This is a genomic window from Mariniradius saccharolyticus AK6, from assembly GCF_000330725.2.
GTDB classification, from domain to species: Bacteria; Bacteroidota; Bacteroidia; order Cytophagales; family Cyclobacteriaceae; genus Mariniradius; species Mariniradius saccharolyticus.
This window is the reverse complement of record NZ_AMZY02000026.1, coordinates 1-52,718: the sequence shown is the minus strand read 5'-3', so window position 1 is coordinate 52,718 and position 52,718 is coordinate 1. Positions and strand designations below refer to the sequence as shown.

Here is a 52,718-nt window from a genome sequence, read left to right as displayed (position 1 = left end):
CGTTCCATCCTCATCGTTTCAATGAACTTTTGCAAAAATCCGCGACTTGTGCGCGACATTGCAATGACAATCTTTCGACTGTGAATAATACCTATTGTATTATTTATTATTCATTCTTTAGATCTGAAATTAAGTTTCAAATCGTTTCAAATATTCAGAATTTTATTCTGGTTGCTGACTTATTTACTTGGAAATCCAAAATAAACTTGGGTGATTTTGATCAGCTTCTCCCCGTTTGGGAATGCAAAGGTGCGATTCTTTTTTTCAATTGCAAAACCATTTCAGAAAAAAGTTGGATGATTCCCAAAAAGCACTGATTTACAGACAAAAAAAAATCAATACCTGAATGTCGGCAATCGTCTTTGAACCTGTCGTTTCCATAATTGCTCCACAAAGGAGTACCTGAAAGATATTTCATGCGCACCACCCGTATTTCTCCAAGCCAAATTTGAAATCGTAAAATCATAGCTGTAGCCCACATCCAATCCATTGGAAAGTGAAAAACCCACCAAGCCAATCAGAGCTTCGTTGTTAGGCAGTCCCTTCCAAGATGGAAGTCCGCGGTACCAAAACCCCAAAATCAATGGCTCAAAAAACAGTTCTATCCCAATATCCAATTGATCAAATTGCCCTTGGTTTTTGTAGTTGAAGGCGACCGACAAAGTACGCTGCTGCTCTGTGTTATTGAAATAGTCATTAATGGCTCCTGACTTTAGATCAAACTTAAATCCGCCGTGTAGAGAATAACGGATCGGAAGATTGTCCCTATCGAACTCGAGGTAGGAAATGTTTGGTTGTGTCAAGTGATGGGTAGAAAGCCCAAGCCACGCTCTTTTGTTATAATAAATCAAGCCTGCAGACAGATCAGCAAAGCTTTTTTGTCTATCATCGGGAATGCCCGGACCCAAGCCCGGATTAACAACTCCCCGGTCAATGTCCAATTGGGTGCTCAAAATCACTTCATCAAAACTGGCGGACCTAGTCGCATAACTTCCCTGAATACCCATATGAAGAAATGACGCGTCGCCCAACCGAAGACGGTAGGAATATAACAAGCCAAGTTCAGTGTTTTGCAGATTTGCAAGACTTTCCCTGCTACCGTTGATGATTATTCCTATACCGCTGTTTTTCTCAGGGAAAAAATGGTCTGCGTAGACCGAATAGGAAACGAACGTCTGATCCAAGCCCGGCCATTGATTGCGAAAGTTGAGACCAACCCTCGTCATCTCGGCGCTTCCGGCAAATGCAGGATTCAGAAAAAGTGGAGCGGCATAGAACTGGGAAAACTGAACGTCCTGCGCCAACAATCGCCCGGAAACCATAAAGAGGAGAAAAAGCCAGATTTTCTTCTCCATATTACCTGATCAAAATAAAATTACCAGCTTCCTCAATTACATCCCCATCTATAGATTCCATTCTGGTACGGTATACATAGGTGCCCCTTGGCAGTAATTCGCCGTTGAGTCGCCCGTCCCAGCCTTGGGTTTGAAGGTCATTGGTCTCGAAGATCAGATTCCCCCACAGGTTGAAGACCTGCATCTGCATTTTAACAATCCCCTTCGTTTTGGGTCTAAAGTATCGATTTTCCTCCAAAGTCGGCGTAAAGCCCGTCGGGTACATGATTCGAAACGATTGGGTAAGCGGAACGACTTTTGCAATGGTGGCCGTACATCCCCATTCATTGGTCACGGTCAACTTGACTTCAAACAGTCCCTTTTTCCCAAAAACATGAACGGGCGATTCCTCGGTGCTAGTATTTCCATCTCCAAAATCCCAGGCCCAAGTTACAGCACCACCGGAAGAAAGGTCGTTGAAGCGTATCGGATCATCAATAAAGATACCACCATCTTCATCACCCTTGACGCCTGTACCGTCTACCTCATAGTCAAAGTCTGCAACCAATTCCTGAGAAACGATGACGACCTGAAGTGGGACCGGTTCCGACCAGCAGCTTAGATCTTTGTGCTTCACAAACAACTTGAAATCTCCTGAAATCGAAATGACCCCTATATCTTCATCGGGTAAAAGATCCCCGTTTGGCGTTTCCAATTGGTAGTCATAATTCTCGGGATCGTAGTTCAAGATGAAGTCTTTGATATCTATACCAACGTTTGGCTCGCAGCCAACCGCGGGATTTATAAGCATCAAATCTGGAAAAGGCGGATTGATCAATGTAAAAATGGAAGATGCTGTCGGGCAGCTCTTCGAATTGTACGCGATGACTTTGTACTCACCGGGCTGCGTCGCAAGCAACTCTTGATTGTCAGAATTTCCGATCAAGGCATTATTCAAATACCATTCGAAGCGAAAATATTCCTCTTCACCTACCGCCCTCAATGTAATGCCTTCGCCAACACAGGTCCTTACCTCGGAGATGTCCATGTCTAATCCATCAGCCTGTATTGCGACAGGTTCCGGAGATTCCTTGATCAAGAGTTTGATGTAATTGCCTGCGGAAGTCTTCCCATAGTTATCCGTGACTGTGTAATATACTGTTACCGTGTCATCAACGAATCCTGGATTGGGGAAAAAGGTGAATTCACCACCTGAATCCGCTGCCCTAAATGTGCCCTGTGGCAATTCCAACACGCGATTTTCCGGCCTGCACCTTGCTTGCGAACAAATATCCCCCTCTTCGGCAAGGATATCATCCATTGACCCGTAGAATTGAAGGCAACGGATTTGGGAGTTAAGGTTAGGTAGAGAGACTTCCTGCTCGGTAATTTCATAGGTGTTTTCCTGACCTGCACAAGAAGCCTTGTCATCAATGTCTGATGCAACAGGGTCTAACAAATCATCTTCATTGAAGACCTCCACAGTGATATTGGCGATTTCGTGGATATTATGCAGGCCCCCTGTGGATGCGGCAAAACCGATCTTGAGATTTTCCGGCGCTGGAAAAAAATAAGGCCTGTCGAAGATCGTCAGCATCATTGGCTGATTTGGAATTGTCGTCACTTCCATCCGCACTGTCAAAAAATATCCACCCCCATCATCGTTTGGTTCAAGTTCCAAGAATACCTTCCTGTATCCGGGTTGATTGCGGTCAGTTACTCTAAATGTACCCGGGCCGCCGGAACTGATCGGAAACTGATTGTCGGGCCGCATACCATCATTTCCGGTCTCCATGGTACGTCTTCCCACGACAAATGGATATCCGACAAATCCGTCCCCAGGACCACGTACAACGATCGAATTGGGAACCAGATTCGTCCCGATTCCGAAAAAGCCCCCATTCCTCCCCTCTGCGATGTTGCCAAAATTCCCATATTCGTCAAAGCCAATTCCGAGATATGCTCTCGACAATCCCCTTTCATTGTTTCTTGGTGCATAGCCGAGTGAACCGCCAAATCCACCCGGATTGAATACAGGCGTGTTTGCATCAAAAAGAAAGGCTGTGACCCCATCGGCTCCGTTTCCACCATAACTAAAATATTCAAACGTGGCTTTAATCCCATAAGTGGATGGAAACGGAATGTCGACGTACATAAAACCATTCTGGTCCACGACAGCATCAGTCAGCCTGAGGACTCCATCAACTAACCGGGCATTGCCTCCAAAAACAGTCGCCCCCTGGGTTTGATTATTGGAAAATTTCTCGCAGAAAGGAAACCCGAGCTGTGCCTGCGCCAGGTTTGGGACGAGCACTGAAATGGTAAAAAAGAGGAAAACCAAAATGGGGGATACGCAAATAATTGGATTGGCTTTCACTTGGGCAGATCTTAAACGAAAAACAAGAATCGGATTGAAAAATACTTATTTCACCTAAAAATAAAAAGGGCTTCTTTGTGGCAGCCCTTATAATTCATTTACCTAAGTATCGTTTGTTTTCGATCAGGACCGACCGAGACAAGCTTGATCGGAACATTCAATTCTCCCTCGATGTAGGTCACGTAATCTTTGAGTTCCTTCGGAAACTGTTCAAAGCTCGTCACCGATGCCAAAGATGTATGCCAGCCAGGCAGGGTTTTGTAGATCGGCTTGACATCGCCGTCATTCTGCTCATAGGCCAATCTATCCACCCGGCTTCCGTCGGGAAGTTCATAATGGGTACAGACATTGATTTGGTCAAAGATATTTAACACATCCGCCTTCATCATAAACAGCTGCGTCACGCCATTGATCATGATGGAATATTTCAACGAAGGTAAGTCCAACCATCCACACCTTCTTGGACGTCCCGTTGTAGACCCAAATTCATTACCCTCCTTGCGCATGGCCTCTCCGGTCGCATCAAACAGCTCGGTTGGAAAAGGTCCACTTCCGACCCTGGTGCAATACGCCTTGAAAATCCCAAACACTTCTCCAATCTTGGAGGGCGAAACGCCAAGACCGGTACAAGCACCGGCGGCCATTGTATTGCTGGAGGTCACAAAAGGATAGCTTCCAAAATCAATATCCAACAAAGAACCCTGAGCGCCCTCCGCCAATACTTTTTTGCCATTTTGGAGGAGGTCGTTCATCTCGTACTCACTATCGACCAAGTTCAGTGTTTTGCAAAACTCCACCGCTTCAAAAAAGGCCTTCTCCAATTCGGGCAGATTGGATGCATCATAATCGTAAAAGGAAAGAATTTCCATGTGCTTCGATACCAGTGCAGTATATTTTTCCCTGAAATCATCCGCCAAAATATCCCCGATCCTGAGTGCAACCCTACCAATTTTGTCTTGGTAAGTCGGCCCGATCCCCTTCAGCGTCGATCCGATCTTTTTGTCGCCCTTGGATTTTTCGTAGGCAGCATCCAACAGCTTATGGGTAGGGATAATGATTGTCGCCTTTTTGGAGACAAAAAGGTTTTTCTTGAATGAGATGTTGAAGCGTTGCAGTCCCTCGATCTCCTTGCGGAGGATCACGGGATCGAGCACAACGCCATTGCCGACGATATTTCGGATATTTTCCCGGAAAATCCCAGATGGGATTTGGTGGAGCACATGTTTGATGCCGTCAAATTCCAAAGTATGGCCAGCATTGGGTCCTCCTTGAAACCTCGCAACGACATCGTACCGCGGTGCGAGCACGTCGACGATTTTACCTTTTCCCTCGTCTCCCCATTGCAGTCCTAAAAGAACATCCATTTTCATACTTGTATTCTAAAGTTGGATTGAATCAAAATTCCTCGTGAAGTTTGTCATATCAACAAAGAATAACAAACAACCCTTTTGTTTTTGTGAGTGATTATTTTTGAACGGCGGCCTTCGCTTCTTCGATAGATGAAAAAACGGTAAAAATGTTGTTGAGCTTTGTGATGATCAACAGCTTTTTGACATGCTCCGAAGGTGCGGACAGATAAACCTCCCCGCCGGAATTCCGCATTTTGGTAAGCATCGTAATCAGGAGACCTATACCGGATGAGGAGATATACCGCACTTCCGAGAGGTCGATCACAAAATCCGTGACCTTTTCATTGACGGCATCAGAGACCAATTCGACCAATTTCGGTCCCAACTCGTCGCCTATCAAATCTCCGATAATAAAAAGATACTGGGCACTACCGGACTTCTCGGTCCTATATTTCAATTTCATAGCTTCAGTTTGTTTTCGCAGTTTTCGTTTTTGCAGGTTCCGTAAAGAATCAGGGAATGATGCAGGATTTTGAAGTTCAAGATTTCACTTACGGTATTTTGGATATTTTGGATACGCGGATCACAAAATTCCAGCACTTTGTTGCATTCAATGCAAATCAAATGGTCGTGTTGCTTGTATCCGTATGATTTCTCAAACTGGGCAATGTTTTTTCCAAACTGATGCTTGGTGACCAAGTCACATTCTTCCAACAAATCCAAAGTGTTATAAACAGTCGCCCGGCTGACGCGGTAGTTTTTGTTTTTCATGCTGATGTAGAGCGACTCCACGTCAAAGTGCCCCGTGCGATCATATATCTCTTCCAAAATGGCATAACGCTCGGGCGTTTTTCTCAATTTCTTGTTTTCCAGATATGCCGTAAAGATTTTTTTGACCTCGTCGAATTGGGCGGGATTTAATGCCATGAATCTTCAGTTTTGTGCAAATATAACGTTAAGCCGCAGAAAAAATTCAATTAAGTGAAAGCCGGCAACGACCGCGCCGTGTTATTCAATGCGCGGGAAAACCGACAACGCTCCCACTCATCAATCAAATCTCGCGACTTTGATGATCCCTTCTACTTTGGATAGATTGCTCATCAACTTTTCCAAATGCTGGGTACTGTGGACATACAGCTTGATCGTCCCTTCAAAAATACCACTGTCCGAATCTACTGTGATGGATCGCATGTTGACCTTCAATTCGTTGGAAATTACTTTGGTAACATCGTTGATCAAGCCTACCCTGTCGGTCCCGACTATGCGCAACCCCGCGAGGAAAGCTATCTGCTGCTGGGAAGTCCAGCGTGCTTTGATCACCCGGTTGCCGTGGTTTGATAGCAATTCCAAGGCATTTGGACATGAGGTTCGGTGGATTTTGATCCCTTCATTGACGGTGACAAAGCCAAAAACGTCGTCGCCTGGGATTGGATTGCAGCATTTGGCCAAAATGTAATCGACCACATCCATATCCTCGCCAATGAGTAGCTGGTCATGTTCGGGGCCTTTCAGGTTTTTGATCTCTTTTGTAAAACTGGATTCATCCTTCACTTTATCAAGTGAAGGCTTACTTTTTTGGCGTTTTTGTTCCTTAAAATCCTTGAAACTCTTGATCGAGGTAGGATCGATTATTCCTTTCCCGATTTTATAATAAAATTCATTAGGAGTCTTTGTCTCAAAATAAGCCCTCAGCTGCTCCACGATTTCAGAATTGAAGTCCATCTTCATCTGCTTGAGCTTGCGTTGGACGATTTCCTTCCCATCCAAGATGGTAGATCGCTTTTCCTCTTTCAGCGCGTCCTTGATTTTTGCTTTGGCCCGGGAGGTGACGACACTGTTGAGCCAATCTTCCGTTGGTCTTTGCTTCGCCGAAGTCAAGATCTCGACTTGGTCTCCGTTTTTCAGCTTGTGGTTAATTGGGACGAGGCGTGTATTGACTTTTGCCCCGATGCATTTCGCTCCGACCTCTGTATGTATCTCAAAAGCAAAGTCAAGTGCCGTCGCGCCATGTGGCAATACTTTCAACTCCCCTTTTGGCGTGAAGACGAATACTTCGTCATGGAACAAATTGCCACGGAAATCATCCATAAATTCGATGGCATTGCCGTCATTTGATTCCAGCAGGGATCGTACTTGGGTGATCCACTCGTCCAGGCCAGATGGCCCTTTCCCCCCCTGTGCTGCATCTTTTTCCTTGTATTTCCAATGGGCCGCATATCCGCGTTCAGCGATATCATCCATACGGACGGTCCGAATTTGCACTTCTACCCATTGGCCGGTATTGCTCATTACGGTGGTATGAAGCGACTCATACCCATTGGCCCTTGGCGTGCTGATCCAATCGCGCAGGCGGTCAGGATTTGGACGATAAAAGTCCGTCACGATACTGTACACCTGCCAACAATCCGCCTTTTCATTATCGATCTCCGAATCAATGATGATTCGAATGGCAAACAGATCATACACCTCTTCAAAGGGGATATTCTGTTTCTTCATCTTGTTGTAGATCGAGAAAACAGATTTTGGTCGGCCCTTGATTGTGAATCTAAAACCTTGGCTTTCCAACTCCTCTTCAATAGGCGCAATAAAAGTCTTGATGAACCGATTCCTCGAAATCCTCGTCTCGTTGATCTTATTGGCGATGAATCGATACGTCTCCGAATCCGTGAACTTGAGGTAAAGGTCCTCCAATTCTGACTTGATCGCATACAATCCAAGGCGGTGCGCCAACGGCGCATATAGATACATGGTCTCCGAAGCGATTTTCAATTGCTTGTGCCTTGGCATGCTGTCCAGCGTCCGCATATTGTTCAAGCGATCCGCCAGTTTGATCAAAATGACCCGCACGTCATCGGAGAGCGTAAGCAGCATTTTCCGGAAATTTTCCGCCTGCTGTGATGATCCGTATTCGAACACGCCGGAAATTTTGGTAAGCCCGTCGATGATCGTCGCGACTTTGTGTCCAAATTCCCGCTCGATGTCTTCCAATTCCCAATCAGTATCCTCCACTACGTCGTGAAGTAATGCTGCAACGATACTCGTCGTCCCCAAACCTATTTCCTCCACACAAATCATGGCGACTTCCAAGGGGTGATAGATGTAGGGTTCGCCGGATTTTCGACGCATTTCCTTGTGCGCATCATTGGATATGGAAAAAGCCTTTTTGATGATCCGGGCGTCGCCTTCCTTCAAGAGTGGCTTTGCCATCTTGAGAAGCTTTCGGTAACGCTTTAAAATCTCTTTCCGCTCTTCTTCCAAATCAATCTGTATCATAGTGTCGAAGCTAAATCAAATCCCATTTTAAGTCAAACAAAAAAACAGTGGCTACAATTATTCAGCGAGGAAAATAAATTTCACCTTTTGCAAGTTAGATAATACTTATTACCTTTGCGGCCACATGAAGCGGATGTGGCGAAATTGGTAGACGCACTAGACTTAGGATCTAGCGCCGCAAGGCATGGGGGTTCGAGTCCCTCTATCCGCACCAAGCTCAACCCTCAATCACATTTCGGAACTCGACCCTGCAAAGGTCCTCGACCAAGAATTGGGATTGGGGGTTTTTTAAATTCCATTCACACCAAAATTTAGCAAATTGGAAATTACACTAGACAAGCACGCGGCAAATCAGGCTTCTGTTAAAATTAGACTAAACGAAGCAGATTACCAACCAAAGGTTGAAGCCAAACTGAAAGACTATGCAAAAAAAGCAACGATCAGGGGTTTCAGACCTGGTAAGGCTCCTTTGCAAATAGTGAAAAAAATGTACGGTACAGCCGTGTTGGTCGAGGAAATCAACAGTATCCTCTCATCCTCGCTAAATGACTACCTCAAAGCCCAAACCTTCAAAATCCTGGGAGATCCACTCCCGGAAGTCGAAGATGCGGATAAGATCGATTGGGATACCCAAAAGGAATTTGAGTTTAAATACAAGATTGGGTTTGTCGAAGATATCACCGTGGATGTGGGTGGAAGCATTGACGCCAAATCCTATACCATCGACATGGACCAGCAACAGGTGGAGGATGCGATCCAAAATCTCCGCAGCCAGTATGGAAAAATGACCAATCCAGAAGTCAGCCAAGACAACGACTTCCTTTATGGAGACCTGAAAGCAGCTGACGGCAGCTTCGAGAAATCATTCTCGTTGCCCATTTCCAAAATCGAAGAAAAAGCAAAAAACCAATTCATCGGGCTGAAAAAAGGAGACGTCGTTGAATTTGATCCTTCCAAAACCATCAAGGAAGACTTGGCCGAGACCGTGGGCGTCAGTGAAGAAGAGGCAGCCAACCTCTCAGGAAAATTCACCTTCACTGTCCAAAACATAAACAGGACGGAATTGGCGGACCTTGACCAGGAGTTTTTCGATAAGCTGTTCGGTATTGGCCAAGTAGATTCAGAGGAAGCCTTGAGGGGAAAAGTGAAATCCATCCTTTCTGAAAACTACAACAAAGATCTTAAGGTATACACCGAAGAGAAAATCAAGGAAGCTTTGGTGGCAAAAGCAAGCATTGACCTGCCGGAGTCTTTCCTCAAAGAATGGCTTTTCAAAGCCAACGAAGGCAAAGTAACCGAGCAACAGGTCGAGGAAGAATATCCAATCTACGCCAAGCAGTTGGTTTGGACGCTGATTTCCAACAAGATTGCAAAAGACAACGGCATTCAAGCTGAGCATGCAGACGTGATCGAAAAGACCAAAGAGATGCTTCGCGAGCAATTTGCGTCCTACGGAATGATCGGACAATTGGAAGACAGTATGGACCGATTTGTGGACAATTACCTAAAAGGCAACGAGGGCAACAATTATATGCAAATGCTGACCTCAGTCCAAAACGAGAAGGTTTTGGCCTTTGTGAAGGAAAAAGCCAACGTGAAAAGCGAGGTGGTCAACGTGGACCAATTCAAGAAATTGATGGAAAACTAATTTCGGGATAAAAGCGTTATGAAAAAGTCCTTGATTAAGGGCTTTTTTTATTTTTGTACCAAACCATATCTCAGATTATGTTCAACAAAGACGAATTCAGGAAATACGCCGTCCACGGAAGAGGCATCAGCGGCAATGCATTTGACCAATACAGCACTTTCGTGGAAAACATGACCCGTTCCGTAATCGAAGAAAGACCGACCAACTTCCGTGAGATCGACGTTTTCTCCCGATTGATCATGGACAGGATCATTTTCTTGGGTACCCAAGTGGATGATTTTATCGCCAACATCATTACCGCCCAACTTCTCTTCCTGGAGTCCACAGATCCAAAAAAGGACGTTTTGCTTTACATCAATAGCCCCGGAGGCTCAGTTACCGCAGGATTGGGCATCTATGATACGATGCAGTATATCCAGCCTGATGTAGCTACGATCTGTACCGGAATCGCTGCCTCCATGGGCGCAGTCTTATTGGCTGGCGGAGCAAAAGACAAAAGGTCCGCACTGCAACACTCCAGGGTAATGATCCACCAGCCTTCGGGAGGCATGCAGGGTCAGTCCAAAGACATGGAAATATCCCTCAAATTGATCCTTTCGATGAAGCAGGAACTCTACCAAATCCTCGCCGACCACTCAGGCAAAACCTACGACGAAATCGAACGCGACTCGGATAGGGATTACTGGATGAGGGCCCCTGAAGCTAAAGAATATGGCCTCATCGACGAAGTATTGATCAGAAAAACCAAATAATGGCACAAGTCACCTGTTCCTTTTGCGGCAGAAACAAGAAAGACGTGGACCTCATGGTCTCAGGGATTTCGGCGCATATCTGCAACTTTTGTATCGAACAAGCCCATCAGATCTTGGGTGAGGAGGACAAAAACCGCAAGCCGACAAAGCAGCCCAAGTTCAAGCTGAAAAAGCCAAAAGAACTGACCGATTACCTGAACCAGTACGTCATTGGACAGTATGAGGCCAAGAAAGTGCTGACAGTGGCGGTTTACAACCACTTTAAGCGCCTGCTTCAAAAGCACGAAGACGAGGATATCCGGATCGAAAAATCCAATATCATCATGGTGGGGGATACCGGAACCGGAAAAACCTACCTGGCAAAGACTCTTGCCAAAGTCCTAGAAGTGCCTTTTTGCATCGCTGATGCTACGGTACTTACGGAAGCGGGATATGTAGGTGAAGACGTGGAAAGCATCCTGACTAGGCTGCTTCAGGCGGCTGATTACAATGTCGAAGCTGCTGAAAGAGGCATAGTCTATATCGACGAGATCGATAAGATCGCCCGAAAATCAGACAACCCCTCCATTACACGCGATGTAAGCGGAGAAGGTGTACAGCAGGCTTTGCTGAAACTTCTGGAAGGAACGGTCGTGAACGTACCGCCTCAAGGGGGCCGGAAGCACCCCGATCAGAAGATGATCCAGGTCAACACCGAAAATATCCTCTTCATCTGCGGTGGCGCATTTGACGGAATCGGACGCCATATTGCCAAAAGACTCAATACTCAGCCACTCGGTTTCAACAAGGTATACGAAGGCAGACAGGTGGATCGTACCAACATGCTCCAATATGTGACTGCACAAGATCTGAAATCCTTTGGCTTGATCCCCGAGCTGATCGGACGATTGCCTGTAGTGACGCATTTGGATCCATTGGACAAGGACGCGCTCAAGAGTATCCTGACCGAACCCAAAAACGCCCTTACCAAGCAGTACAAGAAGCTGATGGACATGGAAGGCGTGAAATTGGTATTTGAGGAAAGCGGAATAGACTATATCGTGGAAAAAGCCATGGAATACAACCTTGGTGCCCGCGGACTGCGGTCAATTTGCGAAGCGATCATTACCGACGCGATGTATGAATTGCCATCGGATGAATCGGTAAAAGAACTCGTCATCGATGCCAAATACGCCCAAGAGCAATTTGACAAATCGAAATTCAAAAAACTTCAAGTCGCTTAATCAAAAGCCTTCGGAAAAATCCGAAGGCTTTTTTATTTATTTCCCAACGCCTCGAAGATCATTCCCGCAGCTGTATCTGACGCAGATTGGTCCCCGATTTTTCCCCGAATTAGGTCATATCCTTGGAGGATATGCGCCTTGTGCTGAATACTGGCCAAAATCAGGTTGAGTTCCTGACTGAGTTGCTTTAGGTTATAATCTGACTGAATCAGTTCAGTCACCACTTTTTGTTCGGCTATCAGGTTGACAAGTGAAATGAACGGCACCCTGATCAAGCGTTTTGCTATGGCGTAACTAATCGTGCTGGTGCGGTAGACGACCACCTGCGGCACCCGGAAAAGTGCCGTTTCTAAAGTCGCCGTTCCCGAAGTCACCACCGCAGCGGTGGAGTGGTGCAGCAAGTCGTATGTCTGATCAAAGACAACTTTGATGCCCGCGTTCCTCGCTGGTTGATACAGATCTTTCGGCAGATTGGAAACCCCAGCTACGACAAATTGGGCATTGGGAAAATTTTTCACCAAATGCACCATTACATCCATCATATGCTGCAGCTCCTGCTTTCGGCTGCCAGGCAATAGGGCAATAATCGGGCTGTAGCTCAGCTCGTTTTTTTGGTGAAAAAATGGATGCGGGCTGAATTGGGAAATCTCGTCCAGCAGCGGATTCCCAACATAATGTGCCCTGACACCAAATTTCGCAAAAAATGCCGGCTCAAAAGGAAGAATGCAATACACCTGGTCCGTCAGAGCCTTGATTTTCAGTGCACGCTTTTGGTTCCACGCCCATACTTTTGGCGGGATGTAATAATGCACGGGAATCCCATTTTTTTTGGCAAACGCTGCCATCTTCATATTGAATCCCCCATAATCCACCAAAATCAACACATCGGGCCGATAGGCCAAAAGATCTTTCTGTACAATCGACAGGTATTTCAGCACCTTTCGAAATCCCAACAACACCTCTACAAAACCCATCACGGCCACATCTTGGTAGTGTACCGAAAGCTCCAGACCGGCTTCTTTGGAAAAGTCTCCACCCATGCCCCTGAACGCTGCACGGTTGTCGCGTTTTCCGAGGGCTTTAATCAAATTGGAGGCGTGTAAGTCGCCAGACCTTTCTCCCGAAATCAAGTAGTAGCGCATCGATGGGAATTATTTAAGACGAAAATCAGGCCAATTGTGAGCCCGAGGGAAGCTCATTTCTATATACGACTTCACCTGCGGTCCAAAAATAGAAATTATCCCCGACTCATCGCCGAAAGCCTGGCCAAAGAGCGAAAGAAGCGTAAAATACGAATAGACCACATACCTGCATTGGCAACCGTCGCGTTTCATTTTTTGAAAATTCTGAGCATTTTTGAGGCCAATCTGAACCATCACAACAAATGGCTGTTTACAGTTTATCAAGCCGAAGCAGTTCAGATTAAAGCCAATTACCATGTCAAACAGCAAAATCAAAGAGTTCTTCAAAGTCGGTGAAGTTGGACACTATTTCATACGGGTGTTCCAGAAACCCGATCCAAACCGCCCCACCAACTTCAACCTACGCATGATGCACGGCATCAATAAGATTTCCATCTTGATGTTTTTGGCAGCAATCATCATCTGGACAGTAAAACGTTGCGCCTAATCCGCTAATTTGCCTGAATTGAAGAATGGCTTCCCTTTCTCCATTTACCAATAACTTTATAACCATTAACTTCCCAGGCCATGACCATTACTTTTTTTAGGGAATACTGCCTTGCAAAAACAGGCACCTCAGAGGATACTCCCTTTGATGAAAACACCCTCTGCCTGCGGGTTGGGGGAAAAATCTTCGCGATCCTGGATATAGATCAGTTTGAAAGTGTCAATCTGAAATGTGACCCCGAGTGGGCGGCCGAGCTGCGGGAGCAATTCCCTGGCATCCAACCCGGTTATCACATGAACAAGAAGCATTGGAATACAGTGATGGCAGATGGCTCGGTGTCGGATAAGCTGATTTTGGAACTTACCGACCATTCCTACGACTTGGTCTTCAATAGTCTTCCATCCAAAATAAGAGCATCCTTGACCTGACATGGCATTTCTCGAGATTCAGTCTATCCATAAGTCTTTCCAGCCTGGCCAACATGTCGTATCCAATTTCTCAATTAGCCTTCAAAAAGGCCAAATAACGGCCTTGGTGGGGGAAAGCGGTTCGGGAAAAAGCACCCTGCTGCGTATACTAGCAGGTCTGGAAAACAGGGACTCCGGAGAGGTGTTCCTTGAAGGAACACGCATCCAGAATCCGAAAGAAAAACTCGTCCCGGGCTATGATGAAATCCAATTGGTATACCAAGATTACCATCTTTACCCAAGTTCAACGGTAGAGGAGAACATCAGTCGCCCATTGCTCCAATATGACAAGGCCTACAAAGCCAGAAGGGTGAAAGAACTCTTAAAATTGCTCGATTTGGAGGCTTTTCGGGACAAACTGCCGCGGCACCTATCCGGTGGACAGCAGCAGAAAGTAGCCATCGCGCGCGCCTTGAGCCTGGAACCGTCAGTATTGTTATTGGATGAGCCTTTTTCGAGCTTAGATGGAATTCAGCGCAGGGAACTCATCGCCGAGCTCAAGGATATGTTCGGCAACCTGGGTGTGACCGTGCTTTTTGTGACCCACGATCTGGATGATGCGCTGCAAATGGCACCGGAGTTGGTCATTATTCAAAAAGGAAAACTGATTCAGCGGGGCAGACCGGAGGAAATATTTGCAAAGCCGAAAAACCTCTATGCCGCCAAACTTTTCAGCCATTTAAATCCAGTTCCTGAAAAAAACAAAACCTACGTTCGGCCCGCAGATGTGCAACTTTTCAAGACGAGTGGCATGCCCGCCAAAGTGGTCGACAAACAATACCTCATCCACTATAACCAACTCACCGTTGCATTGCAAGGTGGTGAAAAGTGGCTTGTGGAAGATAAAAGAAGAATTTTCGACACGGGAGAGCTTGTGTTTTTGAAATGGGAGGAAAAATTGGAGTTAATTCTTTTGAGCTAGTACTTTTTGCCACTTTGTATGGCAATAACTTCCTACTTATTAAGGATGACTCGGCCAAAAAAATGTTTCGAAGTTCAAGTCGAATTTAACCCTTTCTAATGTGCTATTGCCGCGTTAGGCATTGCCTCCCAGCAGAACTGCATCTAATAAAAGTACTAAGGATGGCTTATGGTTTCGCCTTGACTCTTGTAGCTAATCAAGAAGTCGGGACAGAAATCGAAATCATTTGGCCAAAAAATACCCCTTCCTCCCTCATACAATTTCACTTGGTGAAAAAAATTGAGATCTCTCAATCGACTGGACAAGGCATCATCACCAATGAAACTGCTAAAGTCAACCAAGTTTTTCGAGCCATCGCTAAAATAAAACCTGATTTTCCAATCCCCAACGAATTCAAATTTCTCAATCTTAACCATAATTCAATGTTAATCAAGTGGTTCGATCTTTTCTAACTCTTTCCTTAAACGTGCTCTCTCCCAATTTGATTCCAATTCAGCCCTGTGGTCCGATGCCCATTCCATCACCAATAACTTTGCCCTTTTTGGTATAGTTCCGCTCAGAACTTCTAACGTGTGAATGTCTACTATCGCTTCATGATCTTGATAAATGACATGAAAATGCGGCGGATTATGATCATTGTAAAACATTCTAATGATCATCCCATAGAATCTACTGATCTCAGGCATCGATTTTTCTCAAAACAAATATGAAAAACGGAAGGATAATATGTCGGAAATCCCCAAATATACCTTTCGTATCTATCTGACTTAGCATCCATTTAATGCTGAAACCCATGATCGCCATGTACATGGCCATGGGCGATTTCTTCGGCAGTTGCGGCCCGCACCTCAAAGACTTCTCCTTCGAAATGTAGGTCAAAACCAACCAAGGGATGATTGAAGTCCAATAACACCTCATCTCCCAAATCCTTCAGCACCTTGGCCTGCAGCGGATAACCGTTCTCGTCCATAAGGGGAAGAAAGTTTCCCTCTTCGAGCATTTCAGGCTCGAAGCCTTGGGCGGCAGTAAATTGGCTTTTAGGAAGCGCCATGATCAGTTCCTCATCTGCGTCACCATAGGCATCGGCGGAACTGATCGTGAAGAGGAATCCTTCTCCCTGTTTTTTTCCAATCAGATATTCCTCAAACTTCTCGGGCAATCCGCTGTTTCCAAACAAAAAGAAAAATGGATCATCCTCGTCGCGTACTTCTACGCTGAAAGGTTCAGATTCTATATCGTCGAGCTCTTTGCTGACTTTCAGGTCGTAGGTGAGCCCCACGACGGTGTTGTGTTTGATTTCCATGCGGCAAAGTTAGGTTATTTTATTGCCCCATTTATCATGATACCCAAAATACCCAGCATACTGGCCACAAATAACAACATGACGAAGCCCCATTTTTTCTTCCATGTGAAATAGACGCTTCCCAGGAAAACGAGGAAAAAGTAAATCCCAAAAATAACCAACACCCTTTGGTACAATCCAATCGAACCGTGGAAATAAGGGCTCAATGGATGCTCCGGAATGAGCTCTGGGACTTCTCCCAACCACTTTATCGCAATCCATTCCCTCAGGTATGAATAAGCCAATATGCCTGAAGAGGCGATCGCGGCAAATGCGATGAAGAACTTGTTCATGGAAAACGAAATAGAGTGGTTGGGGATTGGATTATATTAATTGGCGCATGTCCACGCTACGTTCCCGTAAGGCTCGTACTTCGTACTTGCTTCACCTCAAATCACAATATTGACAATCTTCCCTGGGACGACGATCACTTTTTTTGGAGGATTTCCTTCTGTCCATTTTATTACAGCTGGATCCGCCAAAGCTGCTTGCTCGACTTCTGCCACGGAAAGTGACAGCGAAAGGGAAACCTTGGCCCGCATTTTTCCATTGATCGAAACGGGATATTCGTGGCTGTCCTCTACTAGAAAGGCCTCGTTAAATTTAGGAAACTGGGCGTAAATGATCGACTCCTGATGTCCCAGCAGGGACCAAAGCTCTTCTGCAATATGGGGCGCATAGGGAGAAATGATGATCACCAAAGGCTCCAAAATCTCCCGCTTGTTGCATTTCAAAGCAGTCAACTCATTGACGCAAATCATGAAAGACGCGACGGAGGTATTGAAGGAATGGTTTTCCAGATCTTCCTCAGTCTTTTTGATCGCCTTGTGCAGCGCTTTCAATTCTTCCTTGGTAGCTTTCTCTTCACTCACCGCAAGGTTGCCTTGTTGATCATGGTAGAGCTTCCAAAGTTTCTTCAGAAACTTCGACACACCGTCTATGCCGTTGGTATTCCAAGGCTTAAATTGTTCCAATGGCCCCAAAAACATCTCGTACATGCGCAGGGTATCAGCACCGTATCGCTCGATGATATCGTCCGGATTGACCACATTGTATTTTGACTTGGACATTTTCTCAACTTCTGCACCGCAGATGTATTTGCCCTCTTCAAGTATGAATTCCGCATCGGCCAAGTCAGGGCGCCAAGCTTTGAATTTCTCCAGATTCAGTTGGTCGTTGTGAACGATATTGACGTCGACGTGCATCGCAGAAGTATCGTACTGATCCCTCAGGCCGTGGGAAACAAAAGTATTGGTGCCTTTTTGGCGATAGACAAAGTTGGAACGGCCTTGGATCATTCCCTGATTGATCATCTTCTGGAAAGGTTCCTCAAGGCTGACCATTCCGATATCATACAAGAACTTCGTCCAAAATCTGGAATATAGCAAATGGCCCGTGGCATGCTCTGCACCTCCAATATATAGGTCCACGCTACCCCAATATTTCTCTTTTTCAGGGTCGACCATCATACGATCGTTTTGCGGGTCCATGTATCGGAAAAAGTACCAGCTTGATCCCGCCCAGCCTGGCATGGTGCTTTTTTCCAAAGGAAATTCACCATCCTCGGTTTTGTAAACCCAATCTTTTGCCCGACCCAAAGGTGGTTCACCATCTTCGGTGGGCAAATATTTATCCACCTCAGGAAGCACCAAAGGCAAATCCTTTTCATCCATCAAATAGGGCAGCCCGTCTTTGAAGTAAACAGGAAGTGGCTCACCCCAATAGCGCTGCCTAGTAAAAATCGCATCCCGCATGCGGTATTGGATTTTGCCTTTCCCGATTTTCTTTTCTTCCAAAAAAGCAATGGCCTTATTCATCGCATCCTTCATTTCCATGTTGGAGATGAAACCGGAATTGATGATGGTGCCGCCTTTTCCGGGGAAGGAACCGTTTTCCATACTGCCCTCGATCACTTGCCGGATCTCCAAGCCAAAATGCTTGGCAAAATTATAGTCCCGCTCATCATGGGCAGGTACAGCCATGACGGCACCCGTCCCGTAACCGGCCAAAACATAATCCGCCACCCAAATCTGGATCTCCTCACCATTGAATGGATTGATGGCATAAGACCCGGTGAAAGCCCCCGAAATCGTCTTAACATCGGACATACGGTCACGCTCTGAGCGGTTTTTGGCTACTTCGACGTACGCTTCCGCAGTGGCCCTTTGGTCTTCAGTAATCAATTCCTGCACATAATAGTGCTCAGGTGCCAAAGCCAAATAGGTCACCCCATAAATCGTATCGATACGGGTGGTGAATACCTTGATCTGCAAATCCTTGCCCTTGACCTGAAATACCATCTCGGCACCAATAGACTTGCCGATCCAGTTGCGCTGCATTTCCTTGATGGGCTCTGACCAATCGACTGTCTCCAAGCCTTCCAACAAACGCTCTGCGTAAGCCGTGATGCGCATGCTCCACTGCATCATTTTCTTACGCTCGACGGGATGTCCTCCCCTTTCGGAAAACCCATCCTTTACTTCGTCGTTGGAAAGTACGGTACCCAGTGCAGGACACCAATTGACCGTTGTCTCGGCCAAGAAGGTCAGGCGGTACTTCAGCAGGATTTCCTGTTGCTGTTTTTCTGAGAAACCATTCCAATCGGCTGCTGTGAAGCTCGGCGTATCTTCGTCACAGACCGCATCGATTCCAGCATTGCCCGAAACGATAAATTTCTCAACAAGAGAGGAAATGCTTTTTGCTTTGTTCTCGGACTTGTCATAGTAGCTGTTGAAAAGCTGCATGAAAATCCACTGCGTCCATTTGTAATAAGAAGGATCTGATGTGCGCACTTCCTTTGCCCAGTCAAAGGCAAAGCCTATATTCTTGAGCTGTTCGGTGTAGCGCTGAATATTCTGTTCAGTCGTGATCGCTGGATGTTGCCCGGTTTGGATGGCATATTGTTCGGCCGGCAAGCCGAAGGAATCGTAGCCCATGGGGTGTAGGACATTGTATCCCCGAAGGCGCTTGTAGCGTGTGACGATATCGGAGGCGATATAGCCCAGCGGATGGCCAACATGCAATCCTGCCCCAGAAGGGTAGGGAAACATGTCCAAGGAATAAAACTTTGGCTTTTGATGATCTACTTGGGCATTGAAGACTTGGTTTTTCTCCCAATATGCCTGCCATTTTTTCTCTATTTCCTGAAAATTGTAATCCGCCATAATCGAAGCTTTCCGCTGGTTTTTTTAGAATGCTTGCAAAAATAGGAAAATTGGCGGTAAATCGGGCGTATGGGAGAAGTGGGAGATTATGAGCTGGAATCGAGAAAAACTTGCTTGCCGATTTTTATCCCAGGGAGTAAAAGTAACGCAAGTCCCATGTCTCCCGTCTCAAATCTCAAATCAGAACTATTACCAGAATCGGAAGCTCTTTTCGTTGACTCGGTTTCTGAATATCCAGTTGTCCCAGATGTCTTTGGATAGGTAAATTTCAAGGCCAATATTTAGGGACATAAAACCATCAAATCGATTATCCAGCCCGCTACCCCGACGGATGGCGCCACCATTGTCAAGAATCTTTTGGACATCAGGTTCACCATTGTCGCGGATAAAGGAAGGGTTTCTCACCAAAAGCCTCAACCTGTCAGGTCTCGGCCCCTCTCCATTGGTGCCATAATCCTCGATCACGTCCAAATAAAAATCACGGATATTATAGGCACTGATGTCGTCCATGTAGTCAGTTAGCGTCCAGCGATAGTTCAGTTCTACAGTCAAGTCTGTGTAAACATTCAACTTGTACTTCATACCGATACCGGTAGGAAATACGATGATGTGCTTATCGTAGGGATTATTCTCCAGCTGTAGCGGCCTCAAATCCACCCAAGTGCCGTTGAGTTCGGCCTTGGGGTCGTTGCTGGAGACGCCGACTCCCGCAAATCCATAAAAATTGAAGAAACTCCTCGTGATGTTATAGACTTTTACAGGTTTCAAATGGAATTCCCCCACCATCGATGCTTCCCAGTTTCGCGCCCTGAAATGCAAGTTTCGCGGGTTTCTGTAACTACGTGGATCCGCAGGGGGATCTTGTCCTGAGATTTGGTAATAGGTAAATTCCGCTCTTGCCCTGATGTAGGTTCCCAAGGTCCTACGAACCGCAAAGTTCACATTCCAATCCGGCTGAATACCTTCATTGTACTTCCAAAGCGAATACAATTCCCCAAAATACTGAGTCGGACCGGCTGCTACAGAGACGGACCATGGGGCATCAAAGCGGTATCGATAGAAACTTTGGGCATGCGATTCGATCACAAAAAATACCAGCAAAACAAAAAAAACAATGCGTTTCATGATTGGAAAGGAATATTCGAATATTGGTGATTCGTAGCGAGATAGGGATTAATCAGCGATAAAGAAATGTAAAATTAATTAAAAATTCAAAGTTTGTGTCTTGGAAAAATCATGGAGATTCCTCCCATTATTCCCAAAAAATCCTCTATTGCTGCAAAGCTCCAAAGCGATTTCCCACAAAAACACAAAGGAACGACAGTTTTTTGTAGTTGACCTTCTTCTAACAGAGGAAAAAAAAGACGCGTTTTGCCCAAGAGCTATTTTTGAGGCCATCCATGAAATTTGGTTAATTTTGCCGAATGAGTAAGCAGAGAGAAGAATTAGAGCACCGGTTAAAGCTTCGCCATATCAAGCTTTCGGATTATGAGGATATTCGGGAAATCATGTTTTCTGTCTACAAGGACCAAGGCGGTGCTTGGACCAAACAGGAACTCAAAAACCAACTGAAAGTATTCCCCGATGGCCAAATCTGCATCGAGGACAACGGCAAGGTCGTGGCCGCTGCACTGAGTATCATTGTGGATTACGCCCGATTTGGTGACAACCATACCTACGATCAAATCACCGGCTACGGCAAGTTCGACACGCACGACGACGAGGGGGACACACTCTACGGCACGGATGTTTTTGTTCACCAAGAATATCGTGGATTGCGTTTGGGAAGACGCTTGTACGATGCTCGAAAGGAACTTTGCGAAAATCTCAACCTCCGCTCAATCATTGCCGGCGGCAGGATTCCAGGCTATTTCAGATACGCGGATCAGATGACTCCCCGCAAGTATATCGACTTGGTTAAAAGCAAGGAGATTTTTGACCCGGTATTGTCTTTTCAGCTTGCCAATGAATTCCACGTCCGAAAGGTGATTACCAAATACCTTCCCGAGGATACCGATTCGCGTGCCTATGCGACGTTGCTCGAGTGGATCAACATTTATTATGAAAAGGACGAAAAGCTGATTGGAAACAAAAAATCCATCGTCCGACTCGGCTTGGTGCAGTGGAAAATGCGCCGATTCAATTCCGTGGACGACCTGATGCAGCAAGTAGAGTTTTTTGTGGATACGATCTCAGGTTACAAATCCGATTTCTGTCTTTTGCCGGAGTTTTTCAATGCGCCACTGTTAGCGGAGTTCAATGACATGGATGCCTCGGAAGCCATTCGGAATGTGGCTGACTACACAGACGAGATCGTAAGCCGCATGAGTGACTTGGCACTTTCCTACAACGTCAACATCATCGCAGGCAGCATGCCCGAATATGACGGCAAAAAACTCCGAAACGTGAGCTACCTGTGCCGACGGGACGGTACCACGGACAAGCAATACAAACTGCACATTACCCCGGACGAGCAGTCCTATTGGGGTTTGCAGGGTGGAAACGGTATCAAGGTCTTTGATACGGATGCCGGAAAAATCGGGATCCTGATCTGCTATGACGTCGAGTTTCCTGAATTGGGAAGAATTTTGGCCGAACAACAAATGGATATCCTGTTTGTTCCTTTCTGGACCGACACCAAGAATGCGTTTCTTCGTGTAAATACCTGTGCCAAAGCCAGAGCAGTCGAAAACGAATGCTACGTTGCGATTACCGGATCCGTAGGCAACCTGCCCCGTGTGGAAAACATGGATATTCAATATTCCCAAGCAGCAATCTATTCTCCATCCGATTTTTCATTCCCACATGATGCGACCGTGGCGCAAGCTTCCGAAAACGCCGAAACGACCATTGTGGCTGACGTGGACTTGGATTTGCTTACGAAGCAACGGAAAGCGGGAAGTGTCCGAAACCTCGAGCAGCGGCGACTCGATCTTTACTCTATCCAATGGAAAAAGAAGAAATAGGATTCTGGCTGGAGTTCTGTTAAGAAAAAACCTGAAAAGAGTCGAAAAATTATCGATGAAAGGATAATCCACACGCTAACAAGCCAAGCACCTTATGGGATAAACTTTTATAGGCGTTTGAAGGGGATAAACTAGATTTTTGCGATATTTCCAGCAGTATGCGCGAAAGTTGATTTGCATTTTTTGATCGACATACCCGAGTGATTTTGACTGATTAAATTTTATGAAAAACCTTTTCCTCTCCCTTGCTTGGCTGCTTTTGTTCGGGCAAGCATTTGCCCAACAATCCAATGGGCAAAACGGTATTGCCGGCTATATCCGGTCATCTTTGGAAACCTACAGCCCCGAACAACGGCCGGCTGTGATGGGTACCGAGTTGTACAGTACTGTGGTGATCCATCGGTTTTATGGCGAACGCAATTTTCAGCCGGCATGGATCAAGGACGGCAAAATCCCTGAACTTGCCTACGAAATGCGCTATGAGATCGGACAGTCCAAATTTGATGGATTGAATCCCGTCGACTATCATTTTGCGGCGCTAAACGACTATTTTTCAAGATATGAAGCAGCAAAAAAACAAGGCAAAACTTTGCCCGACAACGAGTTAGCTGCAGTAGATGTCCTCCTGACAGATGCCTTTATCATGATGGGCTCGCATTTGAGTCTGGGCAAAGTCGATCCGGAAAACCTCAAGACTTCGTGGAACATCCAGCGAAATGCACCTGAACTGGTTTTGGACAGAAGGCTGGAAGAGGCCTTGAATGGCGGCGGCATACGGAAGTCACTCCAAGCTCTCTATCCTTCATTTGTCATCTATCGAAAAATGCGGGAAGGGCTGCGTGAATTGTACGACGATATGGAGCGATTTGAAAAACGGCCTTTTGCCCAATGGAAGCCGCTCAAGACCGATAAATCCATCAAGCCCGATGAAAGCAACCCAATGATGCCCGAGATTAGGAAGCGATTGTATTTCTGGGGATACGTGGACGCCTACGAAACGGTGGAGGACAAGGTCTACGATGCAGAACTCGTCGTGGGAATCAAAAAACTCCAGCGCAGACACGGGATGGAACCCGACGGCGTGATTGGGCAAGGAACCATTCAAGCGCTGAACCAAACACCGGAAATGCTGATCCGAACCGCTGCGGTCAATTTGGAGCGGCTGAGATGGCTGCCTGATACGATCAAAGATTCAGAGCTGATTCTCGTCAACACCGCCAACTTCCAGCTGGACTTCCTGCACAATAGGGATACCGTCTTCACGTCCAAGGTAATCGTCGGCAAGAGCTACCATGCCACGCCTCAGTTCAGCGCGGAAATGTCCTATATCGTCTTCAGCCCGACCTGGACGGTACCTACCTCTATCACGAGAACAGAGATAATCCCTGCGGTAAAGAAAAACCGTAACTATCTCGCCAGCAAGAACATGAAATTGCTGAATTCTTCTGGAGGAGTAGTCGACCCTGCATCCATCGATTGGGCAAAGGTCAATCCAAAAACGTTCCCCTATACGGTACGCCAAGAACCCGGCGAATCCAATTCCCTGGGCTTGGCAAAATTCATGTTTCCCAACAAGCACAGCGTCTATATCCACGACACGCCATCCAGAAGTTTGTTTGAAAGGGAAGACCGGGCACTTAGCCATGGCTGCATTAGGATTCAGCGCCCGTTTGATTTTGCAAAATTCCTGCTTTCCCACGACCCAACCTGGACCGATGAACGCATCCGACAAGCCATGCGCCAACCAAAAGAGGTCACCGTGACGCTCAACAGGAAAATACCTGTCGCTATCATCTACATGACCTATTGGGCCAATGGCGGCGGGGAAATGTTTTTTAGAAGTGATATTTACGGACGTGATGCCGAGATAGCCAAAGCACTGAAAGAATCGAAGGGAATCAAATCAGGCATTTAGAAACTTTGATTTGCTGAGGTAGCTGGAATCTTTTCCAAAAATGAAAAGAAGCGATTGGTCTTTGATTAGGTCTATCACTTCTTTGGCTAACTCTTCCGGCAAAGCGGGACAACCCAGGCTTCTTCCCAATCTTCCCGTCTGCTTGATAAACTGCTCCCGCGCATAGTCCGCACCGTGGATGACAATGGCACGCTCCCGGGCTTTGTCATTGAAGCCTTGTTCCAATCCATCCAAACGGAGCGAATAACCGTGTTTGCCTTGGTAAGTTTCACCGGTGAGATAGAATCCGAGGCTGCTCATATAGGACGAACTCACATTGGAGAAACGCTCTGCAATAAGGTCCCCGGAATTTCTCCCATGTGACACGACTCCGTGGTGCAGGAATTTGCCTTCTTCCATATCAATGACCCACATCCGCTTTTCTGTGGAAGGAAGGGTGAAGTCAATCACCGTGAGCGGCTTTCCTTTGGGGAGTTTGCCTTCATCCTGCAATTTCAGATATCCCTTGATGCCAAAAGCCAGCACATCGCGGTTTGGAAGGTCCTTGTCAATATTAGCGGAGTTGCTACTGATCATCTCGATGAAATGGTCTTCAAACGAGATTTCCCTCAAAATCGAGGATGGGGAACTGTTTACGTTGACCAAAGTCAACAGGCTGCTACCGAGCAGTAGGGAGATGGCGAGGGTGATTCTTCTCATTACTGGGCTGATATTCTTTAGATTACAAATGAAAAACGATTTTCCTGTTAACGCAAACGAGCTGCCAATTAATTCCACGATTGCAGAAATTATTGTCCCAAAGTACCATCTTTGTCTTTCACATCCTAAATGGAACTGTTTGGAGGGGCCGAGTTGTTAGCAATTTGCCTTTTGGCAATAGGACAAACTATCGCCATAATTTGGGTTTATTATCAATGGTTTGGAAATTTTGTTTAAAGATTTTATAATTAAATTAAACAAAATCAAAAGAACCTCGGTTAGTAAAGGAAATGAAAATAGCGGTCTACAGAAAAGAGCACTTTAACGCAGCGCACAGGCTACACAATCCTGATTGGAGTGATGAGCAAAACAAAGCGGTATTTGGAAAATGTAACAACCCCAATTTTCATGGTCACAATTATGAGTTGATTGTAAAGCTTCTCGGACCGATTGATCCACAAACAGGCTACGTATTTGATATGAAAATATTGAGCGATCTCATCAAAGAGAACGTATTGGATAAATTCGACCACAAAAACTTAAATCTGGATACCGATGAATTCAAAAAACTCAACCCAACTGCGGAAAACATTGCAGTGGTTATTTGGAATATTTTAAGGAAAAAAATTGACAACAAATACGAATTAACGATTCGACTATATGAAACAGAAAGAAACTTTGTTGAATACGATGGGAATTGATTTTTCCCATTCCATCGACGAAATCGGCGACGAACATGTCGGAACCTCCATCGATACACCGCTGCGCGAAGATGCCTTCGAGATGGATGATGACCTTAAGATTGAACTGATCGAAAAGCATTTTAAGGAAATCATGTACGTTTTGGGCTTGGACTTGACGGATGATAGCCTCAAAGGCACTCCAAAAAGGGTGGCCAAAATGTACGTAAAAGAGATTTTCAGCGGCTTGAACCCAAAAAACAAGCCTGATGCGAAACTTTTTGAAAACAAATACAAATACAATGAAATGCTCGTGGAAAAGGATATCACGTTCTTTTCAAATTGCGAGCACCACTTTGTACCCATCTATGGCAAAGCACACGTTGCCTATATTTCCAATGGCAATGTGATTGGCCTTTCAAAAATCAACCGAATCGTTCAGTACTACTCCAAGCGCCCACAGGTACAGGAGAGATTGACGATGCAGATTGGCAACGAACTGAAAGAAGCTTTGGGAACAGAAGATGTGGCAGTGGTATTGGATGCACACCACATGTGTGTATCGACCCGCGGTGTACAGGATGTCAACAGCTCGACGGTGACTTCTTTCTACTCCGGAAAATTTGAAAGAGACGAAAATGCAAGGGCTGAATTCATGAAATACATCAGCTTGTAAACATAAATCGAAGACTGAACCAACGAAAAACCGGACAAAAGTCCGGTTTTTTTGTTTCTAGGAGCAGGTATAGGCAAATCCGGTCATTTGCATGTCATCGAGAACATTTTCTTTTGCCCTTACTCCAAACAAAATCCACACTTTTTGATTTTGTAAAAAAGTCAAACCAAATGGATCAAAAAAACATCGTCGTCATCGGTGGTAACACAGGAATCGGGAAATCCCTTGTCGAAATACTGGAGCGGAAAGGCGCCAGGGTGTACGCTTATTCACGCACATCCCCGGATCGAATTTTGGACGTGCGGGATACGTTTGACAGCATTCCTGATTTGCCGGAGACGATCGACGGCTTGGTCTATTGTCCGGGCACAATCAACCTGAAACCCTTCCATCGCCTCACAATAGCCGATTTTCAGCAGGATTATGAAGTCAACGTCCTGGGTGCCGTCAAGGTCCTACAGGCCTCCCTCAAAGGACTGAAAAAATCCCCCTCAGCGTCGGTCGTGATGTTTTCGACAGTGGCGGTGCAGATGGGACACGGCTTCCATGCTTCCATTGCCAGTGCCAAAGGCGCAGTGGAAGGATTGGTAAGGTCATTAGCGGCAGAATGGGCCACCAACAAAATCCGGGTGAATGCGATCGCGCCGTCATTGACCGATACGCCCTTGGCAACCCAATTATTGGGAACGGAAGAAAAGAAGGAAGCATCCAACAAGAGGCATCCACTTGGAAGATATGGGAAACCGGAGGAAGTGGCGGCAGCAGCCGCGTTTTTGCTTTCGGATGAATCGGGCTGGATGACGGGACAGATCATTCACATAGACGGAGGAATGTCTTCTGTAAAGACGATCTGATAGGATAGTTTGAACAATTCAAAGGGTTTGATGGTATTATGGTTGGGTATTTCCCCTGAGTAAAAAAGTACGAGAATTATGAGGACTCCACCGGAATCATTTTTGATTTTCAAGGAAGAACTGGAAAAAGCGAGGCTCGAGAAAGAGCGGCTCAAACGGGAGTATGAAGCCAAACTGGTAGAACTGAATCGTGAGTTGGGCAGGCTGAAAGAACAGATTCAATCGCAACAGGAATTGATTAGGACAACTTTGGAATACGCCATTCGTTTGGAAGAGAACATTGGTAACTTCAAAAATGAAGTCACCAATGGCAGCAATTTAAAAAACCGCTCATTTCACTAAATCCATCCACCCGATTAGAATGATTATGACAGCCAATGCCATTGACACCAACAATTTCGATTTGGTGATTGACGAGAGATACGCCAAAGTCTATGCGAATCAAGAAAAAGGGATGATTATCTGCGAGCTACTGACCGATTATGTGCCGATAGAAGATTTCAAGCTTGTTTTTCATCAAATCACCGATATCGCCCGTTCCGGAAAATACAATAAGTTCATATTCGACAAGCGTGCCCTGCGTGCATTCCACCAACCTACCATGGAGTGGTATTTTCTGGATTGGAAAAAAGAAGTCCTGCAACTCGGTATCAACAAGCACCGCAAAATCCTTCCCCCCGAAAAATGGTTTGAGAAGATGGTGATGATCGCCAAGGAGCAAATCACACAAAACAACCCCGATAACATCATCCATCTCTTGGACATCAAGTATTGCGATTCCATCGAAGAAGCGATTCTGATATGATGCGTCATTTTGACAAAAAGTCCATCCTCGAAGCTGATTCCTCTTACCGGAGGGATTTGATCAATTGCCTTTCGGGTTACAAAAGCCTCAACCTCATCGGCACCAAAAGCCAAGCGGGGATCAGCAACTTGGCGCCATTTTCACAAGTATTTCATATCGGCGCCACGCCACCATTGGTGGGAATACTGTTTAGACCACACACCGTCGAGCGGCACACGCTGCAAAATATCTTGGACACAGGTTTTTTCACTTTGAACCATGTCTCAGAAGCATTTTACAAACAGGCCCACCAAACGGCCGCAAGGTTTGAAGGATCTGAGTTTGAGGGAACGGGTCTGGAAGAGGAGTATCTGGATGCTTTCTTCGCTCCCTTTGTCAAATTGAGCAAAGTGAAGCTTGCCTGTCAACTTGTAGAGCAGCAAACCTTGGCCATCAATGGCACCGTACTGGTGATCGGTAGCATAGAGCACATTTGGCTGGACGAAACAGGCCTTCGGGCTGATGGTTCATTGGACCTGAACGCGCTGGGTACCGTGACGGTATCAGGCTTGGACGAGTACCACGTTGGGAAAAAATTGGCTAGATTGAGCTATCCCAAAGTCGGAAAGCCTGTCCAAGAAATATGAAACTCCTTGAGTTGAGCCCATCGGGCTTGTATTGTCCACCTGCCGACGCCTTCATCGATCCTTGGCGGCCGGTTAAAAAGGCAATCATCACCCATGCCCACTCCGACCATGCCCGCTGGGGTATGAAGCATTATTTGGCTCACCAAGATTCCGCCGAAGTCCTCAAACTGCGCTTGGGCCAAGACATTTCCCTACAGACCATTCCATACGAAGAATCCATCGAGATCAACGGCGTGCGCATTTCCCTGCATCCGGCGGGGCATATTCCCGGTTCGGCGCAAGTCCGACTGGAACACCGAGGAAAAGTCGCGGTAGTAAGTGGGGACTACAAGGTCGAAGCCGATGGACTTTCCAAAGCCTTTGAGCCTGTCACCTGCCACGAGTTTGTATCGGAATGTACTTTTGGATTGCCCATTTACAAATGGGAAAAGCAGTCTCTGATTTTTGAAAGCATCAATACCTGGTGGAAACAGAATGCCGAAAATGGCCTAAACTCAGTTCTTTTTGCCTATTCACTTGGCAAGGCACAACGCATCCTCAATCACTTGGAAACTTCCATTGGGCCGGTATTCGTGCATGGCTCCATCTGGCAGACCAACCAAGCCCTGATCGCCAACGGGCTCCAGGTGCTTGACTCACCCAAAGCGGAAGCCGATACCCTAAAAGCAAAGATGAAGGGAGCGATGATCATAGCCCCGCCCTCTGCGATGGGTAGTCCTTGGATGAAAAAGTTCAGTCCCTACCGCACGGGAATCTGCTCGGGCTGGATGAATGTCCGCGGGGCAAGGCGCAGGCGGGCCGCCGATATCGGTTTTGTACTCTCGGACCATGCCGATTGGGAAGGTTTGATTGCAGCCATCAAAGGTACACAGGCGGAGAAAGTGTATTTGACCCATGGAAGCACGGCCGTGTTTGCCAGGTATTTGGAAGAAAGCGAAGGCATCCACGCGGTCGAATTGAGAACTCTTTTCCAAGGAGAAAATGGGGATTTGGGGGATAGTTGAATGGTTTTTAACTTGTAGGACAAATCCAAATTCCTATGAGAAATCTGATCCTGATTCTTCTGATCCTATTTGCCTGCCAGCCAAAAAAAGATAATGGAAAGGAACATATTCGCACGGTTTCGGGAGAAACACCAGCAAGTGAAATGGGCGTGTCATTGATCCATGAGCATGTTTTGGTGGATTTCATCGGTGCAGATTCCACGGGATACCATCGCTGGAACAGAGCGGAGGTGGTTGCGCGGGTGATGCCTTTTTTGGAAGCAGCGAAAGCCCGCGGCGTCAAAACCATCGTGGAATGTACCCCTGCTTACTTGGGCAGAGACCCGCTCCTATTGAAGGAACTCTCGGAAAAATCAGGAATCCAATTTTTGACCAATACGGGCTACTATGGCGCCGTTGGGGGAAAGTATCTACCAAAGATTGTCGAAGAAGCTACATCGGATGAACTGGCAGCCATTTGGATCGGGGAAGCCAAGGATGGCATAGAAAACACAGGAATTAAGCCTGGATTTATTAAAATCTCCGTCAATGAGGGAAGCACTTTGAACGCATTGGATGAAAAATTGGTGCGGGCGGCCGCCCTTACCCACCAAGCCACGGGATTATTGATCGTCTCGCATACCGGACCATGGGCGACTGCCAAAGCCCAAATCGAGATTTTGAAATCGATGAATGTGGATCTCGGACATTTTGTGTGGGTACATGCACAAAACGAGAAGGACTTTTCCAGCTACGACACCGCCCATGATTTGGGTGTTTGGATCAGTTTGGATGGCATCGCCTGGGATGTACCCGGCCATCTGGAAAGGCTCAGATATTGCAAAGAAAAGGGACTTCTCGACGGGGTCTTGGTATCGCATGATGCAGGCTGGTACAGTCCGGGCGAGCCCAATGGCGGGGATTTCAAGGGCTATACCGCGTTGTTTGATGAATTGATTCCACAATTGAAATCGGCTGGCTTCACGGAATCAGATATTGATCTCTTGCTTGTCAAAAACCCGCGGGTGGCGTTTTCTTTGGAGTAAAAGTCGGTCCCGAAAGCATCATGAATCAGGAAAATTCCTACGTCGGAATTACGACGAAAATTCGATTCAGAAGAAATCCCAGATCACTTCGGCTTCCTCTTTGGGTCTTGTCTCACATCAAAAAATACCAGTATGATGATTCGTTCCCCCTTGATGCGATAAAATACCCTGGTCTGTTTAGTGATTTGAAAACCCTGGATCTGCTTTTCCGGGACTTCCATGCTACCGATTTCTGGAAAGTTTTCCAGCAGATCAAGAAAATCAACAACCCTTTGTTCAAATGCACGGGCTACTGTTTCTCCAAACCTATTTGAAATATACTCCCTGATCGAGCTGTAGCTTGAAGTAGCTCGTTTGGTCAAAAAAATTCTCATTTTCTGGTTCCGAACACTTCTTCTTTGCTTACCAAATTCTGCTCATCTTCCGATTCGTCGAACGCCAACAGTACTTCCTGTTTTTGCTCTTCTGTCAGTTGCCCCCAGAATTGGCTTCCTTCGCCAAACTCCCTTTTTTTGAGAAAGTCGTACAAAGTCTGTAAAAGTGGCTCACTCTCAATCCCATCAATAATCTTGTGAATGTTGGATTTCAATTCAGTAGTGCTCATTTTCAATGTTATCTAGTCGGTACAATTTATTGAATTATTTGAGATTTTGTCCTAACGTGCCTCCCCGCCGAATCGACATCTCTCAAACTTTTTTTTGAATTCACTTCATTTCGCGGTATTGCTCAAAAAAGGTCATATTAGGCTCGTAAATAGTTTTGGGAACTACTCCCAATTCGACTTTTTCAAACATTTCAACAAGTTTTTCGCCATCAATCAACTCTAGTTTGATGTTTGCTTTCTCGATTTCTATTGCATTTTTTGCAAATGATCCTGTGGTAATCATCAAACCCTTTTCCACACTCCTTCTATTTGTTTCCATTACACCAATAAAGGCTTGCACCTTTTCGGTCGGCACTGTTCCCTGATATCTTTTACATTGAAAAAAGACGCTTAAGCTTACGAACGGGTTGAGCTTCAGAGTAGCATAACCGTCAATACCGCCATCATTTGACCTTTGAGTGATTTCGACATTTTCGAAATTATACTCCTTAAGCAATCGGCCACACAAGTGCTCAAATCCAATCGGAGAGATACTTTGCAAAACCTCAATGAGAGTTGGCTTCACTACCGCTTGACCTTCCTCTGGTTCTGTAGATTCCAATGCCTTTACGACTTTCTCCGTTTCGCCTTCAGTTGAGTTTTTATTTTCTCTTAGTTCCTGGAAAATCTTGACCCATTTTAAGAATATCTCTCGTGACTGTTTTTCATCCAGCCTGGTTGACCAACCTTTTGGAGTTAATGCCCAAACTCCATGTCTGGAAGAATCCAATAATTCTTCCCAAACAAGATATTGTCTAGCCCACGCAATCTGATTCGGAAATTTCAATTGGCCGGATTTCTCGTATCTCGCATTTAAGGTTTCTTCGGGAATGTTTAGATTCTCACCAATTCGACCTGCAATCTCTCTGGGCTTTGCAGAACCTCCCAAGTCCCTAAGGGCATCAATTACAGGCCCAAACCATTTGACAAACTCAGCATTTCCATTCTTCTTTTTACTCATTGATTTATTCAATTAGATATTTTAACTGCGATTGAAAGGTAAAAGATATTTAAAGGTAATTTAAACAATCTCTAGAATCAGTACCTAAACAAACCAGACTCATTTTTAGGAATTATCATCATTCTCAAAAAACCAAAACGAAATAAGTGGCCTATTCAAAGATCCCGAATTGAGGGGATTATTTTCCCCGCCTTTGTGTATGATTTCAATAGATTCCTCCTCCGTTCGAATGACGAGAAAAAGCCCACAGCAAAGAGGAACACTGGCTTAAATCTTGGGATTCCTCCTTCGTCGGAATGACAAAGGAAAGCATGTGCCAGAGAAATACGATAGCTAAAATCCTAGGGATTCCTCCTTCGTCGGAATGACGCCATCGTAACCTTCCAACTTTCTAACCTTAAAACGTTATCAACCCACAGCAATCCCCTCCCCAATTTTTCAATTCTTCATCTTCCAATTTTCCAATCACTCCAAAATAATCTTCTGATTTCCTTTTCCTGTTCTAAGCGCCCGATGTACCTTTGCGCATGGCAGAACAAATCCTGATTCTTGACTTCGGTTCCCAATACACCCAACTGATCGCCCGCAGGGTAAGGGAACTCAATGTATATTGCGAAATCCATCCCTTCAATAAAATCCCTGAAATCACGCCCGATGTCAAAGGGGTGATCCTTTCGGGAAGTCCCTGTTCGGTCAGGGATGCAGGTTCCCCGGACTTGGATCTGGACGCCATCCGCGGCAAACTCCCGCTTTTGGGTGTCTGCTATGGTGCGCAACTTCTCGCCCACAAGTACGGCGGCGAAGTACTGCCCTCCGAAATCCGCGAGTATGGCCGCGCCAACCTCGACCATGTGGACCTGCATTACGACTTGCTCAAGGAAATGACCCATGGCTCGCAGGTGTGGATGTCGCATGGCGATACGATCAAGACGCTACCCGCGGGATTTGACATTATTGCCAGCACCGCCTCAGTGAAGGTGGCTGCCTTTAAAGTGCAGGGTGAGACAACCTACGGCATCCAATTCCACCCGGAAGTCACCCACTCGCTGGAAGGTAAAAACCTCCTCCGCAACTTTGTGGTGCATATCTGCGGCTGTTCGCAGGATTGGACTTCGGATACTTTTATTGATAGCACGATCGATGCGCTCCGTACCAGGTTGGGCAAGGACAAGGTCGTGATGGGGCTATCGGGAGGGGTGGATTCCTCCGTCGCCGCAACTTTGATCCACCGTGCGATCGGCGATCAACTTACCTGTGTGTTTGTCGATAACGGGCTGCTGCGCAAAAATGAGTTCGAAGAAGTACTGGATTCCTATAAGCATTTGGGATTGAATGTCATTGGCGTAGATGCCAAGCAGCGTTTTTATGAGGCATTGGCAGGACTTACGGATCCCGAAGCAAAAAGAAAGGCGATCGGTCGGGTATTTATCGAGGTATTCGACGATGAGGCACACAAGATTGAAGGCGTCAAGTGGCTAGGTCAAGGCACGATTTATCCTGACGTGATCGAATCCGTGTCTGTCAAGGGCCCATCTGCGACGATCAAATCCCACCACAATGTGGGTGGTTTGCCTGATTTCATGAAGTTGTCCGTGGTCGAGCCGCTGAATACCCTGTTCAAGGACGAGGTGCGGGAAGTAGGTCGCGCATTGGAAATTCCCGAAGCAATCATCGGCAGGCATCCGTTTCCCGGACCTGGATTGGCAATCCGTATTTTGGGTGACATCACGGCTGAAAAAGTCAAAACACTTCAAGAAGTGGATCATATATTTATCCAAGGACTCAAGGAGCACGGCCTTTACGACAAAGTCTGGCAGGCAGGAGCCATCCTCCTTCCGATCCAGTCCGTAGGCGTGATGGGAGACGAAAGGACATATGAAAGAGTCGTGGCCTTGCGCGCAGTTGGTTCTGTGGACGGGATGACAGCAGATTGGATCCATTTGCCATACGAGTTTCTCGGCAAAATGTCCAACGAGATCATCAACCGTGTCAAAGGCGTAAATCGCGTCGTCTACGATATCTCTTCCAAGCCACCGGCTACGATTGAGTGGGAATAGGGGAGTGAATAGTTGATAGTCCATAGTCTATAGCGGAACGTATTGGTTATTGAGTTATTGGTTATTTGGTTGATAGTCGATAGACCATGGTCCATAGCTGAGATCTTGGATTCTCGGCTCTTGCTTCTTGTATCTTGTGTCTTGTGTCTTGCGACTCAGTAAATTGGTTATTGGGTAAATAGTCGATAGACCATGGTCCATGGCAGGTGGTTTCGAAGTTCAGGTGGTAGTTCGTTATTGGGTTATTGGGTTAATAGTTAATAGTCGATAGACCATGGTCCATAGCTGAGATCTTGGATTCTCGGCTCTTGCTTCTTGTATCTTGTGTCTTGAGTCTCATTAAATTGGTTTTTGGGTATATAGTCAATAGACCATGGTCCATAGCTGCGATTCTCGATCCTCTGCTCTTGCTTCTTGTATCTTGTGTCTTGTGTCTTGTATCTTGTGTCTTGAGTCTTGAGTCTTGCGTCTCGCTTCTTGCGTCTTGAGTCTTGAGTCTTGCGTCTTGAGTCTTGCGTCTTATATCTCAAGTCTCCCTTCTCGCATCTCCAACAAAAACCTCGCAGCCTTTTGCATAAACCGCACTTCTCCTTTACTTTTAGCACATGAGAAAAAGGCAGATCATCGTCCCCGTATTTTTTGTAGGCTGCATCGTGCTGATATTGGCTTTGGGGCTGAGGCATCACCATTGGCTGATTTCGGGTTGCTTGGGGATGTTGTTCGTTTTCTACTGCCGGGAATACTGGAAACTCGTTGTACGTGGGACTGGAGGGGAGCTTTTTCTCCGCAGGCAAAAGAAGCCCTTTCATTGGTGGACTTTGGCCTTGGCTGTAGGTGCGACTTTGTTTTTTCTTTTCTTCAAAATCATCCCCAAATGGGGCTTGGTCTTGGTATGGCTGATATTCCTGTATGAAGTTTTCATCATTGCCGTCATCCACTACAAGCGTCCGATCACTTTGGTGTTGGATGGCTACCAACTCAAATTCAGGGACGTGCTGATTACCCACAGAAATATTTCCGGCTTGACAAATATCGAGCACGACGAATCCAAGGGCAGCGTCCTGCTTTCATTCAAGGATCAGGGAAGAATTTTGATTCAGAAGGCGGATTATCTGGAGCATGAATTGGAAGACCTGCTGATGCTCTGCCAAGAGCGCTCAGAGGCGCAAATTTCCTACGCAACACCGCTTTCCTAGGCGTAATTCTCCCCTCCCCTCGGCTCGATTTCCCTTTCATTTTTTGGAATATTGTTGCAGTTTTGCACAAACCTTTTCGCCATGGCTGTATTGCTCCGATCGCTCAGACTTGTAGATGCCCAACAGATTCATTCCCCAAAAAATTATGTATTTACAGGCAGCGAAATTTTGGAAGAGCAGGCGGCAGGTGGCGTCCATTGCACGGAGACAATCGACTGTTCGGCATATCTCGGTTCACAAGGATGGATCGACCTGCGCTGTGCCTCCGGCGATCCTGGCGAAGAATTCCGGGAATCCTTGGAATCCCTCGGAAAGATCCTTCCGGCAAGCGGCTTCACCAAAGCGGTGTTGATGCCCAACACCAAACCTGCCATCCAAACCAAAAACGAGATAGAGTACCTCCGCAGCAAGGCTTCAGGTTGGTTGCCCGACCTTTTGATACAGGCGGCGGCGACCAAGGATTGCTTGGGCGAGGATTTTACGGACATTCTGGACTTACGTGAGGCGGGAGCAATGGTCTTCGGAGATGGTACCCATCCCATTTCCAATCCTGACCGGCTACTCAAAATCCTCCAATACCTCCAAAAATTTGACGGAATTCTGTTTGACCAAAGCTACGATCCGCTGTTGGCGCTTTTTGGACAGATGCATGAGGGCATCGCCTCCACCATGATCGGCATGAAGGGTATTCCCAATCTATCAGAAGAAACAGCAGTCCACCGCAATTTGGAGATTCTCAAATATGCGGGTGGAAGACTTCATATCCAGACCGTAAGCACGCCCGGCGCTGTGGAGAGCATTCGAAAGGCCAAAGCGGCCGGACTAAGGGTGACTGCAGACGTGTCACTTTACCAGTTGTTGTTTTCGGACGAAGACCTTTCGGATTTTGATACCCACCTCAAGGTGATGCCACCGTTCAGGGGTGCCGAGGAGCGTGCGGCACTCATTGCCGGTCTCAAGGACGGCACCATCGACGCGATCGTTTCCAACCATCAGCCGCAGGACTTTGACGCCAAGCATCTGGAGTTTGACTTGGCGGCATTTGGCATGATCGGTTTGCAGACATTTTTGCCGGGGTTGGTGGAGTTGGAAAAAGAATTGGGTTGGCCCTTGTTGATCAAAAAAATCACGGATGGACCTGCCAAGGTATTGGGATTGGCAGATCGATTCGACAGCCTAACGGTATTTGACCCGAAAGAAAGCTGGGCCTATGATGGGAAAAGCAATCTTTCGCTTTCCGCGAACTCCCCTTGGCTTGGCAAAACCCTCCAAGGAAAAATCAAATTGGTGATCAACAAACAAAAGCTTGCCAAATTCTAAATGAAAAAATATTGGGAGGCGAGTTACCGCTTTGGGCTAATCGGGGGGATTTTTTCGGTGTTGGCATTTTTGGTGTTCCATTGGATGGGATTGGATCCGACCAATCTCAGCATGTTGTTTGGATACGTCATGATTCCTGTGTTTGTCTTTTTGGGAATAAGGTTTTTCAAAAAATACGTCAACCAAGATTGGCTAAGCTTCGCAGAAGGGATGACCATTGGATTTTTGATATACACGCTTTTTGCGTTTATCACCGCAATGGGGATTTGGATCATTTTATCCTTTAATTCAACACTTTTTGCTGAGCTGAAGGATAAAAAACTGGGTATTTTGGAGAGCAATAAGGACATGATCGTTTCCCAGTTGGGACAGGAATCATTCGGGACGACTTTGGCCAAGGTCCAGGAAATGGTGCCTTGGGACATTGCGCTGAATGATTTTATCTGGAAAATGATCCCCGGATTGTTCTTTACGATCATTATTTCAATAATTTTAAGGAGAACCAACAACTAACTGAATTATGGAAAATCAACAAACACCAGTCAAAGCAGGCCTCAATGCAGGATTGATTCTCGGAATCGTTTCTGTAGTCCTCACGTTTCTCATTTACTTCATTAGCCCGGAGAGTCTCGCTTCATTCTCCACCGGCATGGTCATCCTCGCGATTTTTCTGGGCGCATTGATCTTTTTGGGCATCCAGTATAGAAAGTCTATCGGAGGATTCATGGATTTTGGAACTGGATTTAAGTTCGCGTTCATTGCGCTAATCATTGCCGGCCTAATCGGAATTGTGGGCAATTTCCTGCTTTACAACGTGGTTGATCCTGAGCTTCCGGGAGTATTGGTGGAGGCACAACTCGAAACAACCATGGCGATGATGGAGCGATTTGGCGCTGCGGATGCGATGACTCCCGAACAGATCGATGAAATCAGAAACGGCGCTGCGTCGAATTTCACCCTCGTCGGCCAGTTGAAAGGATTCGGTTTTGCCCTGATTTTCTACGGTATAGTAGCATTGATAGTAGCCGCTATCATCAAAAAAAGAGACAAGTCGCTAGACTATTGATATGATCCAGATTTCTGTCGTCATCCCCGTCTACAACGAGGAAGAATCATTGGCCGAGCTGCACAATTGGATCGTGCGGGTCATGGAAGGCCATGCTTTTTCCTACGAAATCATACTCGTGGATGACGGCAGCAATGATGGTTCTTGGCGACAGATCGAAAAACTCGCCGACCTCAATCCATATGTCAAGGGCGTGCGTTTTGGCAGAAATTATGGTAAGTCCGCTGCCCTCGATATGGGCTTTTCGAAGGCCGAAGGCGACGTGGTGATCACGATGGATTCCGACCTTCAGGACAGTCCCGACGAAATCCCCGAATTGTATGATATGATTGTGAAAGAGGGCTGGGAAGTGGTGTCGGGCTGGAAGAAAAAACGCCACGATCCGATTTCCAAGACCTTGCCTTCCAAATTTTTCAATGGCATCACGAGGATGATTTCGGGTATCAAGCTGCACGATTTCAATTGTGGATTGAAGGCCTACGACAAGAAGGTGGTCAAAAACATCCATCTCTACGGCGAAATGCACCGCTACATTCCGCTGATTGCAAAGTGGAGCGGGTTTACGAGGATCACGGAAAAGGTAGTCGAGCATCGTCCGCGGAAATACGGCAAGACCAAGTTTGGCCTGGAGCGTTTCCTTTATGGATTCCTGGACTTGATCTCCGTTTCCTTTGTCAACCGCTACAAGAAGCGTCCGATGCACTTTTTTGGAACGCTCGGGACCTTGTCATTCCTCTCGGGTTTTGTCATCACGGTTTGGTTGATCTTTGAAAAAATCTATGGACTATCCAAAGGCCTCAAAGTCCGTGACATCACCGCGCAGCCACTTTTCTTTTTGGCACTCGTGGCGCTCATTGTGGGCGTTCAGTTGTTTTTGACGGGATTTTTGGCTGAAATGATGATCTCTAACACCAGCCGCAAATTGGACTACAACATCGACAAGGAGCTAAACTTCAGGGGCTGATGGAGTTTTCGGTGATCGTTCCGGTCTATAACCGCCCCATGGAAATCCGGGACTTGCTCCAAAGTCTCCGTCAACAGCTTTTTCGCGACTTCGAAGTGATTATCGTCGAAGACGGTTCCGACGCTACTTGCGAGTCGATTGTCGATTCCTACCGCGACAGCCTTTCACTGCAATACCTCTACATCCCCAACCAAGGGCAGGGCTTTGCCCGCAACGAGGGTATGAAGCTTGCCAAAGCCGGGTATTTCGTGTTTTTTGACTCGGACTGCATCATTCCTGCCAACTATTTTCAAGACCTGAAACAGGCGATTGCAAGCAGAAATCTGGACGCCCATGGCGGCCCCGACGCGGCGGCTTGGGATTTTTCACCGATGCAAAAAGCCATGGATTTTGCGATGACCTCCTTCTGGACGACAGGTGGCATCCGTGGCAAACTCCGGAATCCTGCCAAGTACCAGGCAAGGGGATACAATATGGGTTTTTCGAGAAAGGTTTGGGAATCGGTCGGTGGATTTGCCGATCCCAATCGCGCCGAAGACATCGAACTCAGCATGCGGATCAAAAAGGCGGGGTTTCGACTGGAACTCGTCGAGGAGACTTTTGTCTACCACAAGCGCAAAAACACCCTGTCGAGCTTTGCCAAGCAGGGTTTTTCTTTTGGACGCAACCGGGTGCATGTTTCGCGCTTTCATCCCGGAGCGATCAAAGCAGTACATCTTTTGCCGCTGCTTTTTGTGCTTTTTTTGGCCAGTATGCTGGTGACGCCCTTTGTTGACCCACTGCTGTTTCTGATTCAGTTTTTGCTGCTGCTTGCTTGGTCCGCCGCGGTGATTACCTCCGCGCTGGAGCGACACAAAAGCCCAATGGTCGCTGGGCTCGCTTGGGTCTGCTCGACGGTCCAACTGAGCGCCTACGGATTGGGCCTTGGTCTGGGATTGCTGAAAAAGTGGATGAAGGGCTAGCCTTTGCTACAATAAAAAATAATCTCGTCCGGGGGAAGTGCATGCTTTGCCACGGTCGCGGCGTCAAGGGTTTTCACAAAATCATTTTCATCAATTGCCAATCCCGATTTCCGCAAGCGCGCTGCGTAGTCTTTGCCATATTTGCGAACATGGTCCCGCTGCCCAAAAAGCCTTTCGCGCTCCGCCGGGTCGGTGATGGTTTTGTCCTCAATTGTTTTTTCCAATGGATATACAGGCGATTGGATAATCCCCCAACCGTTGGGTTTGAGGACGCGGTTGATTTCACGGCAAGCTTGGATATCATCGTCGACATGCTCGAGTACATGGTTGCAGAAGACCACGTCGAAGGTATTGTCTGCAAAAGGGATCGCATGTACGTCCATTTTCACCTTTGCCAAGGGTGATTCGATATCGGCCGTGACATAATCCAAGTTTTTCATCGCTTCCATGCGGTCGATAAAGCAAAGTTCAGGAGCGATGTGTAGGACTTTCAGGTCTGCTTGAAAGAAGTTGGTTTTCTGCTGCAAAAACAGCCACATCAATCGGTGGCGCTCCAGAGCAAGGCATTGTGGACAAAGGGCGTTTTCTCGGGCTGTTCGACCATAGGGCAGAAACTTACTGTACGTGTGTCCACAAACGTTACAGGCGACTTTGTCACCCTTATAGAAAACCGCCATCACCCGCAGAAAGAAATGGGAAACCAACTGCAGGTATTTCCTTGGGATAAATCGGATCACAAAGCTGATCAAGGATTTCATAGGAGATCAATGAGCCCGCAAATTAGCAATACATTTTTTCTTTGGCGGAAAAAATAACAAAAATGCCTAATTGATTCGTTTGATTGGGCTTTTTGTTATATTTTAGCTTGTAAGATCAACTTCGTTTTGATATGAAAACCTATCGACTGCTGCTTGTTTTGTTGCTTTTTTCTATTGAGGGGCTGGCCCAGGAAAAGGCCCAATACAGTTTGGAGGAAATCATTGCCCGGGCAAAAGCGCTGTCTCCACAGGCACTCCGGATCCAAACCCAAAAGGAAAACATGTACTGGCGGTACCGGTTTTTCCGATCCAATTACAATCCGCAACTTCGGTTGACAGGTATTTTGCCGAGTTTTCGGCAGGAATTTACTGACATTGTCCAGCCCAGCGGGGATATCGAATTTCTAGAAATCCGTCAAAACCTAGTCGACCTCGGCTTGGGTTTACTGCAAGTCATTGCCCCGACCGGTGGTATGCTATCGGTCAATACCTCTGCCAACCGATTCGACAATTTCCTCGCCACAGGCAATGACATCCGCACAAGGTACTCAGGCGTGCCCATGAATGTGAGCCTGATCCAGCCGATTTTTGCCTACAACCCCTACAAATGGGACAAGCGCATCGAGCCTTTGGTTTTCGAAGAGAGCAAACGGGAATATGTCGCTGCGATGGAGCAACTGAGTGGAGTCGCTACGTCCATTTTCTTCGAAATGCTCGAGGCGCAGGTGAACCTGGATATCGCCCAGACAAACCTGCAATACAACCAAGAAATCTATCGCATCGAAAAGGCCCGCTACGAAATGGGCAGCACCTTCGAGGACAAACTCTTGCAGATCGAGCTGGCGATGTTGACCTCCAAGCAGGAAGCCGCGCAAGCAAGGGTCAATCTCGAAACAAGCTCCTTGCGCTTGAAATCAAACCTCGGCCTCAATGAGTCGGCCGAGATTACCTTGCTCAGTCCCGAAGAATATCCAGTCTTCCCGGTTGATGTGGACAAAGCAATCTCGCTGGCATTTGAAAACAGGGCCGAGGCATTGGGATTCGAAAGGAGAAAACTGGAAGCGGATGCACAGGTAGCCGAAGCCAAGGGAGAACGCATGCAAATGAACTTGGCAGCCAGCTATGGTCTTAACAATGCCGCACTGACTTGGGCGGATATTTACAGAAATCCCGACAATCAAGCCCTCGTCAACCTCGCGCTGTCTGTCCCCGTGTTGGATTGGGGCCGCAACAAAGCCCGTATGTCACTGGCCCAAGCCAATAAAAAACTGGTGGAATATGAAGTCGCGCAAGAGGTCATCAATTTTGAGCAGGAGATCTTCACCAAAGTCAAAAATTTCGAAATGCTGGAAGAGCGGCTCTCCGTGAGCAAGCTTTCTTCCGAAGTGGCCCAAAAAAGATACGACCTTGCTGTCAAGCGCTATCAGACGGGCAATGTCTCCCTTACTGACCTCAATATCGCCCAACAGGAAAAAGACAGCAGCAAGCGATCGTATGTCGGCGCACTGCGGGACTATTGGCTGGCCTACTTTGAGTTGCGGCAATTGACACTGTATGATTTTGAGTCAGGCCAATTGCTCTATGTTCCGGAAGTGGAAGACACCAAACCCTAGTTACCTGAATTTGGCTGATCGGGACTTTGCTGTTTTGGCAAGCGTCCCGATTTTTTGAGGGCCTCATAGATGATCCATTCGATCTGCCCATTGGCGGATCGAAACTCATCTTCGGCCCATTTCTCGACAGCCTGCATGAGCTTTTCGTCTATTCTCAAGGCAAAAGGTTTTTTAGCCGCCATGGTTTTGGGATTTAAAGGCCTCAAACTCTTGGATTATCCTCGCCGCCTCCTGAGGCTTCTGGGTGCCCAGTTTGAAGGTTTTGTCTTTTGTACGAATGAGCAAGCCACGGTTTCCCCTGACGTTGTACAACCAATGCTCAAAATTGGTCCGGATTCCCCAGCCTCCATAATCCTTCAGGGAATCGAATGTTTTCAACTCCATGGATTGGATATCGCCCCAGTCATAGGTTCTCCATCGCCAGAAAAAAGGTGTAAATCGGTATTGCAGTCTGCCATTGCCAATTCTGGTTTCGAGCTTCATCGAGTAAAGGAGAACCATCGCCAAAAGAACGGTCACCAGGCCGATACCAATGCCTCTAAGTTCAGAAGGATCTAATGCCTCTTGGCCCAGCAAGGGCCAAAGAACCACTGTCAACACTCCAAACAGGAGGAGCCAAAGCCACCATTGGGTAAATCTTTGGGTTTCTTTGAAAATATAATTTGCCATTGGACAAGCGGGCTTAGGTATTTGATTCTGATTTCCAAAGGTCCAGGACAGCTTCCATCTCGCGCGGTTTTCGGGTACTGAAGGCATACTTTTTCCCGTCCGCATCCAGTTCCAGTACCCAATCTGTGGAGAAAATAAATGCTTTGGTTTTCGGTGAAACACGCGGCCCCACTCCGCCAAATTCCATCATACCATCAATTTTCCTAACCTTGGGGTTTTGGATACTTTCAGTGGGAATAAATTTCCATTTGTTGACAAATGGGAAACTCCTGTATTTCAATCCCCTTCGATCCAAATGAACCTCAAGGCTGAGACTGACGATAAACCAGGAAACAAGGCCGAGCATCGCCAGGAATATCGCAACGGGTAGAAAACCATCCTCGCCAAACTTTCCCGTCCACCAAAAGACCAACATGAGGATAAGCGTGGGAACCTCCACCATCAGGATGACATAGACGATGAAGGAATCCCGCAGACTCTGTTGCTCATTAAAAACCATACCCTATTGATTGAGTGTACCTACATTCAGCACAGGACTTGCGGAGCGATCGGAGCAAAGTACCACCATCAGGTTGCTGACCATGGCCGCCTTTTTGTCTTCCTCAAAGTCAATGATGCCCTTGATCTTGAGATCCTCGATGGCCATTTCCACCATGCCTACTGCGCCGTCCACAATCGTCCTACGCGCTGCAACAATAGCCGTGGCCTGTTGTCTTTGGAGCATGGCTGAGGCAATCTCGGAAGCGTACGCAAGGTGGGAAATACGCGCTTCGATGACCTTGATACCTGCATGGTTGAGGCGCTCGGTGATCTCAGCCTCGAGCGAATGGTTCACTTCCTCCACGCCCGACCGCAATGTCACCTCCGCGTGCTCGTGCTCAAAATCATCGTAAGGATACAATCCAGCCATTTTCCGCACGGCGGCATCGGTCTGTAAGTGGACAAAATTCTCGTAATCCTCCACATCAAACGTCGCCTTGAACGTATCCTGCACCTGCCATACAACGATCGTACCGACCATGACCGGGTTACCGATTTTGTCGTTGACCTTCAGCGGCTTGTTTTCAAAGTTGCGGACACGGAGCGAAATCTTCTTTTTCGACATAAAGGGATTGACCCAGAAAAAGCCGTTGTCCTTCACGGTACCCTTATAGGCACCAAAAAGCAGCAGCACCATGGACTTGTTGGGTTCGACAATAAAGAAACCCGGTAGCGTCAGTATTAGGGACAATCCGAGGATCGCTCCCAGCAAATGTAACTCATTGATAAATGCAAAAGCCGTGGCAGGAATCAGCGCTATCGCGACCAATACCATCAAGTAGCCAGAAAGGGGTTTGGTTATTTTTTCCATATTGATTTGATATTATTTTGATATCATTGCAATATACATGGCTTATCGGAAAAAGGTTGCAAAAAGGAGAGGAATTTTTAGGGTAGCTTGGAAAACGTTCTAACCGAACAAACAGAATCGTTGTATTTGACAAATCTTGGGGCATAAAAAAACCCTGCAAAGAATTCGCATCCTCAGCAGGGCATTTATTTCCTGGTTCTTCGTACTTGGTACTTTGTACAACTCCTTAAGTCAGCATCGCACCATCCACCTGCAGCACCTGACCTGAAATGTAGGAACTCATATCAGATCCCAAGAATACACAGGCATTGGCTACCTCTTCGGCTTGGCCTCCACGCTTCATCGGAATCGCATCCCGCCAGCCCTGTACGACTTTTTCATCCAAGACACCGGTCATTTCTGTTTCGATAAATCCCGGCGCGACCGCATTGCTGCGAATATTTCTGGATCCCAGTTCCAAGGCAACGGATTTGGTGAAACCGATAATCCCTGCTTTGGAGGCGGCATAGTTGGCTTGTCCGGCGTTGCCTTTGATACCGACGACGGAGGTGATGTTGATGATCGAGCCGGCCTTTGCCTTCATCATGGGACGGGTTGCGGCTTTGACCGTATTGAAGCAGGACTTCAGGTTGACGTTGATGACTTCATCCCAAGCCTCCTCGGTCATGCGCATCAGGAGGTTGTCCCGGGTGATGCCCGCATTGTTGACCAGGATATCCAATCCGCCGAATTCCGTGACCACGGCATTGACCAATTCCTCAGCGGCCTTGAAGTTGGATGCATCAGAGCGATAGCCTTTGGCTTTGATGCCATAAGCTGCCAGTTCATTTTCCAAAGCTTGGCCTTTCTCGACGCTCGAAAGGTAGGTGAATGCCACATTAGCGCCTTCTTTGGCATATTGGATGGCAATCGCCCTGCCGATTCCCTTGGATGCCCCGGTAATAAGGGCTGTTTTTCCTTTTAATAACCCCATTTTCAAAGTTTGAAAGTGAATAAAGACCAAAGATAGTTTTTCTCGCAGAGAGCGCAAAGGTGCAAAGACTGCAGAGGGAAATTTGAAAGTCCTATCGCAAAGAAAGTTAAGTATTTAAGTTCGGGATTGACTATTCAATTTTCTGAGTCGAATTGTAAATTTCTGGAAAATGTGAAGATGGACGAAAACCAAATTTCCTATCATATCATTGGCAGGGCTTTAGAAATTCATCGAAAACTCGGACCCGGACTATTGGAAAGTGCCTATGAAAAGATCCTTGCCTATGAGTTGAGAAAAATCGGAATGTTGGTAGAATGCCAAGTTTCGAAGCCCTTGAAATGGGAATCCATCGAAATCGAAAAGGCGTATAGAATCGACCTGATCGTAGAAAACAAAGTGATCGTCGAATTGAAGTGTCTTGATGAGGTGAATCCAGTCCATTTCTCACAACTGTTGACGTATTTGAAACTGTCGGACTTAAAGTTGGGCCTAATTCTAAATTTCAAGACCAAGATACTCAAAGACGGAATTTACCGAGTGGCAAACGGTCTCGAAGACAAATCGACTTAACCTGTACGACTTTCTTTGCTCCTTTGGGTCCTTTGCGAGAACCACATTTTGCTCTCTTTCCGAACTCTCCTATTCTCTCTTTCATTTTTTTCTCTCCCCAAAAGCCCTAATTTTGCCAAGCAATTTTGAAAATTAAACCTCAAAAGATATGTCTTCAACTAAATACGATGTGATTGTTTTGGGTAGTGGTCCGGGAGGATATGTGGCTGCCATCAGGGCTGCCCAATTGGGTTTGAAAACCGCCGTGGTGGAAGCTGCGGAATTGGGCGGAATCTGCCTCAACTGGGGCTGTATCCCGACCAAGGCCTTGATCAAAAGTGCACAGGTGTTTGAGTACATCAACCATTCCGAAGACTACGGCATCAAAGTCAAAGGAGCGGAAGTGGACTTCCCGGGAATCGTCAAGCGCAGCCGCGAAGTAGCTGGCGGCATGTCCAAAGGCATCCAATTTTTGTTGAAGAAAAACAAAATCGACCAACTCCTTGGTTGGGGAAAAGTACAGCCAGGCAAGAAAGTGGAAGTGGAAGACAAAGACGGCAAAAAGACCGTCTATGCCGCCGACCATATCATCATTGCTACGGGCGGCAGGGCTCGCGAGCTTCCAGCACTCAAAATCGACAATGAAAAAATCGTCGGCTACCGCAAAGCCATGGTCCTCGAAAAGCAGCCCGCCAAGATGGTCGTAGTAGGTTCCGGAGCGATCGGCATTGAGTTTGCCTACGTCTATGCATCGCTTGGAACAGAGGTGACGATCGTCGAATTCCTCGACCGCATCGTGCCCAACGAAGACGAGGAAGTTTCAAAGGCTTTGGAAAAAATCTACAAAAAGAATGGCATCAAGATCCTGACCTCCACCGAAGTCACCTCAGTCGATACCAAAGGAAAAGGCTGCAAAGTGACCGTGAAGGATAAGAAAGGCGCGGAATCTATCATCGAATGCGATATCGTACTTTCCGCAGTCGGTGTGGTTTCCAACGTGGAAAACATTGGACTGGAAGACGTAGGCATCCTTGTTGACAGAGGCAAGATCAAGACAGACGAATACTACCGCACCAATATGCCAGGCTATTATGCCATAGGCGACGTCACGACAGGACCTGCCTTGGCGCACGTGGCATCCGCGGAAGGTATTATTTGCGTCGAAAAAATCGCCGGCCACCACCCCGAGCCTTTGGACTACAACAATATCCCCGGCTGTACTTATTGCATTCCGGAAATTGCCTCAGTTGGTTATACAGAAGCAAAAGCAAAAGAAGCAGGCTACGAGGTGAAAGTGGGTAAATTCCCCTTCTCCGCCTCAGGAAAGGCTTCTGCTGCCGGTGCAAAGGACGGCTTTGTGAAACTGATCTTTGACGCAAAATACGGTGAGTTACTTGGCGGGCACATGATCGGTGCAAACGTGACGGAGATGATCGCAGAAATCGTCGCGATCCGCAAACTGGAAACCACAGGCCACGAATTGATCAAGACGGTCCACCCGCACCCAACCATGTCGGAAGCCATCATGGAGGCTGCAGCGGCCGCCTATGACGAGGTGATCCACCTGTAATTCTTCTAAGACCAACAGCCATCAAAACACAAGGCCAAACAATCGGCCTTGTGTTTTTCTTTTTCAGCCAGGCTTCATCAGGTCTCTCCTGATTTGGCACCCTGAAATCGATGAAGATCCTTTGGGTATTTCTAAACAAAAGAATGCCTAACTTTCAGAAACTGGCCTGCACATTTGTCAATCATCAAGACGAAGAAAATGGAACTCCAAATCTCCACTCCCGCCCTACTCTTTTCCGCCATCACGCTGATGATGTTGGCCTTTACCAACCGGTTTTTGGCGATCGCAAACCTCATCCGCGGGCTTCACAAGAAATACCTCGAAAACCCGCAGGAAGACATCATCATCAGCCAAATCCGAAACCTCAAACTCCGCCTCAGCATGATCAAATACATGCAGCTTTGCGGGGTATTGAGTTTTCTGCTGTGCGTAGTCTGCATGTTTTTGATCTTTACCGGAAAGCAGGAAGCAGCCAATCAGGTATTTATAGTGAGCATGCTTACCCTATTGGTTTCACTTGGCATTTCCCTGATGGAGATATTCATATCCACCAAGGCACTCAACCTGGAGTTGGGCGACATGGAAAAACTCTTCGAAAAGCGAAAATCAGGACTGGACTTCTGGTTCAAAAAGGAAAAAGAGGAATAGGCTATCAAAGGGGACCTGATCATTTCCCAAGCCCTTTGATAAGGATTCCATTGAAATTCCCTCCAATTCTTCCCATATTTCCCAAATCGACCCGCCTCCGACTTGTAGGTCTCTCAAATCTCATGTCTAATGTCTCATGTCTCTACCCATCATTGACCTCCGCTCCGATACCTTGACCAAGCCCACCCCTTCGATGCTGGAAGCCATGTTTTCGGCCCCGGTGGGCGACGATGTTTTTGGGGAAGACCCGACCGTCAATTCCCTGGAACAAAAGCTTGCCGATATGTTTGGCATGGAAGCGGGACTTTTTTGCCCCTCCGGCACCATGACCAATCAGATTGCGATTCGCCTGCACACAGGGCCACAGCAGGAGGTGATTTGCCATGAGTATTCACATATCTACCTCTATGAGGCCGGTGGTATCATGGCCAATTCCCGAGCCTCGGTCAAGTTGCTGCCGGGGGCTTATGGCAAAATCACCGCCACCGACATCGCGGCAGCCATCAGCCTCGATGACGTCCATGCCTGTGAGACGAGTTTGATTTCCTTGGAAAATACCATGAACAAAGGCGGTGGCAGCATCTATACCTTGGAGGAAGTCAGGCCTATCCGGCAACTTTGCCTGCAACACGGCATCAAGCTGCACCTGGATGGGGCAAGACTCTTCAATGCATTGGTCGTAAGCGGTGAAAGCACCCAAGCCTGGGGGGGCGAATTTGACACGATCTCGATTTGCCTGAGCAAAGGTCTAGGCTGTCCTGTCGGCTCGGTCTTGTTGGGCAGCAAAAGCGACATCAAACGCGCCCGCAAAATCCGCAAATCCTTCGGTGGCGGGATGCGACAGGCAGGATTCTTGGCCGCCGCGGGTATCTATGCCCTTGACCACCATGTCGACCGCCTAGCCGAAGACCATGCACGGGCGCGCGAGCTGGGGCGGGTTCTGGAAAATCATCCCCTCATCGCGGAAATATTGCCCGTCCCGACGAATATCGTGATCGCGCGGCTACAAGGCATCACGCCTGCCGACATGCTCCAAAAACTCGAAGCCCAGGGCATCAAAGCCGTACGTTTCGGCAAGGACCTGGTTCGATTCGTCACCCATTTGGACTTTGGGGACGCACATTTGATTGAATTTGAAGCGAGGATGGGGAAGATTGCGTAACAGCTTTCTTGATTATTCTAATCCTGACAGGTTTTCGAAACCCGTCAGGATTTTTCATATCCACTTGAAACGGATAATTAGTCGACTAATTTCCAGCCGACATTTGGAATAGTAAATGGGGGGGGTACTTTAGTTTTCAGAAAGCGGCAGGTCCGGAACTGCCGCCTGAAGGGGACAAACCTCCCGCCCCGCGTGGTGTGAAAGGGGGGAAAAAAACATTCTATGTATGAAAAAAATTATCGCGATCATTGGCCTAATTGCACTTTCCGTGGCGGGATTCTCAGCGGAATCAAGCGCTTGCATTGCAACTCACTCCTGCGCGGGCTCCGGTGAAAAGATATCCTGTGTTGGAGATAGGCGTTGCTCATCAGGCCCAGGCTATGTCAATTGTTACAACAGGGATGGCTCATTCAGTTCTTCGAGTTGTGCTGTTGCATAGTATTTCTTTATCAGGATTGGGATGGCCCAATCCTGATTTTTCATCTATTTCCCCAAATTTGATTTCCCATGAAACCTATCTTTGGACTTGTCCTCACTATCATATGCTTTTGCTCTTCTTGTACCAAAAAGACTGAACCGAAAGAACCCTGGCAGTACCTCGACCTTGCCCCAATCGGTGCGTTTGACGAGGAATCCCATGGCATCTTCCTGACCGAGGCGAAAATCGCCGTGGACATGTCTGAGGTATACGTCGCCCTGAGTCACCAGGGACTTTTGCTCAAAACCGACTCGCTGCTCAACCCACTTTCCCTGATCGACGGAAGGGATAGCTTCCCGGACTTCGAATTTCCTGCACATCTGATGCTGAAAGACTCAAATTTATTTGTGGAGGATTTGGCCAGTCAGCGGCTTTTTGTTTTGCGAAAAGACAATTTCAAATTGAAGGACGTAATCAAATTCCCTATCCCAAGCATGGGTATAGGCATGGACATCGCCGAAGACAATTCTCTGGTTTTCTCTTCCTTTCCCGAACCTGAAAAAACCGGTCTAGTGAAATGGGATTACACCGCAAACCGCACGATCACAAGCAAGTCATTTTTCCCGCATGAGGGAAAATTGAGACTAAGCGATCAAATCCGGCTGGGATGCTTTTGCGCAAACGGAGACTTTTGGTCCCTCGGGAGGTTCCTACCCGTTCTGGAACGGCTCGACAATTACGGGGTAGCAAAAATACAATATGACCTCAGCGCCTTCCAACCGATCAAGCAGGCCTACGACACGCTGATCACCAAAAGACAACAAATCCCGGATTTTGAAAACAGCCGCATTGCCCAGAATATAGTCACCAGCTTGGACTGCTTTGAAGATAAACTGCTTGTGGGCTTCACAGATTTGGTGGGACTGGATAGATCAAACATCAGGCATTTGCTTCTTATTTCCGCAGATGATACGGATATCCGTCTCGAAAAAATCCTGAGGCTAAGGACTGGCAACGATGATGAAATGTATCATTTCCAAACTGTGACTTACAACCCAAAGACATCCCTTCTGTATGCGCAGGGCTCTGAGTCGAACAAAATCTACGTTTTTCGAGTGAAGCTGTGAACCCGCTTTCAAAGGTTTATCATTTGCCCATCGATTTTTTCAAATATCCATTTAAAACGATAATTAGTCGACTAATTTCCAGCCGACTTTTGGAATAGTGAATGGGGGGGGGGGTACTTTGGTTTTCAGAAAGCAGCAGGTCCGGAACTGCCGCTCAAAGGGGACAAACCTCCCGCCCCGCATGGTGTGAAAGGGGGGATCAAAAAATTTATCTTATGAAATCTATTTTTATCATTTTGATTCTGTTGATCTCAATTCTAATTCTCGGAAGCAACACCGATTCTTCGGAGGCAATGGCTGTAAGCCGCTTTCAAATGCCTGTCGCGAGGTACTGTCCCGAGGCCAAAATGTACGCTACAGATTGTACAGCAGAAGGTATGGGTTGCGACCTCGTAAAATGCAAAGTATCCAACACTTGATGTTATGAAAGTAAATTGGCGTTTCTCGCGGAAAAAAGGATTCATTGCCTCGACCGCTTTCGTCCTTTTTTGCTGTGGCAACCCTGAAAAAAACGCTGACTCCGATCAGATTTTGCAAGATGCCGAGTACTCGGTTTATGTCAAGGATGATTTCGATTTGGCAAAGCTTCTCTCATTAGAATCTATCATTCCTTTGGAACTACACGAAGGAAGCTTCTTCACAAATCCGTACCGATTGATAGTTCTGGGGGACACGCTATTTATGCTTGATCCTGTTTTCGGGACGCTCCTCGGATTCAATTCAGATGGGAAAATGCTTCGGAAATATGGAACCTTTGGAAGCGGGCCGGAGGAAATGGCGGATATTTCTGACTTTGGGTTTGACCCATTAGCCAAACAACTCGTTTTGTCAAGCATAGAAGAAAGATCCCTTGCGTATTTTGATTTGGCAGGAAATTTTATTCGAAAAATCCGTCTCAAAAACCAATCGGACATGATTGCTGTGGACAAAAATGGACTAGTTGCGAGATCGATTACCTACTTTAATGAGGATTTCTCAAACCTTGAGTTGGCATCAAATTCAGGGGACCAGGTTGGATTGCATTTCCCTTTTCCACAAGAAATCTTTCCAATTATCCTAAAGAACATTTCCGGACACCTTACCCTATCAAGCAATTCAAAATTCCTCTTTCAAGAGCCAGCCAGCAGCATAGTATACGAGGTAGACGGGTTCAAGGCCACTCCAAAATTCAACTTTGGGAGCTCGGATGACATGTGGCCTTTACAGAACAAGCATGACTTGAACGGCTTTTTCACAAAGGTTGCAAGCGGTGCGATATCCCACCCCACACAGTACTTTGAAGAAAACGATGACTATTTGGTGTTTGGTTGGAATAGGAAGAAAAGGGCAGCAGCCGAGTCCATTGTAGACTTCCGCATAGGCATTTTCGATAAATCCACTGGGACAACCTTTTTAACCAAACCGGATGATCTAGTCCAATCAATTCGAGGTCCAATGGCGGTCAAGAATGACCTATTCTATTTCGTTATTCAGCAAGATCAATTGCTTCGGTTCGCCAACCACTCGTTTTTCAAAAACTTCGAAAACCTGATTCAATCAATTGAAAACAACAAAAAAGACCACGACCTACCTGTGGTCCTAACTTTAAGAATTTCAAACCTTATCACAAAAAATTAGATATCCATGAAACTATTTAGAATGCTTCTCGCCCTTTTTGCAATACTGACCTTATGTATGAATTCCAATTCTCCTACGATTTCCGTAAATGCCTCTTCGGGCAACTTTCTGAAAATGCCTGAACCAAGACTTTGCATAAGCCAAAGGAGATACTATACCGTCTGCGGGGGTTGGGGTGCGGGATGCCATCCCCACAGTTGTGATGATTTTGAGGAATAGGTGAATTGAACAAACATTTTCATATCCACGCTCTTTTCGGATATCAAAACCTAATGCGATAGAGGGCTTACTCCGTTTTTCGTTTCAAGCGGATAATTAGTCGACTAATTTCCAGCCGACATTTGGAATGGTAAATGGGGGGGGG

Annotated in this window: 56 protein-coding genes and 1 tRNA gene; 34 read left to right on the top strand and 23 right to left on the bottom strand. The window is 46.7% G+C overall.

Translation table 11 applies throughout. The features are described 5' to 3' along the window. On the top strand, window positions 1–317 hold a 317-nt coding region (locus C943_RS22435; RefSeq protein WP_211208906.1), incomplete at its 5' end, for a hypothetical protein. An 18-nt stretch (window positions 318–335) separates the two neighbouring features. Here C943_RS22435 and C943_RS20705 read toward each other — a convergent pair. From C943_RS20705 to C943_RS20680, 6 genes are all read right to left on the bottom strand, one after another. Next, window positions 336–1,355 (bottom strand): PorP/SprF family type IX secretion system membrane protein, encoded by a 1,020-nt coding sequence (locus tag C943_RS20705; RefSeq protein ID WP_008631890.1) that lies wholly within the window; start codon window positions 1,353–1,355, stop codon window positions 336–338. A gap of 1 nt (window position 1,356) precedes the next feature. Continuing rightward, a complete protein-coding gene (locus C943_RS20700; protein ID WP_008631888.1) occupies window positions 1,357–3,711 on the bottom strand; it encodes a PKD domain-containing protein in 2,355 nt (784 codons plus the stop codon). 98 nt (window positions 3,712–3,809) lie between these two features. Further along, window positions 3,810–5,081 carry an adenylosuccinate synthase gene (locus C943_RS20695; protein WP_008631886.1) on the bottom strand — a complete coding sequence of 424 codons (1,272 nt, stop codon included), beginning with the start codon at window positions 5,079–5,081 and terminating at the stop codon, window positions 3,810–3,812. 94 nt (window positions 5,082–5,175) lie between these two features. Beyond that, complete coding sequence (locus C943_RS20690) at window positions 5,176–5,523, bottom strand: STAS domain-containing protein (RefSeq protein WP_008631884.1); 348 nt, start codon at window positions 5,521–5,523, stop codon at window positions 5,176–5,178. Beyond that, window positions 5,520–5,987: a Fur family transcriptional regulator gene (locus C943_RS20685; RefSeq protein ID WP_008631883.1), complete on the bottom strand. Its 468-nt coding sequence runs from the start codon at window positions 5,985–5,987 to the stop codon at window positions 5,520–5,522. The genes C943_RS20690 and C943_RS20685 overlap by 4 nt, the downstream gene beginning before the upstream one ends. A 120-nt stretch (window positions 5,988–6,107) precedes the next feature. Beyond that, window positions 6,108–8,333 carry a RelA/SpoT family protein gene (locus tag C943_RS20680; protein WP_008631881.1) on the bottom strand — a complete coding sequence of 742 codons (2,226 nt, stop codon included), beginning with the start codon at window positions 8,331–8,333 and terminating at the stop codon, window positions 6,108–6,110. A 129-nt stretch (window positions 8,334–8,462) separates the two neighbouring features. Between C943_RS20680 and C943_RS20675 the strand changes: the two genes are divergently transcribed. The 4 genes from C943_RS20675 to clpX all read left to right on the top strand — a co-directional run bounded on the left by C943_RS20675 (window position 8,463) and on the right by clpX (window position 11,956). After that, window positions 8,463–8,547, top strand: a tRNA-Leu gene (locus C943_RS20675). A gap of 105 nt (window positions 8,548–8,652) precedes the next feature. Continuing rightward, window positions 8,653–9,981: a trigger factor gene (gene tig / locus C943_RS20670; RefSeq protein WP_008631880.1), complete on the top strand. Its 1,329-nt coding sequence runs from the start codon at window positions 8,653–8,655 to the stop codon at window positions 9,979–9,981. Window positions 9,982–10,058: 77 nt separating this feature from the next. Further along, the gene (locus C943_RS20665) at window positions 10,059–10,733 is read left to right on the top strand and encodes a ClpP family protease (RefSeq protein ID WP_008631879.1); all 675 of its coding nucleotides are present in this window, start codon (window positions 10,059–10,061) and stop codon (window positions 10,731–10,733) included. Beyond that, the gene (gene clpX, locus C943_RS20660) at window positions 10,733–11,956 is read left to right on the top strand and encodes an ATP-dependent Clp protease ATP-binding subunit ClpX (protein WP_008631878.1); all 1,224 of its coding nucleotides are present in this window, start codon (window positions 10,733–10,735) and stop codon (window positions 11,954–11,956) included. Before C943_RS20665 ends, clpX begins: the two co-directional genes overlap by 1 nt. Window positions 11,957–11,988: 32 nt before the next feature. Here clpX and lpxB read toward each other — a convergent pair whose 3' ends face one another. Further along, window positions 11,989–13,098 carry a lipid-A-disaccharide synthase gene (lpxB, locus tag C943_RS20655; protein ID WP_008631877.1) on the bottom strand — a complete coding sequence of 370 codons (1,110 nt, stop codon included), beginning with the start codon at window positions 13,096–13,098 and terminating at the stop codon, window positions 11,989–11,991. Between the two features lie 295 nt (window positions 13,099–13,393). Here lpxB and C943_RS20645 point away from each other — a divergent pair, with 295 nt between their 5' ends. The 3 genes from C943_RS20645 to C943_RS20635 all read left to right on the top strand — a co-directional run bounded on the left by C943_RS20645 (window position 13,394) and on the right by C943_RS20635 (window position 14,974). Next, window positions 13,394–13,585 (top strand): DUF6728 family protein, encoded by a 192-nt coding sequence (locus C943_RS20645; protein ID WP_008631876.1) that lies wholly within the window; start codon window positions 13,394–13,396, stop codon window positions 13,583–13,585. 80 nt (window positions 13,586–13,665) lie between these two features. Further along, window positions 13,666–14,013: an MmcQ/YjbR family DNA-binding protein gene (locus C943_RS20640; RefSeq protein ID WP_008631874.1), complete on the top strand. Its 348-nt coding sequence runs from the start codon at window positions 13,666–13,668 to the stop codon at window positions 14,011–14,013. A 1-nt stretch (window position 14,014) separates the two neighbouring features. Further along, the gene (locus C943_RS20635) at window positions 14,015–14,974 is read left to right on the top strand and encodes an ABC transporter ATP-binding protein (protein ID WP_008631872.1); all 960 of its coding nucleotides are present in this window, start codon (window positions 14,015–14,017) and stop codon (window positions 14,972–14,974) included. A 155-nt stretch (window positions 14,975–15,129) separates the two neighbouring features. On the opposite strand, the gene C943_RS22665 is transcribed toward C943_RS20635, so the two are convergent. The 6 genes from C943_RS22665 to C943_RS20605 all read right to left on the bottom strand — a co-directional run bounded on the left by C943_RS22665 (window position 15,130) and on the right by C943_RS20605 (window position 20,605). Then, on the bottom strand, window positions 15,130–15,390 hold the full coding sequence (locus C943_RS22665) for a DUF2442 domain-containing protein (protein WP_040481655.1): 261 nt from the start codon (window positions 15,388–15,390) through the stop codon (window positions 15,130–15,132). A gap of 9 nt (window positions 15,391–15,399) precedes the next feature. After that, entirely contained in the window at window positions 15,400–15,633 is a 234-nt protein-coding gene (locus C943_RS20625) for a DUF4160 domain-containing protein (RefSeq protein ID WP_281166964.1), read from the bottom strand. A gap of 119 nt (window positions 15,634–15,752) precedes the next feature. Continuing rightward, the gene (locus tag C943_RS20620; protein ID WP_008631867.1) at window positions 15,753–16,277 is read right to left on the bottom strand and encodes an FKBP-type peptidyl-prolyl cis-trans isomerase; all 525 of its coding nucleotides are present in this window, start codon (window positions 16,275–16,277) and stop codon (window positions 15,753–15,755) included. 14 nt (window positions 16,278–16,291) lie between these two features. Then, on the bottom strand, window positions 16,292–16,609 hold the full coding sequence (locus C943_RS20615; RefSeq protein WP_008631865.1) for a hypothetical protein: 318 nt from the start codon (window positions 16,607–16,609) through the stop codon (window positions 16,292–16,294). Window positions 16,610–16,705: 96 nt separating this feature from the next. Beyond that, window positions 16,706–19,480: a leucine--tRNA ligase gene (leuS, locus tag C943_RS20610; protein WP_008631864.1), complete on the bottom strand. Its 2,775-nt coding sequence runs from the start codon at window positions 19,478–19,480 to the stop codon at window positions 16,706–16,708. 189 nt (window positions 19,481–19,669) lie between these two features. Beyond that, window positions 19,670–20,605 carry a hypothetical protein gene (locus C943_RS20605; RefSeq protein ID WP_008631863.1) on the bottom strand — a complete coding sequence of 312 codons (936 nt, stop codon included), beginning with the start codon at window positions 20,603–20,605 and terminating at the stop codon, window positions 19,670–19,672. 299 nt (window positions 20,606–20,904) lie between these two features. On the opposite strand from C943_RS20605, the gene C943_RS20595 reads away from it, so the two are divergent. Both C943_RS20595 and C943_RS20590 read left to right on the top strand, forming a co-directional pair. Beyond that, a complete protein-coding gene (locus tag C943_RS20595) occupies window positions 20,905–22,446 on the top strand; it encodes a bifunctional GNAT family N-acetyltransferase/carbon-nitrogen hydrolase family protein (RefSeq protein ID WP_008631859.1) in 1,542 nt (513 codons plus the stop codon). A gap of 223 nt (window positions 22,447–22,669) precedes the next feature. Beyond that, window positions 22,670–24,361, top strand: coding sequence for a L,D-transpeptidase family protein (locus tag C943_RS20590; protein ID WP_008631857.1), 1,692 nt, complete (start codon window positions 22,670–22,672; stop codon window positions 24,359–24,361). Here C943_RS20590 and C943_RS20585 read toward each other — a convergent pair. Continuing rightward, window positions 24,350–25,060, bottom strand: coding sequence for a murein L,D-transpeptidase catalytic domain family protein (locus C943_RS20585; protein WP_008631854.1), 711 nt, complete (start codon window positions 25,058–25,060; stop codon window positions 24,350–24,352). The two genes, C943_RS20590 and C943_RS20585, sit on opposite strands and share 12 nt — an antisense overlap. Before the next feature lie 290 nt (window positions 25,061–25,350). Between C943_RS20585 and C943_RS20580 the strand changes: the two genes are divergently transcribed. The 8 genes from C943_RS20580 to C943_RS20545 all read left to right on the top strand — a co-directional run bounded on the left by C943_RS20580 (window position 25,351) and on the right by C943_RS20545 (window position 30,730). Next, on the top strand, window positions 25,351–25,761 hold the full coding sequence (locus C943_RS20580; protein WP_008631852.1) for a 6-pyruvoyl trahydropterin synthase family protein: 411 nt from the start codon (window positions 25,351–25,353) through the stop codon (window positions 25,759–25,761). Further along, window positions 25,721–26,416 (top strand): GTP cyclohydrolase I FolE, encoded by a 696-nt coding sequence (gene folE, locus C943_RS20575; protein ID WP_040481647.1) that lies wholly within the window; start codon window positions 25,721–25,723, stop codon window positions 26,414–26,416. Before C943_RS20580 ends, folE begins: the two co-directional genes overlap by 41 nt. A gap of 170 nt (window positions 26,417–26,586) precedes the next feature. Then, window positions 26,587–27,270, top strand: a complete 684-nt coding sequence (locus tag C943_RS20570; RefSeq protein WP_040481645.1) for an SDR family NAD(P)-dependent oxidoreductase — start codon at window positions 26,587–26,589, stop codon at window positions 27,268–27,270. A gap of 78 nt (window positions 27,271–27,348) precedes the next feature. After that, window positions 27,349–27,612 (top strand): hypothetical protein, encoded by a 264-nt coding sequence (locus C943_RS20565; protein ID WP_008631847.1) that lies wholly within the window; start codon window positions 27,349–27,351, stop codon window positions 27,610–27,612. 19 nt (window positions 27,613–27,631) lie between these two features. After that, window positions 27,632–28,075 (top strand): hypothetical protein, encoded by a 444-nt coding sequence (locus tag C943_RS20560; RefSeq protein ID WP_040481643.1) that lies wholly within the window; start codon window positions 27,632–27,634, stop codon window positions 28,073–28,075. Continuing rightward, window positions 28,072–28,701: a flavin reductase family protein gene (locus C943_RS20555; RefSeq protein ID WP_008631845.1), complete on the top strand. Its 630-nt coding sequence runs from the start codon at window positions 28,072–28,074 to the stop codon at window positions 28,699–28,701. The genes C943_RS20560 and C943_RS20555 overlap by 4 nt, the downstream gene beginning before the upstream one ends. Continuing rightward, the gene (locus C943_RS20550; RefSeq protein ID WP_008631844.1) at window positions 28,698–29,705 is read left to right on the top strand and encodes a ligase-associated DNA damage response exonuclease; all 1,008 of its coding nucleotides are present in this window, start codon (window positions 28,698–28,700) and stop codon (window positions 29,703–29,705) included. Before C943_RS20555 ends, C943_RS20550 begins: the two co-directional genes overlap by 4 nt. A gap of 35 nt (window positions 29,706–29,740) precedes the next feature. Further along, window positions 29,741–30,730: a phosphotriesterase family protein gene (locus tag C943_RS20545; protein ID WP_008631843.1), complete on the top strand. Its 990-nt coding sequence runs from the start codon at window positions 29,741–29,743 to the stop codon at window positions 30,728–30,730. Window positions 30,731–30,813: 83 nt separating this feature from the next. Here the strand turns inward: C943_RS20545 and C943_RS22660 are convergent, their stop codons facing one another. The 3 genes from C943_RS22660 to C943_RS20530 form a co-directional block, all read right to left on the bottom strand. Further along, window positions 30,814–31,104, bottom strand: coding sequence for a type II toxin-antitoxin system RelE/ParE family toxin (locus C943_RS22660; protein WP_040481640.1), 291 nt, complete (start codon window positions 31,102–31,104; stop codon window positions 30,814–30,816). Then, on the bottom strand, window positions 31,101–31,334 hold the full coding sequence (locus C943_RS20535) for a hypothetical protein (protein ID WP_040481638.1): 234 nt from the start codon (window positions 31,332–31,334) through the stop codon (window positions 31,101–31,103). Before C943_RS20535 ends, C943_RS22660 begins: the two co-directional genes overlap by 4 nt. 100 nt (window positions 31,335–31,434) lie before the next feature. After that, window positions 31,435–32,334: a restriction endonuclease gene (locus C943_RS20530; RefSeq protein WP_008631837.1), complete on the bottom strand. Its 900-nt coding sequence runs from the start codon at window positions 32,332–32,334 to the stop codon at window positions 31,435–31,437. A gap of 527 nt (window positions 32,335–32,861) precedes the next feature. On the opposite strand from C943_RS20530, the gene guaA reads away from it, so the two are divergent. From guaA to C943_RS20490, 7 genes are all read left to right on the top strand, one after another. Next, entirely contained in the window at window positions 32,862–34,391 is a 1,530-nt protein-coding gene (gene guaA, locus C943_RS20525; RefSeq protein WP_008631835.1) for a glutamine-hydrolyzing GMP synthase, read from the top strand. A 605-nt stretch (window positions 34,392–34,996) separates the two neighbouring features. Beyond that, window positions 34,997–35,587: a hypothetical protein gene (locus C943_RS20515; protein ID WP_040481626.1), complete on the top strand. Its 591-nt coding sequence runs from the start codon at window positions 34,997–34,999 to the stop codon at window positions 35,585–35,587. Window positions 35,588–35,668: 81 nt separating this feature from the next. Next, a complete protein-coding gene (locus tag C943_RS20510) occupies window positions 35,669–36,907 on the top strand; it encodes a dihydroorotase (protein WP_008631830.1) in 1,239 nt (412 codons plus the stop codon). After that, window positions 36,908–37,420, top strand: a complete 513-nt coding sequence (locus C943_RS20505; RefSeq protein ID WP_008631828.1) for a DUF4199 domain-containing protein — start codon at window positions 36,908–36,910, stop codon at window positions 37,418–37,420. Window positions 37,421–37,427: 7 nt separating this feature from the next. Then, window positions 37,428–37,973: a DUF4199 domain-containing protein gene (locus tag C943_RS20500; protein WP_008631826.1), complete on the top strand. Its 546-nt coding sequence runs from the start codon at window positions 37,428–37,430 to the stop codon at window positions 37,971–37,973. A 1-nt stretch (window position 37,974) separates the two neighbouring features. Next, window positions 37,975–38,937, top strand: a complete 963-nt coding sequence (locus C943_RS20495) for a glycosyltransferase family 2 protein (protein ID WP_008631824.1) — start codon at window positions 37,975–37,977, stop codon at window positions 38,935–38,937. Continuing rightward, window positions 38,937–39,899: a glycosyltransferase gene (locus C943_RS20490; protein ID WP_008631817.1), complete on the top strand. Its 963-nt coding sequence runs from the start codon at window positions 38,937–38,939 to the stop codon at window positions 39,897–39,899. Before C943_RS20495 ends, C943_RS20490 begins: the two co-directional genes overlap by 1 nt. Here C943_RS20490 and C943_RS20485 read toward each other — a convergent pair. Further along, the gene (locus C943_RS20485; protein ID WP_008631816.1) at window positions 39,896–40,657 is read right to left on the bottom strand and encodes a class I SAM-dependent methyltransferase; all 762 of its coding nucleotides are present in this window, start codon (window positions 40,655–40,657) and stop codon (window positions 39,896–39,898) included. The genes C943_RS20490 and C943_RS20485 overlap by 4 nt on opposite strands. Window positions 40,658–40,788: 131 nt before the next feature. Between C943_RS20485 and C943_RS20480 the strand changes: the two genes are divergently transcribed. Then, a complete protein-coding gene (locus tag C943_RS20480; RefSeq protein ID WP_008631815.1) occupies window positions 40,789–42,270 on the top strand; it encodes a TolC family protein in 1,482 nt (493 codons plus the stop codon). Here the strand turns inward: C943_RS20480 and C943_RS20475 are convergent. The 5 genes from C943_RS20475 to fabG all read right to left on the bottom strand — a co-directional run bounded on the left by C943_RS20475 (window position 42,267) and on the right by fabG (window position 45,263). Next, window positions 42,267–42,452 (bottom strand): type II toxin-antitoxin system antitoxin, encoded by a 186-nt coding sequence (locus C943_RS20475; RefSeq protein ID WP_008631814.1) that lies wholly within the window; start codon window positions 42,450–42,452, stop codon window positions 42,267–42,269. The genes C943_RS20480 and C943_RS20475 overlap by 4 nt on opposite strands. Next, the gene (locus tag C943_RS20470; RefSeq protein WP_008631813.1) at window positions 42,442–42,939 is read right to left on the bottom strand and encodes a hypothetical protein; all 498 of its coding nucleotides are present in this window, start codon (window positions 42,937–42,939) and stop codon (window positions 42,442–42,444) included. The genes C943_RS20475 and C943_RS20470 overlap by 11 nt, the downstream gene beginning before the upstream one ends. A 13-nt stretch (window positions 42,940–42,952) precedes the next feature. Further along, window positions 42,953–43,438, bottom strand: a complete 486-nt coding sequence (locus tag C943_RS20465; RefSeq protein ID WP_008631812.1) for a hypothetical protein — start codon at window positions 43,436–43,438, stop codon at window positions 42,953–42,955. 3 nt (window positions 43,439–43,441) lie between these two features. Then, window positions 43,442–44,290: an SPFH domain-containing protein gene (locus tag C943_RS20460; protein ID WP_008631811.1), complete on the bottom strand. Its 849-nt coding sequence runs from the start codon at window positions 44,288–44,290 to the stop codon at window positions 43,442–43,444. Between the two features lie 226 nt (window positions 44,291–44,516). Then, the gene (fabG, locus tag C943_RS20455; protein ID WP_008631809.1) at window positions 44,517–45,263 is read right to left on the bottom strand and encodes a 3-oxoacyl-[acyl-carrier-protein] reductase; all 747 of its coding nucleotides are present in this window, start codon (window positions 45,261–45,263) and stop codon (window positions 44,517–44,519) included. Between the two features lie 177 nt (window positions 45,264–45,440). Between fabG and C943_RS20450 the strand changes: the two genes are divergently transcribed. The 8 genes from C943_RS20450 to C943_RS22140 all read left to right on the top strand — a co-directional run bounded on the left by C943_RS20450 (window position 45,441) and on the right by C943_RS22140 (window position 52,573). Beyond that, window positions 45,441–45,833: a GxxExxY protein gene (locus C943_RS20450; RefSeq protein ID WP_008631807.1), complete on the top strand. Its 393-nt coding sequence runs from the start codon at window positions 45,441–45,443 to the stop codon at window positions 45,831–45,833. A gap of 148 nt (window positions 45,834–45,981) precedes the next feature. Continuing rightward, window positions 45,982–47,382: a dihydrolipoyl dehydrogenase gene (gene lpdA, locus C943_RS20445; protein WP_008631804.1), complete on the top strand. Its 1,401-nt coding sequence runs from the start codon at window positions 45,982–45,984 to the stop codon at window positions 47,380–47,382. Between the two features lie 198 nt (window positions 47,383–47,580). Next, window positions 47,581–48,030, top strand: coding sequence for a DUF2721 domain-containing protein (locus C943_RS20440; RefSeq protein WP_040481663.1), 450 nt, complete (start codon window positions 47,581–47,583; stop codon window positions 48,028–48,030). A gap of 136 nt (window positions 48,031–48,166) precedes the next feature. Further along, window positions 48,167–49,192 (top strand): threonine aldolase family protein, encoded by a 1,026-nt coding sequence (locus C943_RS20435; protein WP_008631798.1) that lies wholly within the window; start codon window positions 48,167–48,169, stop codon window positions 49,190–49,192. A 507-nt stretch (window positions 49,193–49,699) separates the two neighbouring features. Then, window positions 49,700–50,737, top strand: a complete 1,038-nt coding sequence (locus C943_RS20430; protein WP_040481621.1) for a hypothetical protein — start codon at window positions 49,700–49,702, stop codon at window positions 50,735–50,737. A 215-nt stretch (window positions 50,738–50,952) separates the two neighbouring features. After that, window positions 50,953–51,156: a hypothetical protein gene (locus C943_RS22145; protein ID WP_157198632.1), complete on the top strand. Its 204-nt coding sequence runs from the start codon at window positions 50,953–50,955 to the stop codon at window positions 51,154–51,156. A gap of 4 nt (window positions 51,157–51,160) precedes the next feature. Further along, window positions 51,161–52,354, top strand: coding sequence for a 6-bladed beta-propeller (locus C943_RS20420; RefSeq protein WP_008631786.1), 1,194 nt, complete (start codon window positions 51,161–51,163; stop codon window positions 52,352–52,354). 6 nt (window positions 52,355–52,360) lie between these two features. Next, entirely contained in the window at window positions 52,361–52,573 is a 213-nt protein-coding gene (locus C943_RS22140) for a hypothetical protein (protein ID WP_157198631.1), read from the top strand. Window positions 52,574–52,718: the final 145 nt, after the last annotated feature.

Excerpts from the sequence above, each read along its gene's own strand:
- C943_RS20705 (WP_008631890.1), bottom strand. The coding sequence starts at position 1,355 with ATGGAGAAGAAAATCTGGCTTTTTCTCCTCTTTATGGTTTCCGGGCGA.
- C943_RS20695 (WP_008631886.1), bottom strand. The coding sequence starts at position 5,081 with ATGAAAATGGATGTTCTTTTAGGACTGCAATGGGGAGACGAGGGAAAA.
- C943_RS20690 (WP_008631884.1), bottom strand. The coding sequence starts at position 5,523 with ATGAAATTGAAATATAGGACCGAGAAGTCCGGTAGTGCCCAGTATCTT.
- C943_RS20685 (WP_008631883.1), bottom strand. The coding sequence starts at position 5,987 with ATGGCATTAAATCCCGCCCAATTCGACGAGGTCAAAAAAATCTTTACG.
- C943_RS20680 (WP_008631881.1), bottom strand. The coding sequence starts at position 8,333 with ATGATACAGATTGATTTGGAAGAAGAGCGGAAAGAGATTTTAAAGCGT.
- C943_RS20665 (WP_008631879.1), top strand. The coding sequence starts at position 10,059 with ATGTTCAACAAAGACGAATTCAGGAAATACGCCGTCCACGGAAGAGGC.
- clpX (WP_008631878.1), top strand. The coding sequence starts at position 10,733 with ATGGCACAAGTCACCTGTTCCTTTTGCGGCAGAAACAAGAAAGACGTG.
- lpxB (WP_008631877.1), bottom strand. The coding sequence starts at position 13,098 with ATGCGCTACTACTTGATTTCGGGAGAAAGGTCTGGCGACTTACACGCC.
- C943_RS20645 (WP_008631876.1), top strand. The coding sequence starts at position 13,394 with ATGTCAAACAGCAAAATCAAAGAGTTCTTCAAAGTCGGTGAAGTTGGA.
- C943_RS20640 (WP_008631874.1), top strand. The coding sequence starts at position 13,666 with ATGACCATTACTTTTTTTAGGGAATACTGCCTTGCAAAAACAGGCACC.
- C943_RS20635 (WP_008631872.1), top strand. The coding sequence starts at position 14,015 with ATGGCATTTCTCGAGATTCAGTCTATCCATAAGTCTTTCCAGCCTGGC.
- C943_RS22665 (WP_040481655.1), bottom strand. The coding sequence starts at position 15,390 with ATGGTTAAGATTGAGAAATTTGAATTCGTTGGGGATTGGAAAATCAGG.
- C943_RS20625 (WP_281166964.1), bottom strand. The coding sequence starts at position 15,633 with ATGATCATTAGAATGTTTTACAATGATCATAATCCGCCGCATTTTCAT.
- C943_RS20620 (WP_008631867.1), bottom strand. The coding sequence starts at position 16,277 with ATGGAAATCAAACACAACACCGTCGTGGGGCTCACCTACGACCTGAAA.
- C943_RS20615 (WP_008631865.1), bottom strand. The coding sequence starts at position 16,609 with ATGAACAAGTTCTTCATCGCATTTGCCGCGATCGCCTCTTCAGGCATA.
- leuS (WP_008631864.1), bottom strand. The coding sequence starts at position 19,480 with ATGGCGGATTACAATTTTCAGGAAATAGAGAAAAAATGGCAGGCATAT.
- C943_RS20605 (WP_008631863.1), bottom strand. The coding sequence starts at position 20,605 with ATGAAACGCATTGTTTTTTTTGTTTTGCTGGTATTTTTTGTGATCGAA.
- C943_RS20595 (WP_008631859.1), top strand. The coding sequence starts at position 20,905 with ATGAGTAAGCAGAGAGAAGAATTAGAGCACCGGTTAAAGCTTCGCCAT.
- C943_RS20590 (WP_008631857.1), top strand. The coding sequence starts at position 22,670 with ATGAAAAACCTTTTCCTCTCCCTTGCTTGGCTGCTTTTGTTCGGGCAA.
- C943_RS20585 (WP_008631854.1), bottom strand. The coding sequence starts at position 25,060 with ATGAGAAGAATCACCCTCGCCATCTCCCTACTGCTCGGTAGCAGCCTG.
- C943_RS20580 (WP_008631852.1), top strand. The coding sequence starts at position 25,351 with ATGAAAATAGCGGTCTACAGAAAAGAGCACTTTAACGCAGCGCACAGG.
- folE (WP_040481647.1), top strand. The coding sequence starts at position 25,721 with ATGAAACAGAAAGAAACTTTGTTGAATACGATGGGAATTGATTTTTCC.
- C943_RS20570 (WP_040481645.1), top strand. The coding sequence starts at position 26,587 with ATGGATCAAAAAAACATCGTCGTCATCGGTGGTAACACAGGAATCGGG.
- C943_RS20565 (WP_008631847.1), top strand. The coding sequence starts at position 27,349 with ATGAGGACTCCACCGGAATCATTTTTGATTTTCAAGGAAGAACTGGAA.
- C943_RS20560 (WP_040481643.1), top strand. The coding sequence starts at position 27,632 with ATGATTATGACAGCCAATGCCATTGACACCAACAATTTCGATTTGGTG.
- C943_RS20555 (WP_008631845.1), top strand. The coding sequence starts at position 28,072 with ATGATGCGTCATTTTGACAAAAAGTCCATCCTCGAAGCTGATTCCTCT.
- C943_RS20550 (WP_008631844.1), top strand. The coding sequence starts at position 28,698 with ATGAAACTCCTTGAGTTGAGCCCATCGGGCTTGTATTGTCCACCTGCC.
- C943_RS20545 (WP_008631843.1), top strand. The coding sequence starts at position 29,741 with ATGAGAAATCTGATCCTGATTCTTCTGATCCTATTTGCCTGCCAGCCA.
- C943_RS22660 (WP_040481640.1), bottom strand. The coding sequence starts at position 31,104 with ATGAGAATTTTTTTGACCAAACGAGCTACTTCAAGCTACAGCTCGATC.
- C943_RS20535 (WP_040481638.1), bottom strand. The coding sequence starts at position 31,334 with ATGAGCACTACTGAATTGAAATCCAACATTCACAAGATTATTGATGGG.
- C943_RS20530 (WP_008631837.1), bottom strand. The coding sequence starts at position 32,334 with ATGAGTAAAAAGAAGAATGGAAATGCTGAGTTTGTCAAATGGTTTGGG.
- guaA (WP_008631835.1), top strand. The coding sequence starts at position 32,862 with ATGGCAGAACAAATCCTGATTCTTGACTTCGGTTCCCAATACACCCAA.
- C943_RS20515 (WP_040481626.1), top strand. The coding sequence starts at position 34,997 with ATGAGAAAAAGGCAGATCATCGTCCCCGTATTTTTTGTAGGCTGCATC.
- C943_RS20510 (WP_008631830.1), top strand. The coding sequence starts at position 35,669 with ATGGCTGTATTGCTCCGATCGCTCAGACTTGTAGATGCCCAACAGATT.
- C943_RS20505 (WP_008631828.1), top strand. The coding sequence starts at position 36,908 with ATGAAAAAATATTGGGAGGCGAGTTACCGCTTTGGGCTAATCGGGGGG.
- C943_RS20500 (WP_008631826.1), top strand. The coding sequence starts at position 37,428 with ATGGAAAATCAACAAACACCAGTCAAAGCAGGCCTCAATGCAGGATTG.
- C943_RS20495 (WP_008631824.1), top strand. The coding sequence starts at position 37,975 with ATGATCCAGATTTCTGTCGTCATCCCCGTCTACAACGAGGAAGAATCA.
- C943_RS20490 (WP_008631817.1), top strand. The coding sequence starts at position 38,937 with ATGGAGTTTTCGGTGATCGTTCCGGTCTATAACCGCCCCATGGAAATC.
- C943_RS20485 (WP_008631816.1), bottom strand. The coding sequence starts at position 40,657 with ATGAAATCCTTGATCAGCTTTGTGATCCGATTTATCCCAAGGAAATAC.
- C943_RS20480 (WP_008631815.1), top strand. The coding sequence starts at position 40,789 with ATGAAAACCTATCGACTGCTGCTTGTTTTGTTGCTTTTTTCTATTGAG.
- C943_RS20475 (WP_008631814.1), bottom strand. The coding sequence starts at position 42,452 with ATGGCGGCTAAAAAACCTTTTGCCTTGAGAATAGACGAAAAGCTCATG.
- C943_RS20470 (WP_008631813.1), bottom strand. The coding sequence starts at position 42,939 with ATGGCAAATTATATTTTCAAAGAAACCCAAAGATTTACCCAATGGTGG.
- C943_RS20465 (WP_008631812.1), bottom strand. The coding sequence starts at position 43,438 with ATGGTTTTTAATGAGCAACAGAGTCTGCGGGATTCCTTCATCGTCTAT.
- C943_RS20460 (WP_008631811.1), bottom strand. The coding sequence starts at position 44,290 with ATGGAAAAAATAACCAAACCCCTTTCTGGCTACTTGATGGTATTGGTC.
- fabG (WP_008631809.1), bottom strand. The coding sequence starts at position 45,263 with ATGGGGTTATTAAAAGGAAAAACAGCCCTTATTACCGGGGCATCCAAG.
- C943_RS20450 (WP_008631807.1), top strand. The coding sequence starts at position 45,441 with ATGGACGAAAACCAAATTTCCTATCATATCATTGGCAGGGCTTTAGAA.
- lpdA (WP_008631804.1), top strand. The coding sequence starts at position 45,982 with ATGTCTTCAACTAAATACGATGTGATTGTTTTGGGTAGTGGTCCGGGA.
- C943_RS20440 (WP_040481663.1), top strand. The coding sequence starts at position 47,581 with ATGGAACTCCAAATCTCCACTCCCGCCCTACTCTTTTCCGCCATCACG.
- C943_RS20435 (WP_008631798.1), top strand. The coding sequence starts at position 48,167 with ATGTCTCTACCCATCATTGACCTCCGCTCCGATACCTTGACCAAGCCC.
- C943_RS20430 (WP_040481621.1), top strand. The coding sequence starts at position 49,700 with ATGAAACCTATCTTTGGACTTGTCCTCACTATCATATGCTTTTGCTCT.
- C943_RS22145 (WP_157198632.1), top strand. The coding sequence starts at position 50,953 with ATGAAATCTATTTTTATCATTTTGATTCTGTTGATCTCAATTCTAATT.
- C943_RS20420 (WP_008631786.1), top strand. The coding sequence starts at position 51,161 with ATGAAAGTAAATTGGCGTTTCTCGCGGAAAAAAGGATTCATTGCCTCG.
- C943_RS22140 (WP_157198631.1), top strand. The coding sequence starts at position 52,361 with ATGAAACTATTTAGAATGCTTCTCGCCCTTTTTGCAATACTGACCTTA.